General features: G+C 34.3%; 49 protein-coding genes, 1 tRNA gene and 1 other RNA gene (1 of these 51 running past the window's edge). 28 read left to right on the forward strand and 23 right to left on the reverse strand.

Features of this window, described 5'->3' with window-relative positions:
* Positions 1-78: 78 nt before the first annotated feature.
* The 4 genes from SB689_RS18625 to rpsU form a co-directional block, all read right to left on the reverse strand.
* Positions 79-152: transfer RNA gene (locus SB689_RS18625), tRNA-Thr, on the reverse strand.
* Positions 153-263: 111 nt separating this feature from the next.
* Complete coding sequence (locus tag SB689_RS18630) at positions 264-554, reverse strand: HPF/RaiA family ribosome-associated protein (RefSeq protein ID WP_410693599.1); 291 nt, start codon at positions 552-554, stop codon at positions 264-266.
* The gene (locus SB689_RS18635; protein ID WP_410693600.1) at positions 551-1,438 is read right to left on the reverse strand and encodes a tyrosine-type recombinase/integrase; all 888 of its coding nucleotides are present in this window, start codon (positions 1,436-1,438) and stop codon (positions 551-553) included. The genes SB689_RS18630 and SB689_RS18635 overlap by 4 nt, the downstream gene beginning before the upstream one ends.
* An 84-nt stretch (positions 1,439-1,522) precedes the next feature.
* A complete protein-coding gene (rpsU, locus tag SB689_RS18640) occupies positions 1,523-1,720 on the reverse strand; it encodes a 30S ribosomal protein S21 (RefSeq protein ID WP_066754938.1) in 198 nt (65 codons plus the stop codon).
* 456 nt (positions 1,721-2,176) lie between these two features.
* On the opposite strand from rpsU, the gene SB689_RS18645 reads away from it, so the two are divergent.
* The 12 genes from SB689_RS18645 to SB689_RS18700 all read left to right on the forward strand — a co-directional run bounded on the left by SB689_RS18645 (position 2,177) and on the right by SB689_RS18700 (position 18,207).
* A complete protein-coding gene (locus tag SB689_RS18645) occupies positions 2,177-5,320 on the forward strand; it encodes a T9SS type B sorting domain-containing protein (RefSeq protein ID WP_410693601.1) in 3,144 nt (1,047 codons plus the stop codon).
* 127 nt (positions 5,321-5,447) lie between these two features.
* Positions 5,448-5,846, forward strand: a transfer-messenger RNA (tmRNA) gene (gene ssrA, locus SB689_RS18650).
* Positions 5,847-6,041: 195 nt separating this feature from the next.
* Positions 6,042-7,337 (forward strand): phage integrase SAM-like domain-containing protein, encoded by a 1,296-nt coding sequence (locus SB689_RS18655; protein ID WP_410693602.1) that lies wholly within the window; start codon positions 6,042-6,044, stop codon positions 7,335-7,337.
* A 475-nt stretch (positions 7,338-7,812) separates the two neighbouring features.
* On the forward strand, positions 7,813-8,109 hold the full coding sequence (locus tag SB689_RS18660) for a helix-turn-helix domain-containing protein (protein WP_410693603.1): 297 nt from the start codon (positions 7,813-7,815) through the stop codon (positions 8,107-8,109).
* A gap of 338 nt (positions 8,110-8,447) precedes the next feature.
* Complete coding sequence (locus SB689_RS18665) at positions 8,448-9,947, forward strand: phage/plasmid primase, P4 family (protein ID WP_410693604.1); 1,500 nt, start codon at positions 8,448-8,450, stop codon at positions 9,945-9,947.
* Between the two features lie 15 nt (positions 9,948-9,962).
* Positions 9,963-11,090 (forward strand): DUF6371 domain-containing protein, encoded by a 1,128-nt coding sequence (locus tag SB689_RS18670; RefSeq protein ID WP_410693605.1) that lies wholly within the window; start codon positions 9,963-9,965, stop codon positions 11,088-11,090.
* A gap of 40 nt (positions 11,091-11,130) precedes the next feature.
* Entirely contained in the window at positions 11,131-11,361 is a 231-nt protein-coding gene (locus SB689_RS18675; protein WP_410693606.1) for a hypothetical protein, read from the forward strand.
* A gap of 124 nt (positions 11,362-11,485) precedes the next feature.
* The gene (locus tag SB689_RS18680; protein ID WP_410693607.1) at positions 11,486-16,009 is read left to right on the forward strand and encodes a tape measure protein; all 4,524 of its coding nucleotides are present in this window, start codon (positions 11,486-11,488) and stop codon (positions 16,007-16,009) included.
* Positions 16,010-16,049: 40 nt separating this feature from the next.
* A complete protein-coding gene (locus SB689_RS18685) occupies positions 16,050-16,325 on the forward strand; it encodes a hypothetical protein (protein ID WP_410693608.1) in 276 nt (91 codons plus the stop codon).
* 4 nt (positions 16,326-16,329) lie between these two features.
* Positions 16,330-16,905, forward strand: a complete 576-nt coding sequence (locus SB689_RS18690; protein WP_410693609.1) for a hypothetical protein — start codon at positions 16,330-16,332, stop codon at positions 16,903-16,905.
* Between the two features lie 114 nt (positions 16,906-17,019).
* Entirely contained in the window at positions 17,020-17,688 is a 669-nt protein-coding gene (locus SB689_RS18695; RefSeq protein ID WP_410693610.1) for a DUF3800 domain-containing protein, read from the forward strand.
* A gap of 3 nt (positions 17,689-17,691) precedes the next feature.
* The gene (locus SB689_RS18700; protein WP_410693611.1) at positions 17,692-18,207 is read left to right on the forward strand and encodes a hypothetical protein; all 516 of its coding nucleotides are present in this window, start codon (positions 17,692-17,694) and stop codon (positions 18,205-18,207) included.
* A gap of 413 nt (positions 18,208-18,620) precedes the next feature.
* Here the strand turns inward: SB689_RS18700 and SB689_RS18705 are convergent, their stop codons facing one another.
* On the reverse strand, positions 18,621-19,097 hold the full coding sequence (locus SB689_RS18705; RefSeq protein ID WP_410693612.1) for a hypothetical protein: 477 nt from the start codon (positions 19,095-19,097) through the stop codon (positions 18,621-18,623).
* Between the two features lie 254 nt (positions 19,098-19,351).
* Entirely contained in the window at positions 19,352-20,032 is a 681-nt protein-coding gene (locus SB689_RS18710; protein ID WP_410693613.1) for an SH3 beta-barrel fold-containing protein, read from the reverse strand.
* Between the two features lie 187 nt (positions 20,033-20,219).
* Here SB689_RS18710 and SB689_RS18715 point away from each other — a divergent pair, with 187 nt between their 5' ends.
* The 4 genes from SB689_RS18715 (at position 20,220) to SB689_RS18730 (ending at position 21,499) form a co-directional block, all read left to right on the forward strand.
* Positions 20,220-20,483: a helix-turn-helix domain-containing protein gene (locus SB689_RS18715; protein WP_410693614.1), complete on the forward strand. Its 264-nt coding sequence runs from the start codon at positions 20,220-20,222 to the stop codon at positions 20,481-20,483.
* 109 nt (positions 20,484-20,592) lie between these two features.
* Positions 20,593-21,144, forward strand: coding sequence for a hypothetical protein (locus SB689_RS18720; protein ID WP_410693615.1), 552 nt, complete (start codon positions 20,593-20,595; stop codon positions 21,142-21,144).
* A 6-nt stretch (positions 21,145-21,150) separates the two neighbouring features.
* The gene (locus tag SB689_RS18725; protein ID WP_410693616.1) at positions 21,151-21,336 is read left to right on the forward strand and encodes a hypothetical protein; all 186 of its coding nucleotides are present in this window, start codon (positions 21,151-21,153) and stop codon (positions 21,334-21,336) included.
* A gap of 1 nt (position 21,337) precedes the next feature.
* A complete protein-coding gene (locus SB689_RS18730) occupies positions 21,338-21,499 on the forward strand; it encodes a hypothetical protein (RefSeq protein ID WP_410693617.1) in 162 nt (53 codons plus the stop codon).
* A gap of 114 nt (positions 21,500-21,613) precedes the next feature.
* Here SB689_RS18730 and SB689_RS18735 read toward each other — a convergent pair whose 3' ends face one another.
* Both SB689_RS18735 and SB689_RS18740 read right to left on the reverse strand, forming a co-directional pair.
* Complete coding sequence (locus SB689_RS18735; protein WP_410693618.1) at positions 21,614-22,045, reverse strand: hypothetical protein; 432 nt, start codon at positions 22,043-22,045, stop codon at positions 21,614-21,616.
* Positions 22,038-22,262 (reverse strand): hypothetical protein, encoded by a 225-nt coding sequence (locus SB689_RS18740; protein WP_410693619.1) that lies wholly within the window; start codon positions 22,260-22,262, stop codon positions 22,038-22,040. Before SB689_RS18740 ends, SB689_RS18735 begins: the two co-directional genes overlap by 8 nt.
* A 441-nt stretch (positions 22,263-22,703) precedes the next feature.
* Here SB689_RS18740 and SB689_RS18745 point away from each other — a divergent pair, with 441 nt between their 5' ends.
* Both SB689_RS18745 and SB689_RS18750 read left to right on the forward strand, forming a co-directional pair.
* On the forward strand, positions 22,704-23,288 hold the full coding sequence (locus SB689_RS18745) for a hypothetical protein (protein WP_410693620.1): 585 nt from the start codon (positions 22,704-22,706) through the stop codon (positions 23,286-23,288).
* A 1,172-nt stretch (positions 23,289-24,460) separates the two neighbouring features.
* Entirely contained in the window at positions 24,461-25,177 is a 717-nt protein-coding gene (locus SB689_RS18750; protein WP_410693621.1) for a hypothetical protein, read from the forward strand.
* A gap of 468 nt (positions 25,178-25,645) precedes the next feature.
* On the opposite strand, the gene SB689_RS18755 is transcribed toward SB689_RS18750, so the two are convergent.
* On the reverse strand, positions 25,646-26,602 hold the full coding sequence (locus SB689_RS18755; protein WP_410693622.1) for a beta-1,6-N-acetylglucosaminyltransferase: 957 nt from the start codon (positions 26,600-26,602) through the stop codon (positions 25,646-25,648).
* A gap of 213 nt (positions 26,603-26,815) precedes the next feature.
* Between SB689_RS18755 and SB689_RS18760 the strand changes: the two genes are divergently transcribed.
* Positions 26,816-27,544, forward strand: coding sequence for an AAA family ATPase (locus SB689_RS18760; RefSeq protein ID WP_410693623.1), 729 nt, complete (start codon positions 26,816-26,818; stop codon positions 27,542-27,544).
* Here the strand turns inward: SB689_RS18760 and SB689_RS18765 are convergent.
* Both SB689_RS18765 and SB689_RS18770 read right to left on the reverse strand, forming a co-directional pair.
* Positions 27,541-28,344, reverse strand: coding sequence for a helix-turn-helix domain-containing protein (locus tag SB689_RS18765; RefSeq protein WP_410693624.1), 804 nt, complete (start codon positions 28,342-28,344; stop codon positions 27,541-27,543). The genes SB689_RS18760 and SB689_RS18765 overlap by 4 nt on opposite strands.
* A gap of 72 nt (positions 28,345-28,416) precedes the next feature.
* On the reverse strand, positions 28,417-29,313 hold the full coding sequence (locus tag SB689_RS18770; protein ID WP_410693625.1) for an oxidoreductase: 897 nt from the start codon (positions 29,311-29,313) through the stop codon (positions 28,417-28,419).
* Positions 29,314-29,723: 410 nt separating this feature from the next.
* On the opposite strand from SB689_RS18770, the gene SB689_RS18775 reads away from it, so the two are divergent.
* From SB689_RS18775 to pyk, 5 genes are read left to right on the forward strand one after another with little or no spacing between them, the layout of a single operon-like run.
* Positions 29,724-29,963 (forward strand): acyl carrier protein, encoded by a 240-nt coding sequence (locus SB689_RS18775; protein ID WP_002976354.1) that lies wholly within the window; start codon positions 29,724-29,726, stop codon positions 29,961-29,963.
* Between the two features lie 35 nt (positions 29,964-29,998).
* A complete protein-coding gene (gene fabF, locus SB689_RS18780; protein ID WP_123980885.1) occupies positions 29,999-31,243 on the forward strand; it encodes a beta-ketoacyl-ACP synthase II in 1,245 nt (414 codons plus the stop codon).
* A 9-nt stretch (positions 31,244-31,252) separates the two neighbouring features.
* Positions 31,253-32,011 carry a ribonuclease III gene (rnc, locus tag SB689_RS18785; protein WP_410693626.1) on the forward strand — a complete coding sequence of 253 codons (759 nt, stop codon included), beginning with the start codon at positions 31,253-31,255 and terminating at the stop codon, positions 32,009-32,011.
* Positions 31,989-32,462 carry an IPExxxVDY family protein gene (locus SB689_RS18790; RefSeq protein ID WP_410693627.1) on the forward strand — a complete coding sequence of 158 codons (474 nt, stop codon included), beginning with the start codon at positions 31,989-31,991 and terminating at the stop codon, positions 32,460-32,462. The genes rnc and SB689_RS18790 overlap by 23 nt, the downstream gene beginning before the upstream one ends.
* Positions 32,455-33,900: a pyruvate kinase gene (gene pyk / locus SB689_RS18795; RefSeq protein ID WP_410693628.1), complete on the forward strand. Its 1,446-nt coding sequence runs from the start codon at positions 32,455-32,457 to the stop codon at positions 33,898-33,900. The genes SB689_RS18790 and pyk overlap by 8 nt, the downstream gene beginning before the upstream one ends.
* An 83-nt stretch (positions 33,901-33,983) precedes the next feature.
* On the opposite strand, the gene SB689_RS18800 is transcribed toward pyk, so the two are convergent.
* From SB689_RS18800 to hutI, 3 genes are all read right to left on the reverse strand, one after another.
* Positions 33,984-35,276, reverse strand: coding sequence for an aldehyde dehydrogenase family protein (locus SB689_RS18800; protein WP_410693629.1), 1,293 nt, complete (start codon positions 35,274-35,276; stop codon positions 33,984-33,986).
* A 134-nt stretch (positions 35,277-35,410) separates the two neighbouring features.
* Positions 35,411-36,331 carry a formimidoylglutamase gene (gene hutG / locus SB689_RS18805; RefSeq protein WP_410693630.1) on the reverse strand — a complete coding sequence of 307 codons (921 nt, stop codon included), beginning with the start codon at positions 36,329-36,331 and terminating at the stop codon, positions 35,411-35,413.
* 96 nt (positions 36,332-36,427) lie between these two features.
* Positions 36,428-37,651 carry an imidazolonepropionase gene (hutI, locus tag SB689_RS18810; RefSeq protein ID WP_410693631.1) on the reverse strand — a complete coding sequence of 408 codons (1,224 nt, stop codon included), beginning with the start codon at positions 37,649-37,651 and terminating at the stop codon, positions 36,428-36,430.
* Positions 37,652-37,851: 200 nt separating this feature from the next.
* On the opposite strand from hutI, the gene ruvB reads away from it, so the two are divergent.
* The 4 genes from ruvB to coaE are packed head-to-tail and all read left to right on the forward strand — an operon-like array spanning position 37,852 to position 41,027.
* Positions 37,852-38,874 carry a Holliday junction branch migration DNA helicase RuvB gene (gene ruvB, locus SB689_RS18815; RefSeq protein ID WP_410693632.1) on the forward strand — a complete coding sequence of 341 codons (1,023 nt, stop codon included), beginning with the start codon at positions 37,852-37,854 and terminating at the stop codon, positions 38,872-38,874.
* A 6-nt stretch (positions 38,875-38,880) separates the two neighbouring features.
* Positions 38,881-39,489: an FMN-binding negative transcriptional regulator gene (locus tag SB689_RS18820; protein WP_410693633.1), complete on the forward strand. Its 609-nt coding sequence runs from the start codon at positions 38,881-38,883 to the stop codon at positions 39,487-39,489.
* Positions 39,490-39,524: 35 nt separating this feature from the next.
* The gene (locus tag SB689_RS18825; protein ID WP_066754862.1) at positions 39,525-40,391 is read left to right on the forward strand and encodes an MBL fold metallo-hydrolase; all 867 of its coding nucleotides are present in this window, start codon (positions 39,525-39,527) and stop codon (positions 40,389-40,391) included.
* A gap of 9 nt (positions 40,392-40,400) precedes the next feature.
* On the forward strand, positions 40,401-41,027 hold the full coding sequence (gene coaE / locus SB689_RS18830; protein ID WP_410693634.1) for a dephospho-CoA kinase: 627 nt from the start codon (positions 40,401-40,403) through the stop codon (positions 41,025-41,027).
* A 109-nt stretch (positions 41,028-41,136) separates the two neighbouring features.
* Here coaE and SB689_RS18835 read toward each other — a convergent pair whose 3' ends face one another.
* The 9 genes from SB689_RS18835 to SB689_RS18875 all read right to left on the reverse strand — a co-directional run.
* Positions 41,137-44,700, reverse strand: coding sequence for a GEVED domain-containing protein (locus tag SB689_RS18835; RefSeq protein ID WP_410693635.1), 3,564 nt, complete (start codon positions 44,698-44,700; stop codon positions 41,137-41,139).
* A gap of 398 nt (positions 44,701-45,098) precedes the next feature.
* The gene (locus SB689_RS18840) at positions 45,099-48,086 is read right to left on the reverse strand and encodes a reprolysin-like metallopeptidase (protein WP_410693636.1); all 2,988 of its coding nucleotides are present in this window, start codon (positions 48,084-48,086) and stop codon (positions 45,099-45,101) included.
* A 177-nt stretch (positions 48,087-48,263) separates the two neighbouring features.
* On the reverse strand, positions 48,264-51,224 hold the full coding sequence (locus SB689_RS18845; RefSeq protein ID WP_410693637.1) for a reprolysin-like metallopeptidase: 2,961 nt from the start codon (positions 51,222-51,224) through the stop codon (positions 48,264-48,266).
* Between the two features lie 352 nt (positions 51,225-51,576).
* Positions 51,577-52,236, reverse strand: coding sequence for a DUF6048 family protein (locus SB689_RS18850; protein ID WP_410693638.1), 660 nt, complete (start codon positions 52,234-52,236; stop codon positions 51,577-51,579).
* Complete coding sequence (locus SB689_RS18855; protein ID WP_410693639.1) at positions 52,202-52,639, reverse strand: DUF6452 family protein; 438 nt, start codon at positions 52,637-52,639, stop codon at positions 52,202-52,204. Before SB689_RS18855 ends, SB689_RS18850 begins: the two co-directional genes overlap by 35 nt.
* 73 nt (positions 52,640-52,712) lie before the next feature.
* Positions 52,713-54,119: a 23S rRNA (uracil(1939)-C(5))-methyltransferase RlmD gene (gene rlmD, locus SB689_RS18860; protein WP_410693640.1), complete on the reverse strand. Its 1,407-nt coding sequence runs from the start codon at positions 54,117-54,119 to the stop codon at positions 52,713-52,715.
* A gap of 118 nt (positions 54,120-54,237) precedes the next feature.
* Entirely contained in the window at positions 54,238-55,776 is a 1,539-nt protein-coding gene (locus SB689_RS18865; protein ID WP_410693641.1) for a TlpA family protein disulfide reductase, read from the reverse strand.
* Positions 55,777-55,912: 136 nt separating this feature from the next.
* On the reverse strand, positions 55,913-56,680 hold the full coding sequence (locus SB689_RS18870; RefSeq protein ID WP_066754845.1) for a succinate dehydrogenase/fumarate reductase iron-sulfur subunit: 768 nt from the start codon (positions 56,678-56,680) through the stop codon (positions 55,913-55,915).
* A gap of 24 nt (positions 56,681-56,704) precedes the next feature.
* Positions 56,705-57,671, reverse strand: the 3' portion of a protein-coding gene (locus SB689_RS18875) for a fumarate reductase/succinate dehydrogenase flavoprotein subunit (RefSeq protein ID WP_410693642.1). It continues 1,046 nt past the right edge of the window; only the last 967 of its 2,013 coding nucleotides appear in the window; the start codon falls outside the window, past its right edge — the gene reads right to left on this strand; the stop codon is at positions 56,705-56,707.

A 57,671-nucleotide genomic window follows, 5' to 3' on the forward strand; every position in this document is an offset into this window, starting at 1 on the left:
CCTGCGAAGCCGAAGCAACTGAGTTACAGTCAGTCCCATTTAGCCACTCTGGAATCTTCCCGAATGTTTATATTAAAGAGCCTCCAGAGGGACTCGAACCCACGACCTGCTGATTACAAATCAGCTGCTCTAGCCAACTGAGCTATGGAGGCATTAAAATCAAAAAGAATTCAAAAGAACGCTGCTCCCTTTTTGCGATTGCAAAGATAGAACGGTTTTTTTGAATTCTCAAATTTTTTTATGACTTTTTTTATCTTTTTTTTCTATGCCAACTCTTTTTTCTTGATTAGTAGCTTTTTAGCAGTATCAACACAAAGGTCTAAACTTTCTTCAAAAGTTGCAGATGTCTTTTTTACGACAATATCATCGCCCGGAACAGCCAAAATAAGCTCGGTTGTTTTATTTATTTTATCTGCATTGTTCTCTACTTTTAAAAACACTTTACATTCATGAATTTTGTCGTAAAACGTTTCAAGTTTACTTACTTTTTTTTCAATGTGTGACTCTAGTGGTTCGTGTGGAGTTAAACCAATTGACTGTACTGTGATCTTCATAATTCTTCTTTTTTAGACGCTCTTGGATGAGCCTGATTAAACACTTTTTTCAATTGTTCGATATTAGCATTCGTATAGACTTGAGTACTTGCAAGACTTGAATGTCCTAATATTTTTTTTACTTTCGATATCTCTGCCCCATTGTCCAAAACGTGTGTAGCAAAGCTATGACGAAGGATGTGAGGACTTCTTTTTTCTTTTGTTGTTATAAGACTAAGGTACTTATTAACTACCACATAAACAAATTTTTCATTGAGTTTTTTGCCTTTCTTGCTGACGAAAAAATACAATTCGTGCTCGGTCTGTGGTTTCCTTATTTCTAAATAACTTCTAAGCAGATTGGCGAGATCTTCGGAAATTGGGATGTATCTTTCTTTATTTCCCTTTCCTACAATTTTGAGGTCGTTTCTGCCTAAATCTACATTCTCAAATATCAAGCCACAAAGTTCAGCCTTTCGAATTCCGGTCTGATATAAGACTTCCATGATGCATTTTTCGAGAATATCGTGCTTTTGCTCAAAAACATGATCATTAAGAACCTGCATTTCTTCTTTAGACATGGGAATTTGCTTCTCTGCGTAAAATTTCAGGGAAGAGACAGTTTCAGTAGGAGAAACCTTGATTTCGCCTATTTTTAAAAGGAAATGGTAAAAACTTCGGAGTGAAGAGAGTTTTCTGTTGATACTTCTCTTGGCAATATTATTTTCGCTGAGCTCAACAATAAAATTTCTGATGACTTTTTTGTTTGCTTTGGAAATATCTTCGGAGGATTCTGTTTTAAGATAGAAATGAGAAAAATCCTCAAGGTCTTTTTTATAGCTTGTAATGGTGTGAGGAGAATATCTCTTCTCGAACTGTAAATATTCTAAAAATTTATCTAACATTGATGAAGGAAGTAAACCAAAAAATTCACTCCTCAAATATAGTATTTAAGAAGTGAATTTAGTATGTGTTTAAGAAAAAAATTCTTAAGCCTGTTCTTCCTTGCTAAGTGCTCTTTGCTTATAAGCAGCTTTCAATTTAGACTGTCTTAAACTTACAGAAGGCTTGATAAACGCTTGTCTAGATCTCAATTGACGAACTGTACCCGTTTTATCAAATTTTCTTTTATATTTCTTTAGTGCTCTATCGATGGATTCACCATCTTTTACAGGAATTATTAACATATTTTACATCTCATTTTGAGTTGCAAAAGTATACATTTTATCTTAAGCCACAAAATTTTATTTTAATTAATATTTAAAATTTATCTGGAAAAGAATCTATTTGGAGTGTTTATAAGGTTTAATTAACTATAAAAAACTTTACGCTTATCCTAAAAAATTAACTTAAAAACAGAAAATATTACAACTAAATGATAAAATATCTATCAAAATAAAATTAATTATATTGATCTATTGTTATTTTATTTATTTTTGCAAAAAACTAACATTCAAACAAATATGAAAGCTATATTATTTTTATCCAGCTAAATTTTTCTCCTTTAAGGATATGAAATTTCTACAACTTCGAATCCTTTATTCATGGCTATTCATATAAGATCTTATCATTTTTCTGAGGTCTTAGAATGATCTTTTTTTGACAAAAAAAAACATAAACGCACCCTTATTATTTACTAAGCAATGATTAAAAAATTATTATTTTCATTTTTATTCATCTTTCATATTACCGTTTTTGCACAGGAAGATTGTACTTCTGCGATTACAGTTTGTGGAAATTCGAATATAAATTATACTCCATCAGGAATTGGAAATACTTACGAAAACCTTGGGGGATGCCTATCGACCGGCGAACATAATTCGGTTTGGTACAAATTCACGATTGCAACAAGTGGAACACTTACATTTAACCTAGTTCCTACAGGACCTGTGGATTACGACTGGGCTATTTACGGCCCGAATGTAAACTGCTCCAACCGAGGATTCCCAATCAGATGTAATGCATCGGGAGCCCTTTCGAGCACCGGAATGAACATGACCAACACCAACACAACGTCCGGCGGTGGCGCCACCGATCCTTATTGCAAATATATGGATGTAGTAGCCGGACAAACGTATTATTTATATCTTGACAATTGGTCTACAACCGTATATACCTTTAACCTAACCTGGGGAGGAACGGCAACATTTGTTTCACCGTTCAACAACTCTACGTTGGCTCCCAATCCTTTTATTGCTCCTGGAAGTCCGGGACCGAATGCTAATTCGCCCAGAGAAATATCCATCTGCAGCAACAGCAATACATTTGATTTCAGTACATTATCTGCAGGAATATTAAACGGGAATCCGAATTTTACAGTGTCTTATTTTAACAATGTTAATGACGCGACAACCGGAAACAATCCTATTACCACTCCAATCACAGTCAATACGACGAATACCTATTATTATAATGTAAGTTATCATGATCCGAATAATCCGACGAGTGTCATCAATTCATGTAAACAAACGAATGCTATTATTTTCAAAAATAAGAGTTTAACAGCCAATATAAGCTCTACGACCACTACTCTATGCCCTAGCGGAAATATAATATTGACTTCTAACAACGCAACTGGCAACACGTGGTCTACCGGAGCCACTACCCAATCCATCACCATAACAACACCAGGAACTTACACGCTAACAAGCACCAACGGAACATGTACAAGTCCGCAAGCCTCTGTTGTCATCACTCAAGACACAGATCCTAATGTGCAAATTGCCGGAAATCTTGTTTTATGTGAATCTCCGACACAACTTACAGCTTCGGCTAATGGAACAGGAAACATTTATACGTGGTCAAATGGAGCAACAGGAAACAGCATTTCTGTCTCAACGTCAGGAACTTATACCGTAACTGTAAAAACTCCAGGGAATTGTCAGTATCAAAAATCGGTCACGGTAACGCAGGGAATTGCTCCGACTGTACAGAATACCAGCTTAATTCAATGTTCAACTTCTAGTTCTACTACGGCAGTTTTTGACCTTACCTCAGCACAGCCAAATATCAGCACAACATCGAGTATTAATTTTGATTATTATATTAATCAGACAGATGCTTTAGCTGGAAATACAAATACCATTTCTACTCCGACAGCTTACAATTCAGGAAATGCAACGATTTATGTAAGAGTAAAATCTGCAACCTGCTCAAAAATTGCGGAATTACAATTAATTGTCAATCAAAAACCAATTGCAACAATTACCGCTTCTTCAAATCTTATCTGTACCAACAATATAATTACTTTAACCTCTAATTTTGCAACAGGAAATACTTGGTCAACAGGTCAAAATACTCAAAGTATCACCGTAAATACTGCAGGAACTTATACTTTAACCAATAATAATGGAAACTGTACAAGCAATCCTGTATCAATTACAATTGCTCAAAGCACAGATCCAAATGTTCAAATTACAGGTAATTTAACACCTTGCGATGGCGCTTCGACAGTTTTAACAGCCACGGCGAATGGTACGGGAAATACATTTTTATGGTCAAACGGGGCAAGTACGGCAATAAATACAGTGACAGCTTCGGGAGTTTACACAGTAACAGTTACTACATCTACAGGATGTCAATATCAAAAATCCGCAACTGTAACAATGAGCCCTGCCATTTTAGTAAATATTGACACTCCATTGCAAATTACCTGTGCCAATTCACAAGTTACATTAAACGCAACTTCTTCTGTATATCAATCAGGAAGCACATTTTTATGGACTGCAACAGGCGGCGGAACCATTGTATCAGGTGCTAATACTTTAACTCCAACCGTAAACAATAGTGGAACTTATACACTCACTATCACCAGCTCATTAGGCTGTACTAAACAAGGTTCTGTAAACGTAATAAAAAACACAACGCCTCCCATTTTGTCTATTACTGCTCCAAAACTTACTATTTGTCAAGGAGAATCTGTTGTACTTACTGCTTCCGGAGGAGTTACATATACCTGGGCAGGTCTTACAGGTAACGGAAACACTCAAACCGTTTCTCCAACGACCACTACAACATATACCGTAACGGGGATTAGTGCTAATGGCTGTACTGCTCAAACTCCAGCATCAATTACGATTAAAGTTGTTCCTGAAATAGTTTCTACCTTGCGTAATGTTGAAATGTGTAAAGGCGACAAGGCAACTTTAGATGCAGGGTCAGGACCAAATTACACCTATAATTGGAGCACAGGAGCCACAACACAAACAATAACTACAGAATTAGCAGGAACTTATACTGTAACCATCAGCAATGGAGTTTGCTCTAAAACATTCACAGCTACGGTTTCTTATACTGTAACTCCAGAAATTCTGGAAGTAATTTATAAGGATAATACTCTAACAATCAATGTAAAAAATAATGGAAATTTACCTTTAGAATATTCTATTGACGGAGGAGTTAGCTGGCAAAATTCAAATATTTTCACTAATGTTCTCAGAAACACCCAATATTCAATCAGAGTGAAAAGCAGAGGTGCGCTTTGTTATTCCAACATGGAATATTATACTTTTTTCATGTCTAACGTTATCACTCCAAACAGTGATGGCAAAAATGATGTTATCGACTTTAGTGAGATCAGTAAATATGGAAATTTTCAAGGAAGTATATTTGATAGATATGGAAAATCCATATTTAATGCCAGCACAAAAAATCCTATCTGGAATGGACGATATCTAGAAAGACCATTACCAACCGGAACTTATTGGTATAAATTATTCTGGGAGGATCGCAACACTAAAAAGCCAGTTCAACTCTCAGGATGGGTTTTACTTAAAAACAGAGATTAGATTAAATTTTAAATGTCAGGATGCAAATTCTGACATTTTTTATTGATTAAACTACATTCTTAAAAATGCGTTGTCTATTATTAACCATATTTAAACAAAAAAAATTATCTTTGCACTCTTATCTAATGGGGTTGACTGGTTTCGACAGCAAGGTCAATGGGTAAGTAAGCATGCAGAGAACCGTAGCGCGATCTCTTTAATCCCTTGCTACAAACTTTTAACTGGCAACGAAGAGTTCGCTCTTGCAGCTTAATCCGAATAAAGTAAGATTCAAGCGCTTTCCCGAAGATAGTAAGGAAGCAAGATGTCTCACAAATGCTCCGTTCTACGGCGTTTGATCCTGAGACATAGGAATGTAGAAATAAGGTTTTAGATACTTTGGCTAAAACTCGAAAATCTCAGAAGATAAGCTGGAAGTTGGGTGTCTGCTCTCTGCCTCCAGTCGAAAACTAATAGCAGAATAAGCATGTAGAAATCTTATGTATTGCTTGTTTGGACGAGGGTTCGAATCCCTCCAACTCCACAACCCACACAACAAAGCCACTTCCCGCAAGTGGCTTTGTTATTACCTTTCACTTTCCAAAACAACACTCGAGACCTCTATTAATAAGCGTTTCATTATTTCATAATGTTGCATGATGTTTATTATTGTTGTCTTTTCTTACTGCAAATGATACTACAAATAAGATAAAAGTTTATTTTTGTAGTAAATAATTGCAGTATGGCATATTCATTTTTTCTACGAGGCACAAAAGATGTAAAGAAGATTTACATTTCGATTACTCATGGTAAAGATTTAAAACTTATCAAACCGACTGAATTTAAGATATCGGAAACCAGATGGAATAAGGATAATAAAAGAATGAAATTATCTGAAGAGGAAAATAAATTGAAAAATTCAAATCCTTTGAAAATCCAGAAACAAAATGAGGTTGCAAATTTTAATCAGAGGTTTAGTGCTTTTGAAGCTTCTTTCAATGAATATTTCTCGATGCTTATTGATACTGATTCTTTGACCGAAACCAAATTAGGGGAATTCTTTAATAGCTCAGCTTCAAAGAATACGGTTCCGACTGATTTTGCCGATTTCGTCGATTACTACTGCCTGATGAATATCGGAATCGCTGAAAGCACAAAAAAGGTTTATAAAAGAACTCGGAATTTAGTTTCTGGCTTCAATCCAAAATTGAGGATTCAGGATATTGATGATCGATTTAAAAATGATTTTGGTGATTATCTCGATAAGAAAAAATATCAAAGATCATACATTCGTAAAAGTCTGGGAAATATAAAAGACTTTTGGAAATATGCAAAAAGGAAAAAGATAAAAGTTTCTGATGATCCTGATTACTGGGAATTGACAAAAGATTTCCCAAACCTCAACACTACCGATCCCGATGATCCGTATTTAACATGGGAGGAACTCGAAGAAATCAGGAAAGTACAGTTTGATACAGATTATTTAGATAATGCCAGAGATTGGTTGCTTATAAGTTGTTGGACTGCTCAGAGAGTTTCTGATTTAATGGAATTTACTTTTGAGAAGATTATAACAGATGAAAATAACAATAAGTTTTTGCCAATTACCCAGGAGAAAACCGGTTCAAAAATCACGATACCTCTTTTTAAGGAAGTAGAACAAATATTAAATAAAAGAGGTGGAAATTTCCCCAGAAAGATTAGCCACCAGAAATACAATAATTACATAAAGTTAGTATGTGAAAAAGCTAAAATAACGGAAATGGTTTATGCTCCGAAATACAGACAGCCGGTGCAAGTGAATAATAAAACCGTTTATCGAAAGATAATAGGTTATTTCCCGAAACACGATGTAATTACAAGCCACGTTGGAAGAAGAACCTTTGTCTCTCTTTTTATAAATAACGTTGATCTGGATTCAATCAGAAAGATAACCGGACATACTCGGGAAAAGATGGTTGAGGTTTATAATAAATTAAATTCACTGGAAATGGCAGAAATGACAAAAGCAAAATTTAAAAATTCAGGCTATGAGTAAAAAAAAAGATGTTTTTAAGGTTTCATTTCCTACATTAACTACATTTAAGAATAATTAAATACTGAAAATCAAATACTTATAATAATCAGTATTATTATAAGTATTTCATTCAGATAAGTAATTGAGTGGTGTTTAAATAAGAATAAGACTATTGTTTTGTATTGCATGATGTAATAAAAGACGCTTTAAAAACATTTAATTATCCGTTTATTGATTATTTAATTAATAAAGCTATTGCAAAACTGATTCTTTGAGTGTACATTTGTCACAGTTAAACGAAAGTACTTTTATTACAGTTAATTACGTAATCTTACTTAAAGTATCACTTTAACACAAAAAAAGCCCGAATGGTTTCGAGCTCTCCTATTTTGATAGTAAATTCACGCTTGCAGGCATTTAGAATTTGTTTTCAAAATTAAGGAAAGTTTTCTTAACCGGTCGGATGAATTTTAATATTTAACTTAAAATAACGATCATGGTAGCAGAAAAACCATCATTTGAAACGATGCCTTCACTTCTTTTGCAAGTGCAGGAAAATCAAAAAAAACTTGCTCAGCAACTCTCAGACTTTCAAAAGTCATTTGAGCAAAATTCAAGACCTACACAAAAAGAGATCCTTACAATTGAGGAAACTTGCACACTTCTGGGTGTGAACCGATCAACACTATACAAATGGGAAAAAGACGGCGTTGTTGTGTCTTACGGTCTTGAAAAAAGACGTTACTATAAATACTCCGAGATCATGGAGAGAATTGTCCCTTTAAACAAATAAAAAACCCGCAGCAAATTGGAGCAGGCGGGAGTATGTGATTGATTAGAAGATTATCGCAAATATAACGCTTATTTCCTTGATTTGCAAAACTTTATTGCAATGGAAAGATATTTTAAAGATCAGAGACAAATATTTTATGAGTATCTGAAAAAAAATACTGTGACATGTTCAATGGCATCAAAAATATTGAACATTCCACAAAAAAACCTTACTCGATACAAACGAACGTTAGAAAAGGCAGGAAAGTTAAAAGTTTGCTTTCAGGCAGAATGTAAAATAACGAATTATAAAGCCGAGTATCTAACAACAAATCCGGAATTAATTAAAACCTTATTACAATGAATTTACCTGTTTTAGAAAAAATAAAGCCGGTGGTTCAGGCGACTAAGGAACTCGAACAAATTGAGGTTTTAGACAATATTAAAAAAACGCTTCAACCTGCAGATTTTATTGCTGAGGTTCATCCGACTGTAATTGAATTGCGTAAGCAATATAATGAGGCTGATAGTGAGGAAGAAAAAAGCAAGATCACAGAAAAGCTTTCAAAGTTCAAACTTCAACAAAAACAATACATTGTTGTTTCAATTGAAAAAATTCTACAGATTGCGGAAAATCTAAAGCTGGATTTCTGCCTACATAACAACATCGTGTACACCTACAACGGTGTGTATTGGCAAAGTCTGGAAGATAACGAACTTGAAAGATTTTTAGGTGATTGCGCAAAGGTTCTCGGAGTTCCGAAATATGATGCTTCATACTTTGATTTCCGTAAAAAAATGCTTCAGCAATTCTTTTCGGTTGCTCATTTGCCAAAGCCAGAAACTAAAACAGAATCTGTTTTAATCAATCTGCAAAACGGAACATTGGAAATATCAGAGAATGGAGTAAATCTTAGAGATCATCAACCAAAAGACTTTCTTACTTATGTTTTACCATTCTGCTACGATCCGACAGCGGTTGCGCCGATTTTCAATAGTTTTCTGGATGAGGTTTTAAGCAAACAAAAACAAACTGTTATAAGTGAGTATTTAGGCTATATTTTCATGAGACATGGAAACGGCTTAAAATTAGAAAAAGTTTTGCTTTGTTATGGAACTGGAGCGAATGGGAAATCTGTATTTTTTGATATTGTTACAGCTTTGCTAGGAGACCACAATGTGAGTAATTTTTCTCTATCGTCACTGACAAATGAGAACGGATATTATAGAGCTAAAATAGCAAATAAACTTCTCAATTATTCGAGTGAAATCAATAATAATATTGAGGCAGCAATTTTCAAACAACTTGCAAGTGGTGAACCAATTGAGGCACGTCTACCCTATGGAGACCCCATTACGGTTAAAAACTACGCAAAATTAATGTTTAATACGAATGGCTTTTTAGTCGGTGAACAGACAAATGCATTCTTTAGAAGGTTTCTTATCATTCATTTTGACAAAACAATATCAGAAGAAAATCAAGATCCTGAATTGTCTAAAAAGATCATTAAAACTGAACTTTCAGGGGTTTTGAATTGGGCTTTAAAGGGCTTGACAGCGCTTTTAATAAATAAAGAGTTCACACCATCGGAAGAAATAAAACAAACATTAAACGAGTATCGCACACAATCTGATCCAGTTCAAATGTTCATACTTGAAAATTATTTAAAGCCTGGCACACGTCCGGAACCTTTGAAAGATTTGTATAAGGCATTCAAGGAATTTTCAGAGGAAAACGGAAACCGTGTACTATCTGCGAAAACATTTGCTGATCGTTTGAGAATGGTAGGATTTGAAACCGAAAGGAGATCAATCGGAAACGTTGTCTATGTAGATGATGTAGAAAATGTATCTAATTAAAAACCTTTTTTAATTATGGAAACTAAATTCGCACCATCAACCCAGAGAGCCAAATTAACACCAATGTGTTATTGCGGACAACATAATAATAAAGACGGAAAATGCGCACCGCTTGCAAGTGATCCAAATAAAGGATATTGCCATTCGTGTGATAAGTTTTTCGACAATGCAGAGAAAAAACCGTACACGCCCAATCTTCAACCGCCGAAACCAATTGATTACCATTCAGCCGAAATGCTTAAAAAGACTTTCAAGAATGATAAAAATAAATTTATTCTATTCCTGAAATCAATATTTGAAAGTGCAATTGTGGACCAAATTACAAAAATGTATAATGTTGGAAGTTCCAAATATTGGGACGGTGCAACAATATTCTGGCAGGTAGATGATTTACAGCGTGTACGATACGGAAAAGTAATGCTTTACGATCAGAATTCAGGAAAACGAGTAAAAGAACCTTTTAATCATTTTACAAATATTCACACAATATTAAAACAAAAGGATTTCAACCACAAACAATGTCTCTTTGGGCTTCATTTATTACCATACAATAAAAAGCCTATCGCAATAGTTGAGAGCGAAAAAACAGCCATTATAATGAGTTTGGTTGATAAGGAATATTTATGGCTTGCAACCGGTGGTAAAGGAAATTTCAAATATGAAGTATTGCAGCCATTGGCAGGGAAAAAAGTTATAGCCTTTCCCGATGTTGGAGAAACGTTTTGGAATGAAGTTTCAAGCCGATTGAATGAGACTGGATTTAATATAACCATTTCCGACAAACTTGAAAATCAAGAATTTCCGCAAGGATTTGATATTGCCGATGTTGTACTGCAGCAAATTGAGGAAAAGAAAAACCCAGTGAAAACCAACGAGCGCAAAAGTTCGCCGGTTGAGGTTCCAGAATTACAACGTATCAAATCATCACTTTCAACCGATACGGAAGAATTAGAAGAATTAGCAAGAAAACTCATCCCGGAATACGAGAGCAGATCTGAAAGAGAATTATTGTTTTCTCTGAAAGAAATTAAAAAATTTGGCGATCAGGATGCTAAAGATTTGATTTTAACGATGCGGATAAAACAGATCATCGATTATTCAAAAGCAGGATATTATTTTCTCTCAGACTCAACACCATATTAAAATGTAATTGGGGAGAATCCTCCCTATTTAAAATCAACAAATGAAAAAAGAAATAAACCCGATTAATCCGCTCAATATACCAGTGATCAGGGAAGAAATATTAAAACAACTCTCATTAAAAGAATTGAATGAAATATCTGATTTAATCAATCATAACATAACGCCAAGCCAAGAAACATGGTTTAAATGGAATAAAGCAAAAAATGAAGTATTGGCGAAAAAATTCCCAAATCTTTATTTTGATCCGTCCGGCTTAATTGAAATGAATTAATACAATATCTCCGTTGCAATCCACGATAATTGAGATTATAAAATAAAATGTCCTTAACCCTTAAAAAATATAAAAGCATGTACAGAAACGCGTAAGGAGAAATCTTTATGATAAAAAAGAAACAATGAACACAAGTCAAGGCGCACTGCATTTCGGTGCAGGGATCGACTTAACACAATGGCGTAATGATGTAAACACAATGCGCCGAGATATTGCAGGACTTTCACAAGATACTCAGAGGCAGACTCAAAACATGGATTCTGCCTTTAAAAGTCTAACGGTAGGAATTGCAAGTTATTTCTCAGTATCAGCAATTAAAAGCTTTGTAACAGAATTAATCAATGTTCGTGGTGAATTTCAGAAAACTGAGATTGCATTCTCTACAATGCTCAAAAGTGAGGCTAAAGCAGCTCAGCTTATGGGTGAAATGGTGGATTTAGCAGCGAAAACTCCATTTTCATTACAAGAAGTTTCATCCGGAGCAAAGCAATTGCTTGCATTTCAAGTTCCCGCAAGTCAGGTCGTTGACACATTAACGAGAATGGGCAACATTGCCGCAGGATTAGGTGTTCCGCTATCAAGAATTAATTTGGTTTATGGTCAGGTTAAGGCTAAAGGCAGATTGATGGGTGATGATCTACGTCAGTTTACTGAGGCAGGAATCCCAATGGTTGCAGAGTTAGCTAAAAAATTCAATAAAACCACAGCCGAAATTACCGATATGGTGACCGCCGGGAAAATTGGTTTTAAAGATGTTCAGGATGTCCTTTTCGCTATGACAAACGAGGGAGGAATGTTTTTCAATTTAATGGAAAAGCAATCTAAATCATTATCTGGCCAAGTATCAAATTTAGGAGATACATGGGATCAGATGCTTAATAAAATAGGTGAAGGTCAAGAAGGAATTTTAAGTGATGGAATACAAGGCCTCACGTTTCTTGTTGAACATTATCAAGACGTAGGAAAAGCAATTTTAACCCTTATAGAAATTTACGGAGCTTACAGAGCTGCATTAATTGTTACGAGCGCACTTCAAACAAGAGTCGCAGCACCGGCAATTATACAAGGATTTGCCAATCTTATTAAAATGATAAGAGGTGTAACAGTGGCGCAAACTGCTTTAAATAGTGCTTCATTAGCAAACCCATACGTTTTACTAGGAACTGTGATTGTAGCGCTGATTGCAGTTGTCTACAATTACAAAACAGAATTAGGCGAACTAATCGGAATCATTGAAGAACAGAATACTGCCCAAAAAGCCCAACAAGCAGTAATGGAATCCTATAATAATAGTTTCGGGAAAGGAGTTGCATCGACTAAAGCAAATATTTCTCAGCTAGTTGCTATTATTAGAAATGAGAATTCGACACTAGATCAAAGAAAACAGGCTTATGAAAGATTAATTTCTATCGATCCTGAATTTAGAGGAACGCTTGACGCTCAATATAAAGCCACATTTAGACTTGGAAATGCATTAGATTACGTTATTGGTAAGATTGATGCTTTTGCAATGGCTCAGGCTAAAGCAGCGGCTTCAAGAAAAGTTTTAGAAGAATCTTTTGAAGAGCAATTTAAAGCGGGAGGACTTAAGACACAGGTCATGGATGCTGAGGAAGAAGCTAAAAAATGGAGAAAATTAGATGAAGAGGCTAGGAAATCCGGCAAAGCATCCCTTGATTACATGCGAAAAGCCACAGATGCTGAAAATAGATTAGCGGATTTAGCTAAAAAATGGAGAGAACAACAAAACATAGCGAACGAAAAAGGATCTCTTTCAAACGCAATAATCCGAAATAACAATAAAGAAATCTCTCAAAAAGAAAAACAATTATCTCTTTTAGAGAAAGAAATAAAATTAGGTAAATTAAGTGGTGAAGTTTTAGAACTTAAGAAAAAACAAGCTGATAAAATCAGATACGAATTATCTGGTTTCAAACCTGAAGTACTTAATGAAGAAGAAATTGCTTCCCCGAATGGTGGAGCAAAACGAGGGACACAGAGATGGTATGAAGAAGAAGTAAAAAGGCTTCAAGAAGCAAATAAAGACCTGGTTCCGCAAACAAAGAAATGGCTTGAAAATTATGCTTTGATTGAAAAATATAATGATATTATTGAGCATAAAAAAGCAAAAAAAGATAATAAGCAATTAGCTGAAATTTTCCCAGAAGACAGTATTAAAAAACTAGAACAAGATGCGCAATTAATAACAGACGCGCTTCAAAGAGTTGAAAATGGTATTGTAAAACTCAGAAAGCTTGATAAATACGGAAATGATAAAGACGAAAAGGGAAATCCGTATTTAACCGGGGAAACTATTACTAAGGATGAAGCCGTACGACGACTTGCAGAAACAAACGCCCGTCTCGCTGAAAAAAGGAGGGAAATAGAAGCAAGAACTTTTGAAGAAGATATAAACGAGACAAAAAGACAGATAGACGTTCGGGATAAGCTGTTGAGATTCGGCTTTAGTCAGGAAGTTGTAGACGAAATGTTTCCGAAAATAAAAGATAAAAGCTTTATCCAATATTTGAATGGATTAGCATCCTCTTTAGATAATTTAAAAGGAAAAGAATCTGCGGAAAACTTGATAAAACTTCAAAGTATCTTATCTGATTACACTGGTGCTGAAACCTTTATAGAAAAAACAAATAAACAAATTGACGAATTTAAATCAAAGTTTAAAGGTGATGAACTTATTGATAAATTAGAAAAGTTTAGAAAAGGAAACTTTGACAAAGTAACAGGTGAAGAGACAAACACTAAAAATATCTTAGTCAAAAAAGCACAAGAAGAGGAATTAAGTAGACAAAAAACAGCTTATAAAAGTCTACTAGATGAGCATAAATCCTTTGCAGACAAAAAAATTCAAATTGAAAAAGATACAAATCTAGCAATTAATAAAATCAATTCCGATGATAAATTAACCGCTGATCAGAAAAAGCAAACCGCGGGCTCTGTTGATAAAAAAGCTAAAGAGGAAATTTCACAATTAGCAGTAGATGAATTGACAAAATCACAAGCTTGGATGGCTCTTTATGGCAACATTGATGAACTGACAGCTTATCAAATGGAATCATTACTAAGAGAATTAGAAGCGAAGAAAGGGAATTTAGCTAAAGTTCTTACAAATGTTGATTTTAAAATTCTACTTAAGAACTTTCGTGAAGTAAAAGAAAAAATAGCGGATGAAAATCCGTTTTTAGGACTTTTTAATTCATTGCAAGAATTATTCAGCTCATTTGGTGCTCATTCCGAAGAAGCCGGACAACAAGCTTTTGACGGATTCGAAAAAGCGACTGAAGGAATAAAAGGAACATTAAAAGCTGCTAAAGGTATAATTTCTGCGCTTTCCCCGGCTCGTGAATACATGAGTGATGCTGCAAACGACGCGCTAGATACGATTGAACAAGTCGCAACAATGGGCATCGTGATGTTACAAGCTATTCAAGGAACCGTAAAAGCTGTAAAAGCTGCACTTGACAAGGCTTCTTGGTCAAACTGGATAACAGCGATTATATCCATTATTTACACCGTAATAAAAGCAATTGTTTCTCTATTCAGTTGGATTGCAGGTAATAAAACGAAGAAAATCAATAGAGCAATTAAATCTTGGCAGCTAGCGGTTGACGAGCTTAAAAACTCTTATGAAGATTTACAAAGAGCAATCGAAAAAACAGCGGGAGAAGCTCAGTTATCAATGCAAAGAGGTTTGATTCAAAACCTTAAGGAACAGCAAAAGATTCTCGAGGAAATGAGAGCTTCTGAGTCCAAAAAGAAGAAAGCTGACAAAGATAAAATAGCGAGCTACTCTAAAGAGATACATGATATCAATAGTCAAATTCAGCAAATCGTAGATGATTTTAAATTATCTGTAACGACTGTTGATTTTAAAGATTTTGCTCAGAGTTTATCAGATTCGATAGTTGAAGCATTCGGAAAAGGTGAAGACGCTGCTCTATCCTTTGAAAAGGTTGCTGATGAGGTTATGAAGAATGCAGTTATTAACGCTTTAAAAATAAAATTCCTGCAACCTGTAGCTGAGGAATTTGTAAACAAGCTTTATTCTTCTATGGGTTTTGGTGATAATGGAGGTACTAAAGACCAAAAAGACGCTTTAGAATCTTATAAAAAAGCGATTGCTGAAATAGATCAGAAATTGCTAACAATGAACCCGCTTTATAGAGCGCCTCTTGAAATGCTTAAAAAGCAGTATCAGCAATCTTTAGCGAAATTAAATGCTGAGATTGCTGCTGGTGCAATGTCTGGATCTTTTGACGGATTAAGTCAGGAAGAAATTGATTTACTTAAAAATGATTACAAAAATGATCCTAGAATTCAAGGTTTCTTGGAAGGCATCAAAAATATCAATGAATTATTCGACACCACTATTGATAGCGCCCAAGGACTAAAAGGCGATATCAAAGGTATTACCGAAAAGACGGCCGGAGCATTGGAGGGACAATTTAACGCAGTTCGTATCAATATCGCAGCGATTTTTAAAATCATGCAAGGAAATCAGATAGTATCAAACGCCCAGACAGCCATTCTTTCGCAAATTGAAGTTAATACAAGGAATCTTCATCAAATGAAAAAAGATTTATCAGAAATGAACTCTAAAATAAAGCCGGGACTCGCCGGAATACCATAAATAACAACCTCAAACTTAACAATTACTAACAAAATATACAATGATTTTAGATTATTCAAAAATTATCAATCTCGATGAGTGGCCACCAAAGCCAGAACCGAAAAAAGAAGTGGAACAAGAAAACACAGATCCTGATGTTCCGGAGTGGGCAAAGCCTTTTGTTGAGACTATCAACAAGACAGAGGAATTAATTAAAAATATGAAAGCTCAGCAGGAAGCAAAAAGAAACATTTCCGAACCGCTTTTAGGAAAGCCGGAAACAGAAGGAGGAATTTCCCCTGCAGTTCAAGACTATTTAAACAACAAAAAAATATAAAACAATGAAATCAGAAAGAATTAAAATCGCTGCAAATGAAATGTTGATCTCAGATCAGCAAGCTAATATTACTCGAACCGTTGAAATGATGAATAAAATTCTGGATTTATGGAAAGAGCAAGAAATAAAATTAACTGACGAAGAAATTAATTCTCTAATTAGATCAACTTTCGGAAATGCCACAATTGAAAAGATTGCATCTGAAAGAAGTTCAAAATTAAGACCTCGTCAACAATTTGAAGAATACAATTCTTGGGTAGAGGATATTCAACTTGCATTTAGGATTTATCCAGGTTTACAGCTGTCTCCATTCTCATATTATGCGTACTATGAAAAAGGAAAAATGAAAATTAAAGAGGGTGCAAATGAGGAAATATCCGATAATTATACATACTACATTACGGAAGAAAAGGACATTGAACTATACAATAGGCATCAAAAATTGGTTGAGGAATCGAATAAACTATCTGAAGAAATCCGGCTAAATACTGGGGTAAATCGGATAACATCCGTATGGCTTTTCGGATTTGGTTCAGATGGAGCCGCCTTCGCTCCAAACACATTCATGTACGGCAAATAAAAAAATAGCCTCTCAGAAATGGGAGGTTTTTTATTAGATTTAAGATGTAAAAATAAAGTATTGTCTTTCAATCTATAATATTTATTTTTGTGTCCAATTTATTTTTTCTAAACAATGAATAAAACTTATAATTTATACTGTGATGAAAGCTGTCACCTTGAAAATGATAAGAAGTCTACAATGTTCTTAGGTTACACCTCAATTGCGTATAATCAAGTAAGAGGTATTACCGAAAGAATCAACGACCTGAAAGATAAGCACCATTTCAGAGGAGAGATAAAGTGGTCTAGAGTTTCAATGTCTCAATATAGATTTTACGAGGACCTGATAAAATATTTTTTTGAAACCGAAATGACTTTTAGGTGCATAGGTATTGACAAAGCTCAGATAAATATAGGAAAGTATAATAAAACTTACGATGATTTCTATTATACCATGTATTATAGTTTACTAAATTATAAAATTGACACTTTCTGCAAGTACAATGTATATCTAGACATTAAAGATTCTCTAAGTGCTAACAAAGTAAATTATTTAAAAAATATCCTTAACATTAAATTTGGAGTTTTCAGAAATGTTCAAAATATGAGATCTCATGAAAGTTTGATAATGCAAGTTACAGATTTAATGATGGGAGCTATCTCTTATAAACATAATAACATTGAAAAAGCAAATATTGCAAAAGTAAAATTGATTGAAAAGATCACTACACTTTCGAATGTTTCATTAGACCGTACAAACAATAGTAATAAACTTAATTTGTTCTTTATAGAGCTTTCTTAAAAAATGCCAACCAATCTACTTGTAAAATATAACAGTTTATTAGACCTTCTAGGACAAAGCGAAAATGTAAGAAATAGATCCTTAAGAGGTGTATTCGATAGAGATTTTGTGATCGGAACACCTTTGGTCTTCAATAATAAACCAATTTACCCGACCTCAGTTAATGGCTCATTACCTATGGATACACTATTCAGACACCTAACAACAGTTATTGTAGATCAAGCCACTAGAAAACGAGAATATGAACGTACCAGAAGTGTAAGACTGCACTGGGTAAAACATCAGATAAACGAGTTATGTAAGATTCCTGACTCAAACATTCTTAGATTTTCCCTGAAAGAACCTGATGGATTTAGAACTTATATTTATAATGTTAGCGAGAGATATGTAATAGTTTTGGAGCCCTTGAGAGATAGAACAGCATATTATTTATTGTCAGCTTACCATGTAACTGGAAATGAAAAACTAAGAGATAAGTTTTTGAAGAAACACAAAAGAAGATTACCTGAACTTCTATAAATGCAAAAAACGCAGAGCATCAAGGCTTGCGTTTTTCGATTTCCTTCTTTCGAGCGAAAGATGAACTTTGTAGTGCAAAGATATAAAATATTTGTTTAAAAAAAATTAATTTTTTGTATTCTTACCTTTAAGAATAGTATTGCACTATGTATTCTACTTTGTACAACAATTGTACCTTTTGTTGTCTGGAGCAAATATATTCCATTAACACGTCAAAACATGTCGTAATAAAATATAATTGTGGTAATATTCTTTTCATAATTAATATAGTTATCAGCTTGTGAAAATAATAATCCCTTCTCAACTTTGAAAAAGGATTACCATAAAATTTTCCCTTTGCTGTTTTCTTGTCCTCAACGCCTGCAAGCTTATTTAAGGGTTTATAATTTGGTTGCATAGGGCAAAATTTGTCACTAATTTTCATTTTGAAGGGTTGCTACTCTTGCACGAAGTTTATACAAACTATTCTTTGTAATACCAAAACCTTTTAAATAATTGTTTTGCACTGTTAAGAACTTTTGTAAAATTTTTGTTCTAACAGTTAAGAAAATTTGAACAAACTCTTCTGCAGATAATTCACCTACATCTCTCAGTATTTTAGCTTCACATAAAATATTTGTGATATTAATTATAGTGGTTTTTTGATATTTTGAAACCATACTTTCATCGAGAGCTTTTATGAAATAATTTTTTGCTGTGTCAAATTCATTATAAGATTCTCTTTCAATCAATTTAACTGCATACGGATCTAAATTCAAATTAATGCAGTATAGCATAAGCCAAAATCCGAAATCTTTATCTCTATCGTAAGCTTCAATATGTGAAAGAGAGCGTGATATAACTTCTGTAGAGTTAGTATTTTCTTTGATTGTTTTATTAGTGATAATCATAATATTTATTTTTTAAAGGTTGAATAATTTAGTGAAGAAATTTTCTTTTTTAGTATGGGTTCGATTCTCAAATTCTACCCTTTGACTATCTATAAAAGAGGTTGTTTGATGCAGTTTCTTACTGTCTTTACAATCTATGATTCGATTGTATATTTCGGATCTTGGGACTTCTTTGATTGCCTCACATAATTTTAGATATGATAGATAGGCTTCATTTTGCATTTCGATGATAATACACTGATGTTTGTCCATAGCTAAGCGCTTTTAAGGTGTAATCTTCTCATTCTAATTAATTTCGCAGGCGTTTTCTTCAAGACTGCATTTGTTTTAACTTCTGGGCTTCTTACAGGCTCAATCATCATAAAGTTTTCAATCTTAAAACTTCTGAAAAAATTTGCCTCAACATCGAAATAGGTAAAAGTTGTCACTATTGGCTGATTGTCTGTTTTAAATTCATAATCGATCTTATCCATTTTCAAAGTACCAACTGCTTTTCTGAGGCTACCATCTTTTTTCTCAAAGAAGAACGTGATTTCGCCGTTGTGCATTTCTTTGTTAAGTCTAAAAAGCAACCAAGCTTTTTTAAGGCATACAGACCATTCTTTGCCGGTAGTTGCCATGATGTGATAAGCTCTTAACATTACTGTTTTTCTGAAAGAAGTTGAAGTTTTCATATTGTTGATTTTTGTTTGTTCTACTTGTACTGTTTTTTCTTCTTTTTTAAGACCGAAATATTTTGCCTGATCTGCCTCGCATAATTCAGCGATAACCATTTTGTCCTCATTTGATAGAGTAGAGAGAATCTTATTCAATTTTTTGTATAGGTTTGAAAAGAATCTAACATTTCTCATATCATCACCGTATTGATATGCAGTATCAAAAGCATTAATGTTTCTTGCGATGTTTTCTGCTCTTTGGTTTGATATTGTAGTCATGATTTCTGATGTTTGAGTTATACTGTTTGTTTAATTCTTTATTGCAAATATACAGATAGTTTAATTACAAACAATACTCTAAATGTTAAAATTATGTTAAATTTTATACAGTTAGTATATTTTAATCTTTCAATTATACAAATAGTAAAGAATCTTGTATATTTGCACTTATAGAAATAGTATAACTATGAAATTAAGAATCAAAGAAATCTGTGATGAAAAGGGACTCATGCAGAGAGAATTAGCCGAAATGATAAACATTACTGAAGTGGGATTATCAAAGTCGTTAAATGGAAATCCTACATTACAAAGATTAATTGAAATTGCAGAAGCTTTGAAAGTTCCTTTTCTGGAATTATTCGAGAAGAATCCCAACCATGGAGAGCCAATTTACAAGAAAGATTCTGAAGGGAAAGAAATTGTTATTGGATATTTAAAAGATAACCGTTAATGTATCTAATGTAGGAAATGAAACCTTAAAAACATCTTTTTTTTCACAGTAAATGAAAACCGTAATTATCTGTTATTGAAAAGTTTTATTTTAGAGGAAAATTTATAACATGAAAAAATTATTTTTCCTTTCAGTTTTTGTTTGCGGTCTGGTTTTCGGTCAAGAATTTAAATTAACACCTAATAACTTCATTAATGCGGCCGATGATTCAAAAAATTACATTGTCCTTGAATTTCCGGATCTGAAACAGCAACAACTTTACGAAAAAACAAAAATATTCATTCAATCAAAATTTCAGAACCTAAAAGGAGATGGTTTTAATGAAGTACAATATTCGTTTATAAAGATAAGAACAACTACACCTGGAACGAAAGTAAAAGCATTAGGTTCTATAAGTTTAATGTCATACATGATAACGACCTATGAAATAAATTTTAAGGATGGTAAATTTATGATTAAACCTATATTAGAATATTTCGAGCCTAATTCACCTGAAGGAAGTATAACTTACTTAAATGGAGGAAACTCCTTTGCAGGAAAATCAATATTTAACAAGGATGGTACAATATGGCTTAAAAATTATTATGAAGTCGCAAATATGAATGTCAACGAATTTATTACCGAGTTGAAAGCAAACCTTTCAACTAAGGAAGATTGGTAAATTATTATGAGTACAGAACTTGATAAACTTCTTAAGAAAAAAGAAAGAATACTGAGAGAATTAGATAAAGTTTACGAACAAATAGCATTAGAAAAATTAAACATTCAAAACTCCAATGATAACTTAATAAACCTAAACCCAGATAATTTCGAGAAAAAAGTGAGAGCAAAATTTAAAATTACAGGAAAATAGTATGAGTGATCCTAATTACATTGCAGCAAAAACATTTCTAAATATGTTATCTGATGAACAAAAAATCAAACTTTGCAAACAGATTCTTGAAGGTGTGGAGAGTAAAAAGAATATCAAAAAAAATAGAGTAAAAGATTATTTGAAATATCTTGAAAGAAAATAATTAAAGCACAGTTTGTATATTATTAAAAAGAATTATAATTATAACTATGACATGTTATAAAAGAAAAGAAAAAACCTCCTAAAATAGGAGGTTTGTATAATTAAAAGTTAAACATTAATTGTTGTGGTTGTTTTGTTTAGTAACAATTACTTTAGATAGAAATGCTCCGATAATTCCAGCAATAATTACTCCTCCAAAAATAGAGCCTAAAACTTCATGGTCACAATAAATCAACCAAGAAGAAAAGCCCATCGCGGCTAAAGTAAGAATAAATGAAAAAACCAATCCCATAGTATTTACTCTCCGAGTTCCTTTTTCGTTACTTCTCACCAAATCTGTTTTAGTGTCAAAAGCTTTATGTCTAAATGCCTGTTCTTTATCCGCAGATTGTTTAAGCCATTCTAAAATATGCGGATCAATAGCATAAAGTTTTTCGATTTCGGCTGCGTCCGGTAGAAGATTGTCATCAAATACCTCTTGTACCATATGGCCTTGCTGTCCTTGCTGGTTTCTAACAACCTGCTGCGTACGTTGTTGCTTAGCCATTACAGGTACTTGCTTTATCGAATGCTTTCCTGTAAGAGTTTGCAGCGTTATTACGGTCTTTGCTTAAGTTTTCTCTATCGTCTCTAGTAGTAGGAACTCTTAAATTTTCAACTTCATTTTTTATTTTTCTGTACTCTTTATTTTGAGAACTAACCTGACCGGAATAAGCAGACTTAATGTTACCAAGTGCCAAAATAGACGCTTTTAGTATGCTCATAAATTTCATTATTAGTTTGTTTATTGGTGCAAATATAGACATTTTGATCGATTTGTTGTTTTATAAATACAAATTAGTCTGTAAAATAATACATGAATAACGCCAAAACTCGTCGCAAATTATATTTTAACATAAATTAAAATTTCAACAAATCAACATAACTAATGTAATTTTTGAAATATAATATCAGCAAATATAGAATATTGGGTTAAATAGACATTATTGGAATCTATAAAAAAGCAGTAGCTATAATAATAAATGAAAAAAAGTACTAGTTAAAAATACCATAAGAGAAAAAACTAACCTTAAATATTTATCTGCGGAGTAAGAAATACTACAAAAACTAATAGGTTGACAGTAGCTGTTAAATCTAAAATCTTAGAATTTTGTAACTTTACATTTATCAAGTTCCCTAATAATTTAGGTTTAAACAATCCGATTATGCCGAAAATAAAACAGTATTTAGATTACGTTGAAGATTTGAGAAGCTTATCTATCAAAGATATTAAGCGATGCTTAAAACCAAATACTTTCTCTGATAATGGGGTTTTAACTTATTATAGGAGTGGAGAGCGAACCGGATCAATCGGAATAGAATCTCAGATATTTGATACAGATGGAACCATTACTCTATCATACAGATATAATCAGGAATTAAGCATTAGGTATGATATAGAGATTATTTCTAAGCCTTCAAACCTCGGAAAAGGTATTGTTTGGTATTTTGTATGTCCTAAAACGGAAAAGATCTGCAGAACATTGCATTTGAAAGATGGATATTATTATCACAGATCTGCATTTCCTGAGTTGTATTATGAGAATCAGGTTTTATCGAAGAACTGGCGAAAAGTTCAAAAGGCAATGGAAATAGAATTGTCTGAAAAGCTTTATGAGGATTATTTTAAAAAGCATCGTAAGAAAACTTATCGAGGTGTTCCAACAAAAGAAGAGGCTAAACTAAAGAGGCTGTTAAAAATTAAGGAAGATTACATGCCTGATTTAAGTATTTTAAATTTCATAAAATAGCTACTCAACGCAAAATTGCGTTCAGTGCATTATAAAGATTTTTTGGAAGTCATAATACGTGTACGCGAAAACCGTTCGTCACTAAGAGGAACCCTCGCCGTCAGGGCGAACCCCGAAACCATAATTTTGTGGAGACGTTCACTATTAGAGTGAAGTGTATTTTATGTTTTTGATGATTTTATCAAATACCTACATTTTACATTCTGATAGGTCCTGAAGGTTTTTTCCATATCACAACATACACGCGTGTTATGATGCTGTGAAGATTTTATTGGGGTCACAACACGCGTGTAAATCCAACTTTTTATAAATACATGATTTCCTTGTTTTATCGGGGTCGGCAAGATTTTTTTCCTATCACAACGCGTGCGAAGGAAATCGAATGTTTATTAGGTCTCATCCGATTTTTTGGAAGTCATTACGTATGTGTGAGAAATCCTGCTTTTATTATCGTTCAGAGATTTTTTACCTATCACTACACGTATGCACGAAAAGCGTATTAAAATGCAATGGGAAGATTTTTTTGAGGTCACAACGTGTGCGCGTCTATGAGATTTCATAAAAGCGGATATTTCCGTATTTATGGGATGTTGAAGATTTTTGGAAAGTCACAACACGTGCGCGTATCGGTTTGATAATTTTATCAATTCGGAGAAACCTCATCAAACGAATAATGAGCATCCCGAGTTTTCGGAGTCCATACACGCGCGCGTAACGTTTCGATTTTACATACACGGAATTACGTGTATGTGAAGGAAAAATTTCCCTGAGTTCATTTCAAATTATGCGAGTCCATAAAAAGGAGATCCATTCTGATTATTTAATATTATTTAATACGGCTCTATAGTTGGACTTTTTATAACTTTTGATATGGAGTATGGCTGAAATCTCAGCCGATCACTATTTAGATAGTAACAATCGAAAGCAAAGAGAATATCATTTATCTAAAATGCAACCAAGGATTACATTATAAAAACTAAACGAATCGGATACGCTAAAAAGATTGCTCCCCCAAATGGTGGAGCAAAAGTATATCCAAGTCCACAAACACAAGTTAATTTATTGTACTTCGGAAAGTTGTTATTCGTGATTAGGAGGTGTTAAGACATAACGGAAGTTTTAGGAAGTATTTGCAAATATTGTAATTATATTTGTTGGAAAGCTAAAAAATCATGTTTGAAAATTTAAATATCTCGCCTGACTTAATCAGAGGTCTTTCCACTGGAGTTATAAGCGCTTTGATTTCAGGATCGGCAGTTTATATTATTGAAGAAGTTAAATATAGGAGAGTTAAAAAGGATAATAAAAGGCTTATACAAGAATCTGAAAAAATAAAATCAGATTTTTCTAAAGAGCTAGAAGAACTAAAAAGAGATCATCAACTCGATTTACAGAAAAGGAAATATTTATATGAAAGTAAAACAAAAGTATATTCAAATTTCTTTTTAAAAGTAGATAATATGAATACGGAAATAAACATAAAAAGCACAGAAAAAATGCAAGTGTTTACTTCTGAATATACAAAAAATCTTATGAGGTGCTCTACAGAGAAAGAACGTATAAAAGCTACTGTAACATATCAAAAGAGAACGCAAACGCTAACGATGGACGCTAGTCAGGCTTTGATTCAATTAAAGCATGAAACGAATGAAATTAGACTTCATGCAAGTGATGATGTAATTGAATATTTAAATCTTTTAGAGACTGGCTATAGCCAATTGATTGACTTAAGTAATAAATTATTATCAATGTTTCCACAATTAGTACTTTCTAATTCCCAAGATTTAATAAACACAATGCAAGCTCCGCTCTTACAACAAGCCAATTTAGTTGAAACGATTAAAAGTGAACTAATAAATCAAATGCGTATAGAGTTAAAGCAGATTTAAAAATCCCGACTTACTATTATTCAATCCTAAAAAGGTTTCCCACAATTCTATGGAAAACTAAATGCCCGTAATTCCGTGTGTTTAAATGTCGGAATTTCCGATATTATAAAATGAATTAGTTAACATTAGTTAATATAGGTTCCTATCTGAGAAATGTAGTAAGTGTAGAAAATGTAGGTCTAAAAACAACTTTTATTTTCTTCAAAATAGTATCTTTACAGCTCGGAAATTAAAGGTTATGTTTTGCTGCAAAAAGAACTAAAACACTACAAAAACTACTACAAAAAACACGTAACTATCTGATTATAAATATAAAACTGTAGTCCCTCCAACTCCACAAAAACGTTGTAAAATATAATTAAAATATTTTGCAACGTTTTTTTTATTTACCAAACATTTCACAATAAAAAAGCCTTGACCAAAATTGATCAAAGCTTATATTAATATTAAAAATAATCTTTTACTTATTTAATTCAAGTGGTTTACACTTTTACCAATACTTTTCACATCAGTCACTTTCGTTAGTATTTTAATCGGATCATTGTATTGAAGCTCGATACTGTTAATTATCTTATCATCCACATTATCATCAAACTTCCTAGCGAACAGATGATCGCCTTTTTGTAGAAAATCTAAATCAGTTTCGGTAAAAGTTTTTGGACGTAATTTGATATCTCCATCTGGAATCCAGATAATCGCTCTTTTATCATCATCAACCAAAATTCCATTAAATGAAGTATTCATCAAAACGGTTTGAAAGAAAGACTCGTCAGCAATAAGAGTATTGAGATAATAATCTTCGAATTTTTTCACTTCAGTACTGTTGCAAATAAACTCACAACAATTTCTTGTTAAGATCATCCATTGTCCTCCAATATATGGAATTACATCTTTCATAAACTCTCTTTTATGAGTCTTATCTGAGATATTATCTCCGGATTCTTCAAAATAATTTTCGATCCTGTTCATTGTTTCAGGTCTTACCTTTTCCTGATCGGCAAATTTTATATAACTTTTACCATTATTTTTAGATAAAAAATCTTTGATGAACTTTTGAGATTTTAATGGATAATCCTGTCCGCTGAGGTTAATGAAATAATCCCATTTTGCATTCATATTCAGTAGATAATTCATTCCATCTAACTCGGCCTGAACCATACTGTACCCTCCCCAAATTACATTTTCACTTTTAAGAATATGCACATTCGGGTATTTTTCGAGAAAAGTTGTTACTTCTTCACCGATTTCCAAACTTGCTTTTTTATCAATATGAATAAGGTAGAAATTCGTAGGTTCGTAAATTGCCGTAAAAAGTCTTTTGAATTGATCAGGTAAACGATGCACCAAGATCAAATACGCAATGCTAATAGGCTTTATGGAAAAATCAATTTGTTCATTGCTTCCACCTATGTAAACATTTTTCATTTTATATTATTTTAAAAATTATGAATGTTTACAACTTATTTTATAAAGTATTAATAGACATTTTTATCAATATACGATAATTAAACAAGCTTTCTATTATTAATATTTAATTGATTACATTCAATTATTGCTATAGAAAATAATATTTTGTTTATATTTTGGCACATTTTTATTAGATATACATTCATTAAAAAATATTGACTTCAAAACAAAATGACCTATTTATCACGAATATACCTAAAAGAAAATCATCCGAAAGAATTCCCTTTCGATCTTCCTGTTTTTGAAAATGGATTGGATTTAAAATTAAAAACCAACGTCACTTTCTTTGTTGGCGAGAACGGAACCGGAAAATCAACTTTAATGGAAAGCATTGCTGATAAATGTGATTTTAATCTATCTGGGGGCAACCGAAATCACAACTATGACTTCCACAAAACAGAAAATACGTTATCCGATTTTCTTACTTTATCATGGAAAACAAAAATAAATCAGGGATTTTTTATGCGGGCCGAAAGTTTTTTCAATTTTGCAACCTATATCGATGAAGTAGCCGAAAGTGATGCCCGTATTTTGGATGCCTATGGTGGAAAATCACTACACAAACAGTCTCATGGCGAGGCGTTTTTAGCATTATTCCACAATCATTTTGATAAAGGCATTTATATTTTGGATGAGCCTGAATCTGCTCTTTCACCACAACGTCAGCTTGCGTTGTTATCCATAATTCATAAGTTAGAAAAAACTGGAAAAGCACAGTTTATCATTGCAACCCACTCTCCTATTTTATTAAGTTATCCGGGCGCAACTATTTATTCTTTAGATAATAACCTTGAACCTATTCATTATAAAGATACCGAGCATTATCAGATCACAAAAAACTTTCTTGATGCTCCGGAATTTTATTTCCGACACTTATTCAATGACGATGATGATATTTAAGACAGAATTTTACTCGGCGAAAGTCCATATTGTTTTTTAAATACAAACGAAAAATGAGAAAGATCTTCAAAACCAAGATCCATATAAATATCTGATGCCATTTTTCCTTTTTCTAAAAGATAATGCGCTTCCTGAAGCCTTTTTTGAAGCAGCCATTTTCCGGGTGTTACATTAAAAACTTTTTCAAAATCACGTTTAAAAGTCGCCAGACTTCTTCCGGTTAGATAAGCGAAACGGTCTAAATTAACATTAAAATGATAATTTTTATTCATAAAAGCTTCAATATCAATTTTACCAGGCTCATTAAAATCAAACAAAATATTTTTCAGTTCCGGATCATATTGAAGCAATAAAATGAGTAATTCTTTTATTTTTAATTCTACCAAACGTTTATCCGAAAGCTGATCTGATAATTGATAAACCAACAAAGACTCCATAAAATTTTTCAACAAAACATTTTCGTTGATCAGTAATAATGGCTGGCTTGATTGTTTTTTTTCGCAAGTCAAACCATATTCCAAGCTGAAATCTTTTAATATTTGTTGATCGAGATAAATTGACAACGATTTGAAATCTCCATTAGCAGGAGGAATTTTAGTAAATTTTAATAATTGATTTCTTCTTAAAAAACGTATTGAACCATCAGTCGCTGAATAATCATTAATTCCATCATTAAACGTCAGATCTCCCGCAATTTGATAGCTCAAAACATGATCGGAAACAAAATGCTCACCCTGCCTGCTCAACTGACTGTAGCAGGAATAAACAATATTCCCCAAATTTTCTCTTGTAGATTTCATCTAATACAAATATAATTAAAATCAACGATGAGGTTGCTAAAAATCAACGCAAACCCCATCATCGATAAATAGTTATTCTAAATTAATTCCTTTATGAGCTAAATATTGTTTTCCATATTCAGACTCAAAAATATTATCTGCATCATCATGATCCGTTGAAACGGTCACATCCAGCCATTTTTCAAATTCTTCTTTTCTATTTTCATCAGCCATTTTCAAAATAGCAGCCGCTTCACTACCCAAAACCAAATGAACAGGCGGATTCGGATGATCTACCAAATCAACCATCACTTTTGCAGCTTTCGCAGGATCTCCCATTGGAAGAAACTTTCCTGAAGTCAGATGCTCTTTTATCCCGCCAACAGTAGCCTCATAACCTTCAACATCTTTCGCGAAACTCATCGAAGCCCCAGCCCAATCAGTACGGAAACCTCCCGGCTCAACCGAAGTAACTTTTATTCCCAAAGGAGAAACTTCTTTATTTAAAGACTCAGAAAAACCACTAAGCCCGAATTTTGCAGCCTGATAAATAGAAAGTCCAGCATTCCCTACTCTTCCACCAACAGAACTTATTTGCAAAATACGTCCGGAACGTTGTTTACGCATGTATGGCAAGACCGCTCTCGTGACTTCAATGGGTGCAACAAGGTTAACTTCAAGCTGATTTCTCACCTGCTCGCCTGTAAACGCTTCGGCTGCACCTGTAATTCCAAAGCCTGCATTATTCACCAAAACATCAATTCTTCCGAAATGATTGATCGCTTCTTCAACCGTAGAATAAATCTGCTCTTTTACCTGTACATCCAACTGTAAAGCAAGCAACTGATCGGGATATTGTTCAGATAAATCTTTTAATTGTTCAGGATTTCTTGCTGTTGCAACTACAAAATCTCCTTTTAATAATACTGCTTCAACAAGACTTTTTCCTAAACCTTTTGAGCTTCCTGTTATGAACCAAACGTTTTTCATTGTATCTAATTTTATTGATACAAATTTCCATCAAATCAAGACAACTCTGTTTTGTTAAAAAGCTCAATTATGCTTTGTTAAAAGAGTCATTCAAGAAAAAAGAATCCACTTTAATAAAGTTTTAATAAATATTAATATGATCTAAAATTTCACTTCTAAGAATATTTTAAAACCATATTGCCCTGTTTTCAGCCTAAAAACCAAATCAATGCTACAGATAGATGAGGCATCACATTTATTTAATAATACAACCTTTGAAAATATTAAAATATAACCCACTGAAAACGAAAAGACTAAATCTCAGAACTATAAAATACGGATAGTCTACCCACAAAAAAGACTAAAAAAATGTTTTATCGTAAAGAATTTTATATATTTGCAGAATCTAACAATTAAAAAAATAATTTACTATGTCAGACATTGCATCAAGAGTAAAAGCTATCATCGCTGATAAGCTTGACGTTGAAGAAACAGAAGTAACTCCTGAAGCTAGCTTCACTAACGATTTAGGAGCTGACTCATTGGATACAGTTGAACTAATTATGGAATTTGAAAAAGAATTTAACATTCAAATCCCTGATGATCAAGCTGAAAAAATTACTACTGTAGGGCACGCTATCGCTTATATCGAAGAAGTAGTAAATAAATAATATTCTCTTCAACAAAAAGAAAATTTAAAAAGTTTATGGAATTAAAAAGAGTAGTTGTAACCGGTTTTGGCGCAATAACACCGATTGGAAATAATGCAAAAGAATACTGGGAAAATCTTCTTAAAGGTGAGAGCGGTGCTGCTCCGATTACTCTTTTTGATGCCACAAACTTCAAAACAAAGTTCGCTTGCGAAGTGAAAGGCTTCGATCCATTGCAACATTTCGATAAGAAAGAAGCAAAGAAAATGGACCGAAATACACAACTTGGAATGGTAGCTGCCAGAGAGGCAGTTGCACATTCTAGAATAATGGAAGACAATGTAGATAAAAACAGAGTCGGCGTAATTTGGGGTTCAGGAATCGGAGGTTTAGAGACTTTTGAAACAGAAGTTTTAGGTTGGGCAAATACGGATATTCCGAGATTTAACCCTTTCTTTATTCCTAAAATGATTGCGGACATTACTCCTGGGCACATCTCTATTGAGTATGGTTTCCACGGACCAAATTATACTACTGTTTCTGCTTGTGCTTCATCTGCGAATGCCATTATTGATTCAAAAATGCTGATCCAGTTAGGAAAAGCAGACGTGATTGTATGCGGAGGCTCAGAAGCTGCCGTTACAGCAAGTGGTGTTGGCGGATTTAATGCTATGATGGCTCTTTCAACAAGAAATGATGATCCAAAAACAGCTTCAAGACCTTTTGACAAAGACAGAGATGGATTTGTATTAGGTGAAGGTGCAGGAACTATTATCCTTGAAGAATATGAGCATGCGGTAAAACGTGGAGCAACAATCTATGCAGAATTGAAAGGTGGCGGTATGAGTGCAGATGCACATCACATGACGGCACCACATCCTGAAGGTTTAGGAGCTTATTTAGTAATGAAAAATTGCTTGGAAGATGCAGGGCTAACTGCTGATGAAGTAGATCATATCAACATGCATGGTACATCTACTCCATTAGGAGACGTTGCAGAATCTAGCGCGATTTCAAAATTATTGGGTGAGCACGCTTACGACATTCAGATCAATTCTACAAAATCAATGACAGGTCACCTTTTGGGTGCTGCCGGAGTTATTGAGGCTATTGCTGTGTTAGGAACTATTATTCATGGTATCGTTCCTCCAACCATCAACCATTTTACTGATGATGAAAATATCGACAGCAGACTTAATTTTACATTTAACGAAGCCGCGAAGAAAGACGTAAAAGTAGCCATGAGTAATACTTTTGGATTTGGTGGGCACAATGCTTGCGTTCTATTTACGAAAATCTAAATTTACTGAATGGAGTTAAAGAAATACATTTCTAAATTCCTTCTCAAAAAAAGAAAAAAATTATCGGAAAGAGATTCTTTCCTTAGTACTCACTTGAACAAGGTGCTAGGTGCTGAGGTACAAAATGTTGCTCTTTACCGTGAAGCTTTTTCTTTGAAAAGCTCCTCTAAAAATCAAGACAGCAATTACGAAAGACTTGAATTTTTGGGAGATTCTGTTTTGGGTACAATTATTTCTTGTCATTTGTTTCAAGCTTATCCTCAGGCTAATGAAGGATATCTAACACAAATGAAATCTAAGATTGTTAATAGGAAAAATCTTAATAAATTAGGGGAAGACTTAAAACTTACAGATCTTTTGTTGAAACAAAATTCTGTGGCTTTAGGTGAAAATATCTCCGGAAATTTATTTGAAGCGTTAATCGGTGCTGTTTATCTGGACTTTCATTATGATACCTGTAAGAAGATCATCTTGGAAAGACTTTTAACACCATCCGAAATAAATAAGCTTGAAAATAAGATTGTAAGCTACAAAGGTCTTCTGCTCGAATGGAGCCAGAAGAAGAAATTGAATATAAAGTACGAAACTTGTGAGGAAATCCAGGTAAATAAAGCGATCATCTTCCGATGCCATGTTTGGCTTGGAGAAGAAAAAATCGCCAATGCCACGGAAACCTCTAAAAAGAAAGCAGAAGAGAAGGCAGCGCAGAGGGCATTTTATATTTTAAACAAAAAAGAAAACATACTTGGAAATCCAAAAACTTTATGATCTAGACGATATAGAATTTGAAGATATTGCCATAGGATTGGTAAGATTAGCGAAAAATATACCCGATCATGAGTTTTTTTTTAAAATAAATCGAGATAATGATCTTACTTTTTCAAGAAAGAAAGATGTGATCCTTCATGGAGCTTATTTTGATTATCATTTTCCAAGATTTGAGGCATACCACAAGTTTACAAAGACTTGCTTTACTTTCATCTCCAACAGATCATCAGAAAGTAGACAAAAAAAATTACAAACTGAGCTCTTTACAGAAGAAGAGAATATTAAATTTTTATTAAATAATCAGGTAGATGTAGAATATATTCTGCATAGTTCGGAACAGTTTCCTGATTTTTCCGTAATTTTGCTCCCTGAAAATCTTGTTTTTCCAATTCAAGATTATACACTAAGTTCTGAGGAAGAACTTTATCAAATTATCCAGTATTATGAATAAGCATTTAAAGAAGACAAAAATTATCGCAACACTTGGGCCGGCTTCATCATCGAAAGAAGTTATGTTAGGACTTATGAGAGCAGGTGTTGACGTTTTTAGAATAAATTTTTCACACGCAGATTACGACTTGGTTCGTACTAATATTGATACTATTAGAGAGCTTAATAAAGAACACGGATATTCTGTAAGTATTTTAGGAGATCTACAAGGTCCTAAATTAAGAGTTGGAGTTGTAAAAGAGGGCTCTTATCTTAATCCTGGAGATATTCTTACTTTCACCAACGAAAAGATGGAAGGAGATTCTACAAAGGTTTACATGACTTACCAACAGTTTCCTCAGGATGTAAATGTTGGAGAGAAAATCCTTATTGATGACGGAAAACTAATGTTGGAGGTTATTGAAACCAACAAAATAGATACAGTAAAAGCAAAAACAATTCAAGGGGGACCTTTGAGTTCTAAAAAAGGAGTTAACCTTCCTAATACGAACGTTTCTCTTCCTGCCTTGACGGAAAAAGATATTCAGGATGCTAATTTCATGCTTGACATGGAGGTTGACTGGATCGCTTTGTCATTCGTTCGTCACGCACAAGATATTATCGACTTAAAAGAACTTATCAAAAAGCATCCAAACGGAAAATTCAAAACACCGATTATTGCTAAAATTGAAAAACCGGAAGGTGTTAAGAACATCGACGAAATCCTATTGGAATGCGATGGTTTAATGGTTGCTCGTGGAGATCTAGGTGTGGAAGTTCCAATGGAAGAAGTTCCTGCAATTCAGAAAAACTTGGTTGAAAAAGCAAGATTCTATTCTAAGCCAGTTATTATCGCAACTCAAATGATGGAAACGATGATCAACAGTTTAACTCCAACAAGAGCGGAGGTAAATGACGTTGCCAACTCTGTATTGGACGGTGCTGATGCGGTAATGCTTTCAGGAGAAACTTCTGTGGGTAGATATCCAATTCAGGTTGTTGAAAATATGGCTAAGATTGTATTGAATATTGAGAAGACTAGCTTCTATCAACACAAAAACGAGCCAATGGAAAAAGACTATAACTGTATCGATGAGAGATTCATCACAAACAGAGTATGTCTTGCAGCGGTAAGAATTGCAAAAACAACAAACGTTTCAGCGATTGTTACTTTAACACATTCTGGATATACGGCTTTCCAACTTTCGGCACACAGACCAAATTCTCATATCATTGTTTACAGTGGTAATAAAAGAGTAATCACGATGTTGAACCTACTTTGGGGAGTTCGTGCTTATTACTATGATATGAAAAAGCCAACGGATGAAACAATTATCCAAGTAAATATGTTGACACATAATCACGGTTATATTGAAACCGGAGATTTCGTAATCAACATCAATGCTACTCCATCTTACGAAGGAGGTAAAACGAATACATTAAGATTAACTACGGTTTAATCTCAATCATACAAAAATTAAAAACTCTCGATATTCTCGAGAGTTTTTTGTTTTATATCTGAAAAATATAATCATTTAAAATATTAATCTCCTACAATCGTTTTAGCAGTCACAAACTCTTTTAAAGCATGCAATGAAAGCTCTGTTCCATATCCTGAAGCTTTTGTTCCGCCAAAAGGAAAACGCGGGTCAGAACTTGTCATTCTGTTGATATTTACCGTTCCTGAGTCTAAGTTTTCAATGAAAAATAATTTACGGTCTTTATTATTGGTCCAAACTGAATTAGAAAGTCCGAAAGGAATATCATTGGCAATCTGCAAGGCTTCATCATCATTTTTAAATGTCATGATCATTCCAAGCGGTCCAAATAATTCTTCCTGTAGAATAGGATTTCCTTCCTGTACTCTTATTAATCCCGGATTGAATTCCGTATCAGAAATTCTCTCTAATGGAATAATAATTTCAGCTCCGTTTTCTAAAGCTTTTTTAAATTGATTTTCAAGATCATCCGCTAAATCAGGTCTTGCCATTCCACCAATCAAGGTTTCTTTGTTCATCGGATCTGCAGGAATGTATTTTTTATATTCTACAATGAATTTCGGGAGAAACTCATCTTCTATTTTCTCATCAATAATAAATCTTTTTGCAGCAGTACAAGTTTGTCCACAATTTTGAAGTCTCGATTTCACTCCTTCTTTTGAAGCTTTATCAAGATCAGCATCCTCAAAAATAATAAAAGCATCACTTCCACCTAATTCAAGTAAAGATTTTTTGATATTTAAACCTGCTATTGAAGCTACTTCTCCTCCAGCTTTCCCGCTACCCGTAAGACTTACTCCTTTTACTATATCATGTTCAAGAATTCCTTTTACTTCTTTATGTCCAACCTCCAGATTTTGAAAAACACCTTCCGGAAAACCTGCTTCCAATAAAACTTGTTCAATAGCATTTCCGCTTCCGAAACAAATTGAAGCATGTTTCAGAACAACCGTATTTCCCGCCAAAATTGCAGGAACAGCAAATCTTAATACCTGCCAGAAAGGAAAATTCCAAGGCATTACTCCTAAAATTACCCCTTTTGGAGCATAATGAACTTCAGAATACGTAAATTCAGAATCAATTTTTTCTGGTTTTAAAATATTTTCTGCATCAGCATAATAATTCATCATTAGTGCACATTTCTCCACCTCAGCAATCGATTGTGAAATCGGTTTGTTCATTTCTGTGGTAATGATTGTACCAAATTTCTCAGAATTATTCTTTAAAATTTCAGCAGCTTTTCTGATTAATCCTTGTCTTTCCTCAAACGACACCTTTTTCCAACTCGAAAAAGCCAAGTCAGCTTTAATAAGCTTGTTTTCAATTAATTGTTCCATAACGTAATTCTCAATTTAAATTCAAATAATGAATTTATAAATGCTTTTCTCTTAAAAGCATGATCAAAGCAACAAATTTAGTTCCTTTAGATTAAATAAAATAATGATTTTTTCTATTGAATATATTAGTTATGTCATACCATAAACCATTCGTTCACCAAACAAGACGCTAATCTTGCTGTCCTGTCCTGAATATCATGGCTCGGATTAACCTCAGCAACATCTAACGCGATCAGTTTTGGATTCTTTAAAATATGCCTGTAAAAATGCATAAAAGTAGCATCGGCAAAGATTCCATTGTATGCTGCAGCCGAAACTCCGGGCGCAATCGAAGCGTTAAAAACATCCATACAAATTGTGAGATAAGCAAAATCGACTTCATTTAATAAATCATCAATTCTTTGATAAATTGACGGAAGATTTTCAAAGAATAATTCATCAGCAAGAATATATTTCATTCCATATTGATGGGCTGTATCAAATAATTTAAGTGTATTTGAATTTCTCTGAATACCAATATGTAAAGAATTGATTTCACCTTCCTGAGCGATTTGCCAAAATCCGGTTCCTGAGCTCGCTCCTACTCCATTTTCAGGCTGCCTGTTATCAAAATGAGCATCAATATTAATGATCCCTATTTTTTGTTCAGGAAAAGCAGTTCTTACACCAAGATAATGAGCATAAGTCACTTCATGTCCACCACCCAAAACAAGTGATTTTCCGCCTTTTAAAAGAACTTTCGAGACATTTTTCGCAAGATTATTTTGAGTGTTTTCTAAATTTCCATCCTCACAGGTAATATTTCCAAAATCAAGTAATGAAAAATCAGGAAGGATTACTGGAAAATTAGACATATTTTTTCTGATGACATCCGGAGCATCTTTTGCTCCCAACCTTCCTTTATTCCTTCTAATGCCCTCATCTACGGCAAAACCGTGTAAAACGAAATCATTAGTTGAAATACTATCGTAATTACTTTCTTCTCTTACTCTCTGAAATATTCTGTGGAAAAGAGCTTCTTCTCCGTCAAATCTACCTTGCCAAATATTGCTCATTTTTTTAATAATTTGTGTGTTGCTGTCATGTTGATAAAAAACTCGATTTGGTTAATTTAGCTTCTTACAAAATGACGATGTGTATGGTTGGTTATTTTAAATTTTATTTCCGTCAATATAGATATTTTCAGCGTTTAAACTTCCTTGATTATATAAAACATTTTGGAAGTTGTTTGTTTTAAAAGTTACAAAATCTGCTTTCAAACCGTTTTGCAATCTTCCTCTATCTTCCAAACCAAGAGCAAATGCTGAACGAAAAGTCATTCCCGCCAAAACTTCTGTTGTTGTTAATTTTTCAAAAGTTGCTAAAATTGAAGCTTGAGTAATTAAATTTCCCATCGGTGCAGAACCGGGATTCCAATCACTTGCAATGGCTAAAATTGCTCCTGCATCCAATAATTTTCTGGCCGGAGTAAACTTTTCGCCTAATCCTAAACTCGCGCCTGGAAGAGCTGTTGCCACCGTATTCGATTGAGCTAAAAATTCAATATCTTCATCAATTGTAGCTTCCAAATGATCTGCAGATTTCGCGCCAACTTCAACGGCAATTCTTGAACTTCCGGGTGTAAATTGATCTGCATGAACAGTAATTTCAAAACCTAAGTCTTTAGTTTTAAGTAAGAAATCTTTACTTTCTTCCGGCTGAAATGCTGATTTTTCAATGAAAATATCAACTCGCTTAGCTAAGTTTTCTTCTTTTACTTTTGGTAAAATTTCAGTGATGATATAATGTAAATATTCCTGATTGCTACCTTCAAAATCTCGTGGTTTTAAATGAGCAGAAAGACAAGTCGGAACCAAAGTCGCTTTAGTTTGTTCCTGTGCTTTTTTGATCATGCGGAGCATCTTCAGTTCGTTTTCTACATCAAGACCATAACCGCTTTTTACTTCAATTGTGGTAATTCCTAATGAGATCAGAAAATCGATTCTTTCTAGTAAAGTTTTTAATAATTCTTCTTCAGAAGCCTTTCTTGTATGTTGAACAGAACTCCAGATTCCACCTCCACTTTCTGCGATTTCCAGATAGGTCTTACCTGCATTCCTCATAGCGAAATCATTCGCACGATTTCCGCCAAAACAAATATGCGTGTGAGAATCTACAAAAGCAGGAAGAACAATTTGTTCGCCTTCAATTGACTCGATCTCTATATTTTGATTTTCAGATTTTAATTCTTCGAAATTTCCAACACTCTGAATTTTGTTGTCATTCACTAAAATTCCTCCATCGGTAATAATTTCTAATTGTTCGTCAGATAATTTTCCTCTTAACGGAAGATTGGCAAGTGTTACAACCTGCTTGAAAGGTCCTATAAGTTTCATTATTTATTATTAAGACTAAAAGTCTGTTTTAATTAAAATTTTTCATCTCAAAAATACTTAAAATATCTCAATCTTTTAAAACATAAACATTCCCTTTCCCAATGATAGCCCTGCCCTAAATCTCAACCTTAAATAATCTCAACCTCAACCCTAATCTTAACCTCAATTTTTCCTATCTTTGAGGTAAATGAAATGAATTAATGCCAGATTTTTTACATCCAGATAAAGAAAATTACTCCCATGAAGAGCTCATACAGGAAGAACAAATTCGTCCGCAGAGATTTAAAGATTTTGCAGGGCAAAGAAAAACATTAGAAAATCTTGAAGTTTTCGTTACTGCTGCAAAAAAACGTGGCGGGGCTCTAGACCATGTCCTTTTGCATGGCCCACCCGGTCTTGGTAAAACTACTCTATCCAACATTATCGCCAATGAACTTGGGGTAAACTGTAAAATAACTTCCGGCCCTGTTTTGGATAAACCGGGAAGTTTAGCTGGATTATTGACAAATCTTGAAGAAAACGACGTACTTTTTATTGATGAAATCCACCGTCTTTCCCCTATTGTAGAAGAATATTTGTATTCTGCGATGGAGGATTTTAAGATTGATATCATGCTTGAAACAGGTCCAAATGCAAGAAGTGTACAGATCGGACTGAATCCTTTTACATTGGTAGGAGCAACAACCAGAAGCGGAATGCTGACAAAACCAATGTTGGCAAGATTCGGGATTCAAAGCAGATTGGAATATTATTCTATTGAACTTTTATCGATGATCATTATCAGAAGTGCGAGAGTTTTAGGTATAAAAATTTATGAAGATGCCGCCCTTGAAATTGCGAGAAGAAGTCGCGGAACTCCGAGAATTGCGAATGCTCTTTTAAGGAGAGTTAGAGATTTTGCTGAAATAAAAGGAAATGGTGAAATTGAAATTAATATCACAAAATACGCCCTGAATTCTTTAAATGTAGACGAATTCGGACTGGATGAAATGGATAACAAAATTATGCGTGTCATGATTGAAAACTTTAAAGGGAAACCTGTCGGAATTTCAGCTTTGGCAACATCAATTGCCGAAAACCCTGAAACTTTGGAGGAGGTTTATGAACCATTTTTGATTCAGGAAGGGTTTATTATTCGTACGCCAAGAGGTAGAGAAGTTACTGACAAAGCCTACAAACATTTAAATATTGCCATTCCTAGAAATCCGGGAGAATTATTTTAACAATCTATGTTCATACCTAAAATATACAGAAGCGAGGATTATGAATTGATGAAACAGATCATCAAAGAAAATGCTTTTGCTTTACTTATTTCTTCGATCGACAAGATCAGAGCAACTCATTCGATGATGATGCTTAATGAAGATGATCCTGAAAATATTTATATTGAGTCTCATATTTCCAGAGCAAATCCTCAGGCAAAAACATTAAAAAATGGCGATGAAGTTTTATGTGATTTTCTGGGTGCTCATACTTATATTTCCAGCAGTTGGTACGATCATGTGAATGTTTCAACATGGAATTATGAAGCAGTTCAGATCTACGGAAAAGTAGAATTAATGAATCAGGAAGAACTTTACAATCATCTTGAAAAATTAACTGCCAAATATGAGAATTTTCAGAAATGCCCGATGTTTGTAGAGAAAATGGGACGGGAATTTGTGGAAAAAGAAATGAAAGGCGCTTTTGGGTTAAAAATAATTCCGACTGAGATATTTATTCAACAAAAATTGTCTCAAAACAGAAAAGAAGCAGACTTTCAGAACATTATTTCCAATCTTGAAAATACAGACGAAAACGGGAAAAAGATTGCTGAAAGAATGAAAAATATTAAATAATTTTATCAATTAAAATAAACTAATCAAAAATATATATGAAGTTATATCCTATACAATGTGGAAAATTTAAGCTGGATGGCGGCGCAATGTTTGGAGTCGTCCCAAAGAGTCTGTGGGAGAAGACTAACCCAGCAGACGAAAAAAACTTAATTGAATTGGGAACCCGCTCTTTATTAATTGAAGACGGAAAAAAATTAATCTTAGTAGACTGCGGTCTTGGAAACAAGCAGGATGATAAATTCTTCGGTCACTACTCTCTTTGGGGAGACGATAATTTAGATAAAAACTTAAAAAAATATGGTTTTGTAAAGGAAGATATCACTGATGTTTTCTTAACGCACCTTCACTTCGACCACTGCGGTGGAGCGATTGAATGGAATGACGACAAAACCGGCTACAGACCTGCATTCAAAAATGCACAGTTTTGGACGAATGAAAACCATTGGCAGTGGGCAACAGAGCCTAATCCAAGAGAAAAAGCAAGCTTTTTAAAGGAAAACATTCTTCCTATGCAAGAAAGTGGGCAGCTGAACTTTTTACCACTTCCGGCAAACGGAAATTACGGTTTCGCTCCAGATTTGAAAATGGACGTTATCTTCGTTGACGGACATACAGAAAAGCAAATGCTTCCGGTGATTCAATATCAGGAGAAAACGGTTGTTTTTGCGGCTGATCTTATTCCAACTGCGGGGCATATCAACCCTGTTTACGTGATGGGTTATGATACCAGACCTCTTTTAACAATGGAGGAAAAATCAAAATTCCTGAAGCAATGTGTAGATAACGAATATTTACTGTTCTTCGAACACGATGCTCACAACGAATTAGCAAGTCTTAAAATGACCGAAAAAGGAGTAAGACTTGATGAAACCTTTAGTTTTAATGATGTTTTTGGATATTAATTTTTAATTATGGAAGAGTTACATTCAGAAACAAAAAAAGCAGAACCACCATCATCCAAAGTCATTGGCTTAACAGGCGGAATAGGTTCAGGAAAGACCACTGTTGCCCATTTTATTGAAGAGTGCGGGTTTCCCGTTTATTACTCGGATGACAGGGCAAAAACAATCGTTAATGATAATGATGCATTAAAGGTTAAAATTAAAGAACTTCTAGGCGAAGAATCTTACGATGAAAACGGACTTTACGACAGGAAATTTGTTGCAGAAAAAGTTTTTAATGATAAAGATCTTCTTCTTCAATTAAATGAAATCATTCATCCTGCTGTTCGAATTGATTTTGAAGAGTGGCTGGAAAAGCAAACCAAATATCTAGTTTTTAAAGAGACTGCATTATTATTTGAATTAAAACTTAATAAACAATGCTACAAATCTCTGTTGGTAACTGCAGAAGACAACATAAGAACCAAAAGAGTAATGGACAGGGACGGAAAAACCTACCGCGAAATAGAAGCTATTATGGAGAAACAAATGTCTGAAAAAGACAAGATAAAACTCGCAGATTGCATCATTTACAACAATACCAATCTCGAAGATCTAAAGGAACAAACCGAACGGATTATTTTCGAAATAGAATAAAACAAAACTCGTTAGAAAAATCTAGCGAGTTTTTTGTTGACCTGATTTTAGTTAAAAAAAATAAGCTCCCATTTCTGAGAGCTTATTCTATTTTAAAGATAATTTACTATTATTCTTTGATGAATTTCTTTTGGGCAGTACCCTTAACATCATCGATATCTATTACATAAACTCCGTTGATCAAATTACTAACATTGATCTTGTTGTTTAAGATAATCCCCGCTGATACTACTTGTCCTGCTGCGTTGTAGATCTTATAATTAGATCTAGGGCTTGTATTCTTCACATTCAATGTAGTTTTTACCGGGTTAGGGTAAATCATTATTTCAGTCTGGTTCGTTGCATTAGGAACAGGAGTTTTAGAAATTCTCACTGTGTAATCCTCAACTTCTCCATTTGCGAAATTTGTACAGTTCACTGGGATACCGTCTTTTTGCAATGCTACTCTCATCACTACATATTTGTAATCTGTTAAGCTGATGAATGCATCTGCAGGTACATTAAACGTTCCTGTAACAGGAGTTGTTGTACTTGGAGGTGAAGCAATGATTCTTTCATTAATGTCGAAGTATCCGTTTCTGTCAAAATCGATCCAAACAGCAACACCTTCTTCATTATTAGTACCTAACCAAGATTTTTCAATCGTAATTTGGTTTCCTGTAGAACCTTGAATTAATTCTATGAATTTAGCAGGAACACCTGTATAATCTGTATAAGTAGATCCTACTGAAGTGTTCTCCATTACTGGTTTACCATTTGGCTTCACCGTTACTTTTGAAATAAATTCATTAGCAGCACTTCCTGAAGACATTGGGCAATAAGTTACCGTAGGCGTCGTAAAGAAGTATGGTTGAGTGTAAGTACCCGGCGTACCTGAACATACATTTACAACCTGCATTTCATATTTAGTTAATTCTAATAATCCTGTTAATGTAAGAGTATTTACTGAAACCGGTACATTTGTCCAGCTCGGAATACCTACTTTTCTATATCTTAAGATATAAGTTGCTCCCGGGAACGGATCCCAAACCACAACTGCTGAAGTAGGAGTAAGATTTGTAATCGTTAATCCCGGAGGAGGCAATACGCAAGTTCTTTCAGTCGTAAATACTTTAGGATTAGACCATGGATTTACAAGCGTAGTACCATTACAAATATTTGCTATCTGAACTTCATACGAAGTATATACATTTAAATTAGCAAGAGTATAAGTATTCGCTGGAGCTACCGGTAAAGGTATATTAGCGCTCCATCCTGTAGGACCGCTTCCTACGATTCTGTATCTCATTACATAAGTAGAACTTGCAGCTAAAGGCGCCCATGTTATCAATGCAGATGTTGTTGTGATATTACTTACCGTAACATTCGGAGGCGTAGGGTCACATTTTGTTGCAAATGCTACAGGAGTAGCAGTTCCTTCAGTCGTATTACAAACAGCAACTACTATTGCTTCGTAATTTTTAGCAGGCTGTAAACCTGATGGAATAACAAAACTGTTTGTAGGTGGTGCTAATAATGCAGATGAATTTGGCCATCCGGTAGTTCCTACTTCTCTCCAATATACTTTATAGTTAAGGTTATTAGTAGATTGAGTCCAATGTACCGTTGCAGAAATATGGCTGATTGCATCTACATAAACATTTGTAGGTGCTGTAGTAGAACAAGGCTTAATGACAAAAGTATAATCTACATAATTACCATAAGGAGCCGATCCACAAGGATTGATTGCACCACTAAATGATGTAGCAAATCTGGCTCTGTAAGAACCTGCAGGACGACCTGCCGTGTTAATTGTAGTTGTTCCTGTCTGAGTATAAGCAGTAGTAGCATAAACCGCTTCCGTTAAAGGATCAAATACCATATCGTTATTCCAGTCTATCCATAAATAATAATAGTATGAACTTGTTCCAGAATTCATGCTAACATTCACAGTAGTTCCCGGCAATGCAGAGAAACTTGTTGCAGAATTGTTTACATATGCACTATAAGTAGAAGCAGTATAAGCAAGATTGGTAAATCCTCCTGTAGTTGTAATATTCTTCAAATAATATGTTGTTGAAGATGAACCTCCTGTAGGAACACAATAATTAGTGTAAACCGAAAGAGGTCCCGTCCAATCACCAATATCAGTAGAACTACATCTTGCTCTTACCCAAATGTAGTAATTTGTACTTGCAGCTAATCCTGTTATTAATTGAGTTGGCCCTGTAACTCCAGTGTATTGAGGAGTAACAGTTGGAGCAGGAATTGCAGCACTTGTAGTATAATAAACATCATAACCACCTGCAGGAGCCGGAGTTGGTACTGTCCATTGTATTGTAGTACTTGAAGTTGTAGTATTCACGACCGTTAAACCTTGTGGGTCCAGACATGTTGGTGCAACTCTTACTTTGAAATCATCCAAACCTAAATACCAAGGAGCGCTTGTAGCACTAACGCTTACTCCGAAATTATATGTTCCTGAAACTGTAGGCGTATAATATACTTTATACAATACATATCCATTTGTTCCTTGTGTTGCTGTAATGAATGCTCCTAAAGTTGTTGCTCCTGTAGCAGACTGTGAAGTATTCACTAATGCATTACCTGTAAATCCTATATAAGAACTTGATGTACCTCCCGTATTATAATAGAAAGAATATTCATACGCTGTACCTGCTGTCAAGGCAAAGCCCGGAGTCCAAAGTTGACTGGCAGTGGTATTACCGTATTGAATACTCATATAATTCGGTGTAGATTTTGGCGCATTAAACGTTGTAGTCCCCGTATTTGCAGAGTTCCAGGCATAAGTACCTGTTATTTGTTTCCAACAGCTTGGTACAATACCAGATCCTATCGGAGTCAGAGTGTCAAAATTCTCAGTCCAAGGAAGAGTTGTAATTGCCGTACAAAGTGTTTTAAAAGGTGCTCCCGCAGCCCAGAAACTCTTATCTGTAGAAGAGCAAATTGCTCTAACCCACCAATAATAAGTAGTATTAGCCGCAAGGCTACCCACTGTAACTGAAGTTCCTGTAGGAACTGCTGTTCCCGCAGTTGCACCAGTAGGAGGAACACCCGTCGTATTCATATAATATTCGTAACCATTTGCCGGAGTCGTTACCGAAGCCGTCCAAGATAGGGTTGCAGCATTAGCTAAAATATTTGATGATGTTAATGCTGTTGGAACAATACAAGTTGGAGGAGCTCCTACCTGAATTGTAAAATCTACAAAGTTTCCCCAGGCACTAGGTCCACATGCAGTAATAGGAGTGGCTGGTGTAATAAAGCCATTCTCTATTCTTACTCTGTAAGAGCCATAAGCCTGGGCAGCCGGAACTGTTATATTTCCGGTATAAGTGCCTGCATATGTTGTAGTAGCAATAGGATTTTCACCTGCGTCGTTAAAATCCAAATCATTGTTCCAGTCTATATACACATAATATTTTGCAGTACTTGTACTGGTAGCCAGATTTACCAGTATAGTTCCACCCGGAGATGTATTTACTGCCTGGGCCGAATTATTAACATAAGCTTGGTATGCTGTAGCTGTATAATTAATACTATTCTGATCAGATAGGGAGATTGTTTTTAAATAATAGGTCGTACTTGATGAACCTCCCGTTGGAGTACAGTACTGAGCCTTCAATCCCAAAAATGACAGAAAAAATAAAAATAAAAGATAAAATTTTCTCATAAGTCAAGTTGTTTTAAAAAAATAAATTCATAATACATTCATTTATAACTTTTATATTCTTAATAATTAAGAATTCAATATCCACTTTCAACAGGGGGGATGATTTGTAATGGTATTACTACTGTTCAGCTGACCGTAAGGCAATGTCATTGCCTGCATATAGGACTGCGTTGCAAAACCTACATTTATCAGAGTCAGAAAAAGAATTAAAAAAGTAAAGGTTTTCTCCATATGTTCTTTATATTATATTAATTAAACAAATCTAATGATTTTTTGTTATTAATTTGCCAATTGAAATATTTTTTTTACGGAAACCTCATAATATCACAACTTATGTATTAATAATAAAAAAATCCTCAGGCAAAACCTGAGGATTTATTATTGTTATGAAAGTTCTATTACTTTTTAATGAATTTGGATTTGAATAAATCTTTTCCTTTTTCTTCAATTGTAATTACATATCCACCTTTTACTAATTCAGAAACGTTGATTTTTCCTGAGTTGATATTTCCGCTATTTACTAACTGGCCAGCAGCACTGTAAATTTTGAAAGCAGCTTTGTCAGAAACTTTAGTTACGTTTAAGATATCACTTACCGGGTTAGGATAAATCTGAATACCGTCTTTAGGATTAGCAATATCGCTTGTTCCTAGTGTATTAGCTACAACAACGTTGTAATCTTCAACTTCACCGTCATTGAAATTAGTTCCATTTCCACAAACCCAAGTTGCAGGTCCGTTTAATCCAGCGTTAGCAGATCCGGCAAAACCGAAAAGAACTCTCATTCTTAATGTCTGTCCTTCGATAGCAGTACTTGGAACTGTAAATGATCCTGTGAATGAAGCAACATTCGTTACAGGGAAGTTCATTACTCTTTCAGAAGCATCAAAAGTACCATCTCTGTTATAATCGATAAACACCATTGCTAAGTTATAAGCAGGAATGTTTGCCGTAATAGTCATTGTATTACTAACTCCTTTTACAAGATTAACCTGAAGAGAAGGGTTTGTTGTAAAGTTTGTATAAGTAGCTCCACCTGAAGTATTATTAAGATTCGCAACCGTTACATTTGAAATAAATAGATTCGCAGCAGTAACTGATGAAGCAGCACAATAAGATATTGATGAAGTTGTAAAGTTTGCTATAGCAGAGTAAGCTCCAGGAGTTCCTGAACAAACTGCAGATACCTGAATTTCATAAGATGTAGCATCTGTAAGACCAGCTAATGTTACAGAAGGTGTAGTAGATGTAGTTTCTACCCAAGCAGTTTGACCTACTTTTCTGTAACGAATCATATAAGTTGCTCCTGAAATTGGCGTCCAGCTTACAGTAGCTCCATAAGCAGTAATGTTACTTGTCGCTACACCTGTTGGAGCAGAACCATCACATGGAGCGAAAGCTACTACTGTTACAGATTTCACTGCATAGAATACGTTTCCGATTGATGAAACTCTAAGCTTAATTACTTGTCCGTTCAATGAAGTAGGGAAAGTAAAGTTCTCAGTTCCATCATTAGCTGTTGAAGCAGAAAGTACAGTCCAAGTTGTTCCGTTGTCTGTTGTATAATCAATTTTAACATTAGCAACATTATAAGGTGCAGCTGTAGTATTTGCCACATCCCAATCAATTGGAGTTGCAACGTTCACGTTAGCATATTGAGTATTAACCTTAAATGGCCCATCATTACCTACAGTAATAGTTTGCTCAGCAAACTGAGATTGTTGTTGAGCCGGATCTGGATTGTTATCTCTTACCGTTACAGAAAATTTACTACTTCTAGGAACCATAGAAACAGACTCCCATCCGTTATTTGAGTTATCTAGAACTCCTGCTAATACAGAAGATAATTTAGGGAAATATCTTGTTGGGCTTGAAGTAGGTGTAAATGATCTAAATGAAGCACCTGTTGTAGTAGTACCTAAATTAGCTTTATTAATTACAACACTTGCATTATCAACCTCTTCCCATGTATAAGTTAATGGGTTGTTTTCTGCATCAGTAGCAGAAGCAGTTAATACGAATGCAGTTCCTTTTGGAATGCTATAAGCAGCTAAAGGAGTAATTACCGGTGCATTGTTTGAGATAGAAGTTTCAATATCACAAGTTTTGCTGATCAAGTTAGCCTGAATCTGAGAAATACTTGCTTTATGGAAATAAGCATCAGAATGCGCCTGAACGTCAGTAGTAGCACCTGTAATACCAGCATATCCCATAATTGTAGATCCAGAACCTGGCTCTACGTTTACTCCAGTTCCTGTTTCAAGACCGTGAGAGAATGTGTGGTTACCTCCTAACTGGTGACCCATTTCGTGAGCTACATAGTCAATATCAAAGTTATCACCTTGAGGAATACCGTCTCCAGGAGAAGTAAATCCAGAACCTTTTTGCTTAGAAAGAGAAGTAGCAGGAGTTCCTGTAGGATCAATACAAACACAACCGATACATCCTGCATTTCCACCACCACCAGTATCACCTAGAAGGTGTCCGATGTCGTAGTTAGCACTTCCAACATTTACACTAAGTGTTTGCTGAAGCTGAACATTCCAACCATTCGCATTATTTGCATTAGCTGAAGCTGTACCAACTGAAGGAATTGAATATGGATCTGTTGAGCTGTTCGTATAAATTACATTCGGAAAATCCTGTAAAATAAGACGTAAAGCGAAATCTTTTTCGAAAACACCGTTTACTCTTGTCATTGTCGCGTTAATCTGCGTCAAAGCACCAGCAACAGTACCTCCAAATTTCTGAGTGTACTCACCAGTAACAGACATTACCAATCTCATAGTTCTGAATTTTTTATCAGACATTTTTGAGAAATCAGTTGGTTGGTTGGCAAATGATTTACCTTGCTCCAACATCTGATTAATCTGAGCTACCTCAGCAGGGTTTTCTGTCGTGCTACAAAAGAAACCTTTTCCTGTCCCTTCTGTTTTTTTAGTTTTAGGGTGAACAGCATATACAGTTTTATCTGAATTTTGCGGCTCAATGAATTCATAATTTCCATCATTCATTACCATAGATTGGAAATCATTACCTGATAAAGAGAATCTTAGGTATTTAGACGGATCATCAATTCCAACCCCAACATAAGATCCTAGTTGATATTTGTCTGCAAGAGATTTTACAACAACTGGAGAGCTATATACTGCAAATTTTTCAATTTTACCATTTAAAGTTGGTATAGAAATTTCTACAGCCTTTGCATTAGGACCTGACTCCTGAGCATTTTTCAGCTTTTCCTTAATTGCATTAATATCTAACTTATAGTAGTTAACAAGAGCGTACTTAATTTCTGTACCTCTCTTGTATGTAGTCGGCGTCCATTGCGCAAAGGCAGAGCCACCAACCAAACTACAAAATAAAATAGTAAGTAGTTTTTTCATAAATTTTTAATTATATTTTCCGCCAAATATAGCTATTTTCCGTTTATTATTCTTAAAAATAAAAGAATAATATAATAAAAATACAATCAAACATCTCAGGTACTTATAAAAAAAACAAACTCCAAGCATTGTTGGAGTCTGTTTTACACACGAAAAACTATATTTTTAAGTATTTTACTACTTCTTTATGAACTTATTATTTTTAGAAATATTTTCATCTTCTATTGTAATAACATAAGCACCTTTTATTAAAGAACTCACATTAACCTGTTTGTTATTAATATTTCCGCTTTGTACAAGCTGACCAGCAGCACTGTAAATTTTGAAAGTAGCTTTATCTGAAACATTAGTAATATTTAAAATATCACTTACAGGGTTAGGGTAAATCTGAATGTCATCTTTAGTATTAGCAACATCGTTTGTAGATAACACATCTGTTACCACTACATTATAATCCTCAAACTCTCCATAAGTATCATAAGTACCACAAGGATTTATAATAGCAGCACCAGTTTGGTCCGAATATAGCATACCTACACGCATTCTAAGACCTAAGCCCGTAACAGCAGTTGAAGGAACAGTAAAGCTTGTAGTAACTGGAGTTGGAGACGCAGTAGCAACCGGTGACGTAAGGATTCTTTCAGCATCTTCAAATGTTCCGTTTCTATTAAAATCTATCCAGGCTGATATCGCTTCAGGGTAAGGTCCTGTTCCGCTTAGCCATCCTTTTGTAACAGTTAATGTGTAAGACGTTCCTTTAACCAAATTGATTTGTAATGCAGAGTTTGCAACATAACTGGTATAAGTGCTCGCAGATGATGAATTATTTATATTTGCTACCGTAACATTAGCGATATAATCATCAGTTGCATCACCAGAAGCAGCAGCACAATAAGTAAGTCCCAATGTCGTAAAGTTGGTTGAAGCCGAATAAGTTCCAGGAGTTCCTGAGCAAACCGCTGCTACCTGTACTTCGTAAGCTGTTCCATCAGTTAAACCTGATAATGTTACAGAAGGTGATGCAGATGTTGTTTGCTGCCAAGCTGTGTCTGTTATTTTTTTATAACGAATAATGTAAGTAGCTCCAGAAATCGGTGCCCAATTTACAGTTGCCCCATTCTGAGTAATACCACTCACAGCTACTCCAGTTGGAGCAGTACCATCACAAGCTGCAAAAGTAGTTACGCTGATAGATTTTACAGCGTAGAATATGTTTCCTATCGCGGAAATTCTTAATTTAATAGTCTGGCCATTTAATGACGAAGGAAATGTAAAGTTTTCCGTTCCGTCATTTGCTGTTGAAGCAGCAAGAACAGTCCAAGTTGTTCCGTTATCTGTTGTATAGTCAATTTTTACATTGGGAACATTGTATGGAGCAGTATTTGTTCCTGCAATATCCCAATCAATTGGAGTAGATACCGTATGAGCAGCATACTGTGTATTAATTTTAAACGGACCTTCATTCCCTACAACAATAGTTTGTTCAGCAGATTGAGTTTGTTGTTGATTAGCAGCTGGATTATTATCTCTTACTGTAACTGCAAACTTAGTTGTTCTCGGAACCATTGAAACAGACTCCCAGCCATTATTTGAATTATTTAAAACTCCAGCCATTACTGAAGAAAACTTAGGGAAATATCTTGTAGGACTAGTTGTTGGAGTAAAAGATCTGAATGAAGCTCCACTAGCGGTTGTTCCTAAGTTGTTTGCATTTGTAGTTACACTTGCATTATCCGCTTCTTCCCAAGTATATGTCATCGGATCATTTTCAGCATCAGTTGCTGAAGCCGTTAAAACAAATGCTGTTCCTTTCGGAATATTGTAAGTAGGTAAAGCGGCAATTACAGGAGGGTTGTTTGTGGTTACAGTTTCTACATCACAAGTTGTACTAATTAAATTCGTTTGAATCTGCTTGATGCTTGCAATATGAAAATATGCATCAGAATGAGGCTGAACATTCGATGCGGCAGCTCCGTTATTAGCAACCCCCGCATATCCCATAATTGTTGAACCCGAAGCAGGTTCTTGGTTTACGTTATAAGGTTCCAGAGCGTGAGAAAATGTATGATTACCTCCTAATTGATGTCCCATTTCGTGAGCTACAAAATCGATATCAAAATTATCACCTTGTGGAATCGCATCAACTGGCGAAGTAAACCCTGAACCTTTACCTTCTGGTTCAGCTGTTGATGGGTCTGTACACACACAACCGATACAACCTGCATTACCTCCTCCTCCTGAAGCTCCGAATAAGTGACCGATATCATAATTAGCATTTCCGACATTGGCAGTTAATGTTTGCTGTAATTCTAAATTCCACGCACCACCTGCTCCTGTAGCAGCTGCAGAATATGGATCAGTACCAGCGTTAGTATAAATTACATTTGGAAAGTTCTGCACATTTAAATGCAGTGCAAGATCTTTTTCGTAAACACCATTTACTCTGGTCATTGTTGCATTAATTCCAGTAAGTGCTCCCGCAACTGTTCCTCCGAAAAACTGAGTATATTCACCCGTTACAGACATTGCCAGTCTCATGGTTCTGTATTTTTTATCAGAATTCTTAGAGAAGTCAGTCGGTTGATTAGTAAATGTTTTTCCTGCGGCAAACATTTTATTCATTTTATCAATAGCTTTTGGTCCCTCATTTGTGCTACAGACAAAGCTTTTCCCTCCTGTAGGATTGGTTTTTGGATGTACTCCATAGACTGTTTTATTAGCATCCTGAGGTTCTATGAACTCATAATTTCCATCTTTAATAATCATTGATTGGAAATCATTAGGTGCAACAGAGAATCTTAAGTACTTTGAAGGATCATCTATCCCTACTCCTACATACGATCCCAATTGGTATTGATCTGCTAACTCTTTAACAATTACAGGAAAACTATATACAGCAAATTTTTCAATTTTTCCTCCTAAAGTTGGTAACGAAATTTCTACAGGCTTTGCATTTCTACCCGTTTTCTGGGCATCTTTAAGCTGTGTTCTAATTTTATTAAGATCTAGCTTGTAATAATTTTTAATAACAGAAAATTTTTCCGTTGATTTTCTCTCAAATGTAGTTGGAGTCCATTGTGCTAAAGCAGAACCTCCTATTAAACTACACAATAAGGCAGCAATAATTCTTTTTCTCATAAAAAAACATTTATGTTTATAATGGTAATAAATTTAAACATTTTTTCAAACAATTTAGATTTAAGTATATTTTGCTGAACTATTAAATATTTAATTATCAAAACATTAACTATTAACAAATATCATTTACAAATTAAATTATCTTAACTTATTTAAAGTATAATTTTAATAAAGAAAAGACAAAAACGAATAATTAAAATCAACTTTATCTATTTATTTATAATTTTTAACATTTACTCTGATAAAAATTATAAAAACAAAAAAAATACATAAACTAATATGTATTTTTTTCACAGTAAAGAGATTAAATAAAAAGATTTATTTTACTTAAATACTCAACTCTCCTATATTTTTAAAATTTATATGCAATATTCCAGGCAAATCCCATTGCAAATTTAGATGAGCTTTTTCCAAAACCGGGAACGATCATTGGCTGAATTTCGTCCTGTTTTGTTGTAAATATCATATATTTTGGCTGAAGATTTACGTCTATATAAAAATTAGATTCAAATAACTGAACTCTTCCACCAATCATGCCCTCAAGCCAATAAGAAGATTGTGTAGAAGATGGGAAAGCAACAGAAGATGTGCTCCCTCCAAATCCGCGGACAGGAATTGCCATATATTCTTGGGTATAAAATGATCCGGCAGCTTTACCACCTACATAAAACCCATTAAACTCGTTTTCTGCATCTTTAGCCAACATGTAGAAAACCCCAAGCTTCACAAACGGACCGTTTGCTTTTACATCATAGCCATTTTTCTGATAGATATTAGAATCAAAGCCGGCATCAATAACTGCATGCAGGTCATTTTTAATTTTAGATGATATAAATCCCTGATACATTTTTCTATCTGAAAAGAAAGAACTTCCTGCATTTAGAAGATCAAAACCAACCATAAAATTGGGTTTATACGTCCATTTTTCTTTTTTTACCTCTTTATTTTCCTGAGCAAGGCTCAACAAACTTAGTATACTAAAAAAGAAGGAAAATATTAGTTTTGTCTTCATTCTCTATTTGATTTAAGTCTACTTCTACTTTCTTTACAACTGTAGGAGTAATTAATTCTGTCGTTAAATTTTCGTACGTTTTTTTAATACCACAACCTGGAGAAACATATGTAGCTTTCGTTGTATAGTTTATCCTAATCTTAGATTCGGTACCGTTTAGCCTTGTTTTGACATAAATATCTGTGTAAGGAGCATCATCAACACGCAGAGGTATCAATCTAGATGCTACAGCTGCAGTTTTTCCCAATTCAACCTTAGTACCAGAGCCATAATCTACTGCTACATATAGTGTATCTATACTTCCGGGCTTACCGGTTTCAAAACTTTTAAAACCAATTTTCATTCTTGGAGTACCTTCTCCACTCTCGCAGATATCGTCATCGCCTCCACACGAGAAAAGCATGCCTAAAAAACAGGTCAGTATGAGTAATTTAAAATACTTCATATTAATATTTTGATCTTCAAATGTAAATAAATTATTTTTTAATCAGCAATGCAATATTCTCCACATGGTGTGTTTGTGGGAACATATCTACCGGTAAAATTTTAACCAAAGTATAATGATCTTTCATTAAAGCTAAATCTCTTGCCTGAGTTGCAGAGTTACAGCTTACATAAACTATTTTCTCCGGAGCCAATTTCAAGATCTGCTCAACCACTTTTTGGTGCATTCCGTCTCTTGGTGGATCTGTAATTAGTACGTCTGCTTTTGGATGATTTTCCAAGAATTCATCGTTGAAGACATTTTTCATATCTCCACAATAGAATGTAGTGTTTGTAAGACCATTTAATTCAGCGTGTTCGATTGCTGCATCAATTGCTTCCTGAACAGATTCAATTCCGATCACATGTTTTGCATTTCTGGCAACATATTGAGCGATTGTTCCTGTTCCTGTATATAAATCGTAAACAACTTCATCACCTTTTAAATCAGCAAATTCTAATGTTTTTCTGTAAAGTTCTAAAGCTTGTTTGTAGTTTGTTTGAAAGAATGATTTTGGGCCAATTTTGAACTTCAATCCATCCATTTCCTCCATTAAAAATCCTTCTCCGAAATAAACATTTACATTTAAATCATAAATAGAATCGTTTTGTTTTGGATTAATAGCATAAACCAACGTCTTTATCTGCGGGAATTTTTCTAATAAATATTGGAAAAGTGCCTCTCTGTTCGCTTTCTCTTCTCTATAAAGCTGGAATAAAACCATCCATTCGCCTTTAGAGTTTTGTCTCATCATTAACGTTCTTAAAAAACCTTCCTGATTTCTAACATCAAAGAAATCTAACCCATTTTCAACACTGAAATTTTTCACTGCCAAACGAATAGCATTTGAAGGATCTTCCTGAAGGAAACATTCTTTAAGATCTAAAATCTTGCTCCACATTCCCGGAATATGGAAACCTAGAGCATCTCTGTTGCCGAAATTTTCTTCAGAACTTATCTCATATTGAGTAAGCCATTTCGCATTAGAGAAAGAAAACTCCATTTTATTTCTGTAGAAATATTGTTCTTCAGCACCTAAAATTGGAACGGTTTCAAAATCATCAATTCCGCCAATTCTTTTTATATTATTGTATACTTCTTCCTGTTTAAAATCAAGCTGTTTTTCATAGCTCATATTCTGCCATTTGCAGCCTCCACAAGTTCCGAAATGAATACATTTTGGTTCTACTCTAAACGGAGATTTTGCTATTACCTGAACAGTTTCAGCCTCAAAATATTTTGATTTTGATTTCTTAACTCTTGCATTAACAGTATCTCCCGGAACACCTCCAGAAACCAATACTGTTTTTCCTTCTTCTGTTTTTCCGATTGCGATACCTTTGGCTCCTGCGCCAAACAATTTAATATTTTCAAGAATAACGTCTTTCTTCTTTCTCATTCCCTATTTTCTATTTTTTCTAATATAATGAAATGAAACCTTGCGATTTCAATTTGCAAAAATACAATAAAAAAAACCTTATCCGAAGGACAAGGTTTTTATCTATGTTAAAGTTTTATTATTTTGTAGGAACCGGCTGCGAATTTGCTGGTTGTGGAGCCTGCTGTTGAGCAGAAGGATCTACACCCATACCTTGTTGCAACTGTATGTTTGGATCTACTTTTGGAGCTGAAAGCCCTGTTTGCTTATCTAAAACTGTTACCAATTCCGGATCTCCAAGGTTGAAGAATGGTTTGCTAGCAATTTTTCCGTCTTTATCAATGATGATGAAGCAAGGTAATTTGAATCCGTAAACTCCGTATTTTTTAGCGATATCAGAATTTAATCCTCCGTCAGCATAAACATTTACTCCTGTAATTCCTTTCAATAAAGAATTGCTTGTTTTTACAAACTGATCTTTAGTATCATCTACATTCACGAATACGAAATTCATTTTAGATTTGTAGAAGTTAGCAACCTCTTTCAATACAGGAACAGTAGCTTCTCCGATGTAAGGATTCCAAGAAGCATAGAATGCTAACATGTATGGTTTTCCTTTGTTTTCAGAAAGTTTGTAAGCTTTACCGTCTTGTTTTGCCAATGCACCTTCCGGAGCAACATCACCAATTTTAAATCCGTTGATTGCAAACTGAATTTTCTTTAAATCTGCTTTGATTGTAGCATCTTTAATATCTTCGTCGATGATTTTTTTGATTTTTTCAGATGTTTTCTCAGGAGTATTCGGGTGAATATCAGACTGAGCCATTACAAATGCCAAAAGATAATCTTTAGTAATTTGTGAAACATCTTTTTTATCTTTCAAGAATTGGTTGAATAATTCTGAAGTTGTAACATCAGTTTTTCCTTTGCTTTTTGCTTCAGCATATTTCTGGAAATCAGGACTCATTTTAGATAAAAGGTAGCTTCTGTAAGCAGGATTGTCTTTTACCATTTCATCCTTATTAGCCTGAAGCTTATTTTCATAATCCGTGAAAGCTTTAGATACTTTAAAAGAAGGATTACCCATTTGCTTATGGCTTAGGTCATACTGAGACATAATCGAAAGCAAAGTACTTGCGATATCGTTCTTCTTCCAGTTCACAACTTCATTATCCGGATTGAATTTTTTAACGTTTTCGTCGATATTTTTGTTAATATCTGCTTCAACTTTTTGAATTCCTTTGATGAAAGTTGGCTCATCTTTAGTCATTAGCTCATTCATATTAACATTCTGAGCATAATTCGTAAGATATTTTTGAGCTGCAGTAAAGAAATCATTGTTCTTTTTAGCATCACCAGTGATCACATATTCTGACGGGAAAGTTTGTCCGTTTCCAGAAATATTAAGAGCCTGACCAGCTTTTAGGTAAACCAAGTTTTGCTTACCTCCATAAGAAATCACATACATTCCGCTTTTAGGAGCTTCAAAATTCCCTTCGAAAGTACCATCATTCTTCACTCCGATGTTTGCCAACGGTAATGTTGCAACACCAGAAGCTTCGATAAATTCTATTCTTTCTAATGGAGATCCTCCAGTGATTTTCCCTTTTACTTCAACTTTTTTAGAGCAAGACATCACAAACACTGCGATGATAAACAATAAAAGATATTTTTTCATTTTGAATTTTATAATTTAACAAAAATAAGTTTTTCAATATACTTAATACAATTTTAAAGCATTTTTTATGAAAGATTTAACTAAAAAGATCGTCTACCACTAAGGAGACGATCTTTTTTATGTATTTAAATCAATTCTATCCTTGGTCTACTAGAGCAGCCATGTATTCTCTGTTCATTCTAGCTATGTTTTCAAGAGAAATTCCTTTAGGACACTCTACTTCACACGCTCCGGTGTTTGAACAGTTACCGAATCCTTCTTCATCCATTGCCTGAACCATGTTAAGAACTCTACGTTTAGCCTCTACTCTACCTTGAGGTAGTAAAGCAAACTGAGAAACTTTAGCTCCGACAAATAACATTGCAGATCCGTTTTTACAAGTAGCCACACAAGCTCCACATCCGATACAAGCCGCAGCATCCATTGCTTTGTCTGCATCTTCTTTAGGAACCGGAATAGCATTAGCATCTAATGTATTTCCTGAGGTATTCACAGAAATGAAACCACCCGCAGCCATTACTCTGTCGAATGCACTTCTGTCTACCATTAAGTCTTTAATAACCGGGAAAGCAGCACTTCTCCAAGGTTCGATAACGATAGTTTCACCGTCTTTGAACATTCTCATGTGCAACTGACAAGTTGTGATACCCGTATCCGGACCGTGAGCTCTACCATTGATGTAAAGAGAACACATACCACAAATTCCTTCACGACAGTCGTGATCGAAAGCGATAGGTTCTTTTCCCTCGTTAATAATATTTTCATTAAGGATGTCTAACATTTCTAAGAATGAAGAATCTGTAGAAACATCCGATATTTTATAGGTCTCAAACTGACCTTTAGTTTTACTATTTTTTTGTCTCCAAATTTTCAGCGTAAGATGAAGGCCTTTTTTTGCACTCATAATTTTATATTTATAGGTTGGAGATTATTTGTAACTTCTCGCTTTAACTTCAATATTGTCATAGATAAGATCTTCTTTGTGCAGAACTTCCTGCTTGATATCATCACCCTGATATTCCCAAGCTCCTACATATTTGAAGTTGACGTCATCTCTTTCTGCTTCCCCTTCCGGAGTCGCATGATCTTCTCTGAAATGTCCACCACAAGATTCGTTTCTGTGTAATGCATCAATAGCCATTAATTGTCCAAGCTCAATAAAGTCTGCTACTCTGAACGCTTTTTCAAGCTCAGTGTTCATACCTTCAACGTCTCCCGGAACTTTTACGTTTTTCCAGAAATCGTTTTTCACTTCTTCAATTTCTCTGATCGCTTCTCTTAATCCTTCAGGAGTTCTTCCCATTCCTACTTTATTCCACATAATGTTTCCTAATTGCTTATGGAAGTGGTCTACAGAATGAGTTCCTTTATTATTTAAGAAGAAATCTATTTTATCTTTAATTCCTTTTTCAGCTTCAACAAAATCAGCTGAATCTGTAGGAATAGTTCCTGTTCTAATATCTGCAGAAAGATAATCTGCAATTGTATAAGGAAGTACGAAATATCCGTCCGCCAAACCTTGCATTAATGCAGAAGCCCCAAGTCTGTTTGCTCCGTGGTCTGAGAAGTTAGCTTCACCAATTACGAAACATCCAGGGATTGTAGACTGAAGGTTATAATCAACCCAAACACCACCCATTGTGTAGTGAACGGCAGGATAAATCTTCATCGGAGTTTTGTAAGGATCATCAGCAGTAATCTTTTCGTACATTACGAATAAGTTACCGTATTTTTCTTCAATCCAAGCTTTTCCAAGGTCGTAAATCTGCTGATCACTAGGGTTATGAATATGCTTTTCAATAGCGGCTTCTTTACCTTTTTTGATAATTTCTGTAGAGAAATCTAAGTAAACACCTTCTTTTGTATCATTATTTTCGATTCCGTAACCGGCATCA

The organism is Chryseobacterium sp. SIMBA_038, from assembly GCF_046535115.1.
Taxonomy (GTDB): Bacteria; Bacteroidota; Bacteroidia; order Flavobacteriales; family Weeksellaceae; genus Chryseobacterium.

Coding starts and splice junctions, on each gene's coding strand:
- SB689_RS18630 (WP_410693599.1), bottom strand. CDS start 554: ATGAAGATCACAGTACAGTCAATTGGTTTAACTCCACACGAACCACTA.
- SB689_RS18635 (WP_410693600.1), bottom strand. CDS start 1,438: ATGTTAGATAAATTTTTAGAATATTTACAGTTCGAGAAGAGATATTCT.
- rpsU (WP_066754938.1), bottom strand. CDS start 1,720: ATGTTAATAATTCCTGTAAAAGATGGTGAATCCATCGATAGAGCACTA.
- SB689_RS18645 (WP_410693601.1), top strand. CDS start 2,177: ATGATTAAAAAATTATTATTTTCATTTTTATTCATCTTTCATATTACC.
- SB689_RS18655 (WP_410693602.1), top strand. CDS start 6,042: ATGGCATATTCATTTTTTCTACGAGGCACAAAAGATGTAAAGAAGATT.
- SB689_RS18660 (WP_410693603.1), top strand. CDS start 7,813: ATGGTAGCAGAAAAACCATCATTTGAAACGATGCCTTCACTTCTTTTG.
- SB689_RS18665 (WP_410693604.1), top strand. CDS start 8,448: ATGAATTTACCTGTTTTAGAAAAAATAAAGCCGGTGGTTCAGGCGACT.
- SB689_RS18670 (WP_410693605.1), top strand. CDS start 9,963: ATGGAAACTAAATTCGCACCATCAACCCAGAGAGCCAAATTAACACCA.
- SB689_RS18675 (WP_410693606.1), top strand. CDS start 11,131: ATGAAAAAAGAAATAAACCCGATTAATCCGCTCAATATACCAGTGATC.
- SB689_RS18680 (WP_410693607.1), top strand. CDS start 11,486: ATGAACACAAGTCAAGGCGCACTGCATTTCGGTGCAGGGATCGACTTA.
- SB689_RS18685 (WP_410693608.1), top strand. CDS start 16,050: ATGATTTTAGATTATTCAAAAATTATCAATCTCGATGAGTGGCCACCA.
- SB689_RS18690 (WP_410693609.1), top strand. CDS start 16,330: ATGAAATCAGAAAGAATTAAAATCGCTGCAAATGAAATGTTGATCTCA.
- SB689_RS18695 (WP_410693610.1), top strand. CDS start 17,020: ATGAATAAAACTTATAATTTATACTGTGATGAAAGCTGTCACCTTGAA.
- SB689_RS18700 (WP_410693611.1), top strand. CDS start 17,692: ATGCCAACCAATCTACTTGTAAAATATAACAGTTTATTAGACCTTCTA.
- SB689_RS18705 (WP_410693612.1), bottom strand. CDS start 19,097: ATGATTATCACTAATAAAACAATCAAAGAAAATACTAACTCTACAGAA.
- SB689_RS18710 (WP_410693613.1), bottom strand. CDS start 20,032: ATGACTACAATATCAAACCAAAGAGCAGAAAACATCGCAAGAAACATT.
- SB689_RS18715 (WP_410693614.1), top strand. CDS start 20,220: ATGAAATTAAGAATCAAAGAAATCTGTGATGAAAAGGGACTCATGCAG.
- SB689_RS18720 (WP_410693615.1), top strand. CDS start 20,593: ATGAAAAAATTATTTTTCCTTTCAGTTTTTGTTTGCGGTCTGGTTTTC.
- SB689_RS18725 (WP_410693616.1), top strand. CDS start 21,151: ATGAGTACAGAACTTGATAAACTTCTTAAGAAAAAAGAAAGAATACTG.
- SB689_RS18730 (WP_410693617.1), top strand. CDS start 21,338: ATGAGTGATCCTAATTACATTGCAGCAAAAACATTTCTAAATATGTTA.
- SB689_RS18735 (WP_410693618.1), bottom strand. CDS start 22,045: ATGGCTAAGCAACAACGTACGCAGCAGGTTGTTAGAAACCAGCAAGGA.
- SB689_RS18740 (WP_410693619.1), bottom strand. CDS start 22,262: ATGAGCATACTAAAAGCGTCTATTTTGGCACTTGGTAACATTAAGTCT.
- SB689_RS18745 (WP_410693620.1), top strand. CDS start 22,704: ATGCCGAAAATAAAACAGTATTTAGATTACGTTGAAGATTTGAGAAGC.
- SB689_RS18750 (WP_410693621.1), top strand. CDS start 24,461: ATGTTTGAAAATTTAAATATCTCGCCTGACTTAATCAGAGGTCTTTCC.
- SB689_RS18755 (WP_410693622.1), bottom strand. CDS start 26,602: ATGAAAAATGTTTACATAGGTGGAAGCAATGAACAAATTGATTTTTCC.
- SB689_RS18760 (WP_410693623.1), top strand. CDS start 26,816: ATGACCTATTTATCACGAATATACCTAAAAGAAAATCATCCGAAAGAA.
- SB689_RS18765 (WP_410693624.1), bottom strand. CDS start 28,344: ATGAAATCTACAAGAGAAAATTTGGGGAATATTGTTTATTCCTGCTAC.
- SB689_RS18770 (WP_410693625.1), bottom strand. CDS start 29,313: ATGAAAAACGTTTGGTTCATAACAGGAAGCTCAAAAGGTTTAGGAAAA.
- SB689_RS18775 (WP_002976354.1), top strand. CDS start 29,724: ATGTCAGACATTGCATCAAGAGTAAAAGCTATCATCGCTGATAAGCTT.
- fabF (WP_123980885.1), top strand. CDS start 29,999: ATGGAATTAAAAAGAGTAGTTGTAACCGGTTTTGGCGCAATAACACCG.
- rnc (WP_410693626.1), top strand. CDS start 31,253: ATGGAGTTAAAGAAATACATTTCTAAATTCCTTCTCAAAAAAAGAAAA.
- pyk (WP_410693628.1), top strand. CDS start 32,455: ATGAATAAGCATTTAAAGAAGACAAAAATTATCGCAACACTTGGGCCG.
- SB689_RS18800 (WP_410693629.1), bottom strand. CDS start 35,276: ATGGAACAATTAATTGAAAACAAGCTTATTAAAGCTGACTTGGCTTTT.
- hutG (WP_410693630.1), bottom strand. CDS start 36,331: ATGAGCAATATTTGGCAAGGTAGATTTGACGGAGAAGAAGCTCTTTTC.
- hutI (WP_410693631.1), bottom strand. CDS start 37,651: ATGAAACTTATAGGACCTTTCAAGCAGGTTGTAACACTTGCCAATCTT.
- ruvB (WP_410693632.1), top strand. CDS start 37,852: ATGCCAGATTTTTTACATCCAGATAAAGAAAATTACTCCCATGAAGAG.
- SB689_RS18820 (WP_410693633.1), top strand. CDS start 38,881: ATGTTCATACCTAAAATATACAGAAGCGAGGATTATGAATTGATGAAA.
- SB689_RS18825 (WP_066754862.1), top strand. CDS start 39,525: ATGAAGTTATATCCTATACAATGTGGAAAATTTAAGCTGGATGGCGGC.
- coaE (WP_410693634.1), top strand. CDS start 40,401: ATGGAAGAGTTACATTCAGAAACAAAAAAAGCAGAACCACCATCATCC.
- SB689_RS18835 (WP_410693635.1), bottom strand. CDS start 44,700: ATGAGAAAATTTTATCTTTTATTTTTATTTTTTCTGTCATTTTTGGGA.
- SB689_RS18840 (WP_410693636.1), bottom strand. CDS start 48,086: ATGAAAAAACTACTTACTATTTTATTTTGTAGTTTGGTTGGTGGCTCT.
- SB689_RS18845 (WP_410693637.1), bottom strand. CDS start 51,224: ATGAGAAAAAGAATTATTGCTGCCTTATTGTGTAGTTTAATAGGAGGT.
- SB689_RS18850 (WP_410693638.1), bottom strand. CDS start 52,236: ATGAAGACAAAACTAATATTTTCCTTCTTTTTTAGTATACTAAGTTTG.
- SB689_RS18855 (WP_410693639.1), bottom strand. CDS start 52,639: ATGCTTTTCTCGTGTGGAGGCGATGACGATATCTGCGAGAGTGGAGAA.
- rlmD (WP_410693640.1), bottom strand. CDS start 54,119: ATGAGAAAGAAGAAAGACGTTATTCTTGAAAATATTAAATTGTTTGGC.
- SB689_RS18865 (WP_410693641.1), bottom strand. CDS start 55,776: ATGAAAAAATATCTTTTATTGTTTATCATCGCAGTGTTTGTGATGTCT.
- SB689_RS18870 (WP_066754845.1), bottom strand. CDS start 56,680: ATGAGTGCAAAAAAAGGCCTTCATCTTACGCTGAAAATTTGGAGACAA.